Below are 54,535 nucleotides of genomic sequence, written 5' to 3'. Positions count from 1 at the left end.
GCCTGGTCACGCTGGCGGCGACGCCGCCAGCACCAAGCCCGGTTATCGCACTACCGTCGCCGCGGCCACCCACTCACCTGAGTGCAGTTGCAGTACTAACCGACTTCGCCTTCTCCGCCTTCTACACTTCCGACGACGCCAAACAACATTCGCGCGAGGACGTGTGGAGGCGTCTCGATGCCGCACTGCACGGTCAGGAAACCGGTCTTCCTCCACAACGGGCAACCATCACGCTCACACCTTTGCGGCACGGTGCCACGAGCACATCGGTGCGGCGCGCAATTCCAAACCGGTGGAAGAGAATTCAGCCGACAGGTTTCGAGGGGTGTCAGCGGTGAAACCGCAGCGTCGGCTGGAACCAGACCACGGCCTGCGCCTGCACGCTGGATCCTTCAGCGACTGAATCAGACACCGGGGTGTGTTATTGGCGTTCGGCCGATAAGCTCGACGCAAGGGCTGGAGCCGGACTCCGGCGGTGTTGGACTGATGCGGAGTGAAGACTCATGAGCGCGACCACGATTGCCCGCCAGTGCACCCTGTGTGAAGCCCATTGCGGAATCCTGGTAACCGTCGAGAAGGAACGGGTAACCCGGATCGAAGGCAACCCCGACGATGTACTCTCCGCGGGGTATATCTGCCCGAAGGCGACGGCGATGGGCGGGCTGCATCACGACCCGGACCGGCTGCGTACTCCGTTGCGCCGGGTGGGTGACCGGTTCGAACCGGTCGGCTGGGATGAGGCGTTCCGGGAGATCGGGCAGCGGCTGCGCCGGATCCGCCGCGAGCACGGTGCCAGCGCTGTCGGGATGTACCTGGGTAATCCGGCCGCGCACAGCTCCTCGGTGATCTATGGTGCGCTGCTTCGAGTGGCGCTGATGACCCGCAACTTCTACTCCGCGTCCTCAATCGACCAGTTCCCGCAGGAATTCGTGGCGTGGCGGATGTTCGGCGCGAACGTGCTGATGCCGGTGGTCGATATCGATCGCACGCACCGGTTGGTGATCATGGGCGCTAATCCGGCGGTGTCGAACGGGTCGGTGAGCACCATGCCGGGCGCGAAGCTGCGCATCCAGAAGGTGCGTCGCCGCGGCGGCAAGGTGGTGGTGATCGACCCGCGGCGCACCGAGACCGCGCGGCTGGCCGATGAGCATGTCGCGGTGGCGCCCGGCGGCGACCCGTATCTGCTGCTGGGGATGCTGCATGTGCTGGTGACCGAGAAGCTGTGTGACGAAGACCGGATTCGTGCGCAGTGCACCGGATGGGGCGAATTGCGTGCGCTGGTGGCCGATTTCACGCCCGAGCGGGCGGCAGCATATGCGGGGGTGGACGCGGAGACGATTCGGCGGCTGGCGCGCGAGCACGTGGCCGCACCCTCGGCGGTGCTGTATGCCCGGATCGGGGTGTGCCAGCAGGTGACGGGGACTTTGACGCACTGGCTGGTGAATACCATCAATGCGGTCACCGGGAACCTGGACCGGCCGGGTGGGCAGATGTTCGCCAAACCGGCAGTGGATGTGGCACCGTTCGGGCGTTTCGTGCCGATGGGGCACGGTGCGTGGACCGATAGCTCGGGCCGGTTCAAGTCTTTCCGGTCGGAGCTGCCGGTGGCGGTGCTCGCCGATGAAATGGAGCAGGGCCACATTCGGGCGATGATCACCTATGCGGGCAACCCGGTTCTGTCCACGCCACAGCGCGGCCGGCTCGGTGCTGCGCTGGACGGGCTGGAGTGCGTCGTGGCCGTGGATCTCTATCTGACCGAGACCGCGAGACACGCTGATTTCGTGCTTCCGCCGGTCTCGCCGCTGGAGCACGCTGATCTGGATTTGGTGCTGGCGGCCTTCAGTGTGCGCAACAACGTCCGCTTCAGCGAGCGGGTCTTCGAGCCACCGAAGGGTGCGCTGGAGGACTGGGAGATCCTGGCCCGCTTGATCACCGAGGTGCTGCCGCTGCCAGCGCGGTCGATCACCAGCCGGGTGCTCAACGGTGTGTTCGATCAACTGAGCCCGCTGCGGATGGCGATGGCCGGGATCGCCGCCGGCCCGTACGGAGTGTTGCGGCGCGGCTGGAACGGTTTGACCTTCGGCAAGGTGAAGGCGACGCCGGGCGGTATCGACCTGGGCCCGCTGCGACCGCGGTTGCGTTCGCTGATCGCAACCAAGGATCGCAAGGTGCAGTTGGTGCCGCAGGATTTCCTCGTCGGCGCACGGACTTTGATCGACGACACCTCCGATGGGGTGGCACCGATAGAAGCACTCGAGGGCTTCGATCTTCGGCTGATCGGGCGACGGCACCTGCGCAGCAACAACTCCTGGCTGCACAACCTCCCGCCCATGGTGAAAGGCCGCGACCGATGCACCGCGCTCATGCATCCAGCCGATGCCGCCGAACGCGGTCTGTCCGACGGTGAACCGGTCACCGTGACTTCACCGATGGGTTCGATCGTGGTGACCCTCGAGGTGAGCGACGATATCCGCACCGGTGCGATCGCGATCCCACACGGCTGGGGACATCAGGACCCCGGTGTCGGCTGGCAGGTGGCGGCACAGCTGCCGGGTGCCAATGTGAACCTGCTGCACGATCCCTCGCTCACCGACACCTTCACCGGCTGTTCCGCGGTCAACAACACGTGGGTGTCGGTGACCCCAGCCCCCACCCATCCCGCGCCAGTGGGTGCAGATTCGACCCAGCACATCAGTTGACCGGGCGCCAGAGTGACCCTGCTAGCCGCGTCCCGTCTCGATCCTGAGCTCAGTGGAATTCGTCGACTGTGTACTGCGCGACGTGGAATTCACCGAGGCCAACCTGCGACGCATCAAGTTCACCACGTCCGCCCTGCAGCGGCTGACGATGAACCGGGCCCGTATGCAGCAGGTAGACCAGGCACCGTCGGTAGAACAGCGGAGCGAAGCGTTCTATTCGTCCGGAATGGCTGCAGTTCAGGCAATTTCGGCTGACTTTGTGGTCAGCTCGCTGTTGGTGGTGTCAGGGCGCGAACGTCAACCTGCTGCACGACCCGTCGCTCACCGACACCTTCTCCGGGAACGCGGCGGTCAACAACACGTGGGTGACCGTGACTCCGGCGACCCCCGCGCCGACGGCAGCGGATGTCGATCGCGAGCCTGCGCCGACTTCGTAGGACCGCACTGCCCGCGGAATCCGCGCCGTTGCCCGGCTGTCCCGGCCAGGAAGTCTGCCGATCACGTGGCCCACCGCCACTCCACGGCGCGAGTCGACCCTCGCGCGGACCGGGTCGGATGGGGTCACACCTCGGTGCACGCCGTCGAGACCGATCAGGGCGTTTGAACCGTGACGCGGTAGCCGAGGCGGAGTTCCCTGGCGGGGTGGGCGGCGGCGGTGAGGTGGAGCCAGCGGTGCAGGCCGGCGCGCGGGTCCGGGACGTAGGCGGCCTGGGTGTGGGTGATGCCGAACGGGAAGTTTCCGGATGCCGCGGTGGCGGTGGCGGTCACCAGATGCATCTCCGCCCACAGGTACGGTTCGGGCGCGTCTTCGGGCAGGGGACGGGTGTTCGGAAGGAAGAAGCCGAACGGTTCGGCGGGGGCTCCGGAGGTGTGGATGAACGTGCCGGTGACGAATAGTCGCACCGTCCCGGTATGCACCACACAGTTGGGTGTCAGGTGCAGGGGCGGGGCAGGTTGCAGCTCGAGCCGGAAAACCATGGGCCGACTGTACGGTGTCGCCATGTGCGCGAAAGCGCTGGAGCGTCACGAAGTTCGGTTGCTCACAGACCCGGCCTCACGCAGGTCGGTGTCAGCGCCGACGCATGCGCCGTAATTGTCCGATCTGGGCGAATCCGTTCGATCGCGCGGAAATGATGCGATCACCGCGTGGCTCGTCCACGAAAAGCTACACCTCGCGCAGTGGTTCGATACGCGCCGGAACATGCTTGTGCCACGGCGTTCCGGCAATCGCATCGCGCCAACCGGCATCGGTGAGCTCATTCGCGGCCACCCCGGTGCGGGTGCCATCGGGCAAGTCGAGGCCCATCCCGTTGGGCAGCGAGGCATGCCCGGGCCGCATGCGGTCGGTGATCTCGACCGCGGCCACGGCGCTGCCACGCCGGGTGGTGATGCGGGCGCGTTCGCCGCTGGTGAGACCGAGGGCAGTGGCATCGTCGGGACTGAGGCGCAACGCGCCCTCCGGATCGCGGCGACGCCAGCTGTTGTCGCGGAAAATGGTGTTGGCGGTGAAGGATCGCCGTTCCCCGGCCGACAGGACGAAGGGGAATTCGGTGCTGGTGTGCGTGGCGGGTGTGGCCGGGAGTTCGCGCAGCGCGTGCAGCAATTCCGGGATTGCCAACGGGATGCGCGGGTGCGGTACATAGTCCCAGGCGTCGGGATAGTCGTCGACGGTGAAGGTGACTCCGGAGCGGCCCGCGAGGATGGCGTCGAACAGCGCATCGGCATCGAGGTGACCCGCTCGACGCATAGCGGCGGGATGCACCTTCGCGACGCGCTGCGCGAGCGCCCACAACACAGCGGCCGAGCGCGCACCATCGGGCAACGTCGGGCCGAGGGTTTCATAGAGCAGGTAGGGGGCGAGCCCGCCGATCTTCTTGTTGATAGCCAACAGCGCGGCGAAGGCCAGTGCGTAGGGGCGCCGGCCCAGTTTCGCGGCGGTCCGCAGTACCGTCAGCTCCGCGCGCCCGACGACACGGAGTTCACGGAGCAGGCGCGCATAGATCTCGGGTTCGGGCAATGTGCCGGGTAGCGGTTCGAGTACCGGCGCGCGCAGATGGAAGGTGTTGTGCGGGAACTCCAGATTGAAGAAGGTGGCCTCCCACTTCTCGAACTGGCTGGCCGCGGGCAGCACATAGTCGGCGTGGCGTGCGGTTTCGGTGAACGCGACATCGATGACCACCACCAGCTCCAGTGCGTCCAGTGCGGCGCGGAAGGCGGCCGAATCGGCGAGTGAGTGTGCCGGATTCGCGGATTCGATGATCATCGCCCGGAACCGGTCGGGGTGATCGGTGCGGATTTCCTCGGCGATCGAATTGCACGGCAGCATGCCGCCGAGGATCGGTGCGCCGGTCACCGGGCTGCGTTTGATGTCACGGCTGTAGCTCGCCAACGGCGCCATCCAGGAATGTGGTTGCATGGCACCGGGTTTGGCGAAGTTTCCGGTGAGCAGCCAGAGCAGCTTGTTCAAATAGGAGATCAGGGTGCTGTTGGGGCTCTGCTGGACACCCAGGTCCTCATAGGTGGCCACACTGCTCGCGGTGCCGATCCGATGGGCGGCGGTACGCAGCAATTCCACCGGCACACCGCAGATTTCGGCATAGGACGCGATATCGATATCGCGCAACACCGTGGTGACGGCGTCGACCTGGTCGAGGTGTTCGGTGAGAAACGCGTGATCGAGCAGATCGTCTTGCACCAGCACGGCGAGCATCGCGGCCAGGCACCACGCGTCGGTGCCGGGGCGGACCTGCAGATGGATATCGGCGAGATCGGCGGTTTCGGTGCGCACCGGATCGAGCACGATCATGGTGCGGGCCGGATCCTTGGCGATCTGCTGCAGGACGGTGCGGGCACGCGGTACCCCGTGCGACTGCCAGGGGTTCTTGCCGAGGAAGACCGAAACTTCGGCATGTTCGAAATCGCCGGTGGTGTGGCCGCCGGTCAAATGCGCGTCGACCCAGCCCTCGCCGGTCTTCTCCTGGGCGAGCGCGGTCGAGCGGTAGCGACTGCCCAGCGCCCGGCGCAGGGCGCCGCTGTAGGCGCCGCCGAGATGGTTGCCCTGTCCCCCGCCGCCGTAGAAGAAGATCTTATCGCCGCCATATGTGTTCTTGACCTCGGTGAGTCGCGCGGCGATCTCGGAAATCGCGGTGTCCCAGTCGATTTCGGTGAAACTGCCGTCGGCCTCGCGGCGCAGCGGGGCGGTCAGGCGGGTACCGCCGTTCTGGTAGTGGTCCAGGCGCAGCGCCTTGTTGCAGGTGTATCCGGCCGAGGCGACGTGATCCTTGTCGCCGCGGATCTTGGCGAAGCTGCGGCCGTCGAGCTGGATCAGCAGGCCGCAGTTGTTCTCGCACAGGATGCACGCGGTCTTATGCCATTCCTGTTGTGCCGCAGCATCATTGCGTCTGGGCCGCGCACTGCTGTCGACTCGGCTGCCCTGCTGCGCTGCGGTACTCATCGATGCTCCTCTGAGTTGTCGTTGATCGAGAGCGGAACCGAAACCGCTTGTCGAAATATGGATGCGGGATCAACTGGTCTGGTCGACGCGAGTGCCGTCGATCCACGCCTTGGGCTCGGCCAGAAACGGAGTGTCGCCGAGCCGGTCGAGATCGTCGAAGAAGGCGTCCTGGGTGCGAGTGGCCGCCTTACTACTGCCGGTGGACAGGAATGCGGCGAGTTCGTGATTCAGACTGCGCGACAACGACCTCTCCGTGCCGAAATAGATAGCGCGCTTGAGTTCCTTGATGACGACCGGGTTGCGCGCGGCCAGACGCGCCGCGGTGCCCTCGGTTTCGGTGAGCAACTCGTCCTCGGCGGTGAGCCGGTGCACCAGGCCCAGGCGCAGGCCCTGCTGTGCGCTGAGCGGTCCACCTTCGAGGGTCAACTCGATCGCCTTGGCCGCGCCGATCAGCCGCGGCAGGCGCTGAGTTCCGCCGCCGCCCGGAATGAGATCGGCGATCGATTCGATCTGACCGAGTTTGACGTGCTCGGCGTCGGCGGCATACCGGATATCGCAGGCCAGGGCGATCTCGTGTCCGCCACCGAGGGCGGGACCATTGATGGCGGCTAGATAGACCACGCGAGATCGGTTCATCCGCAGGGTCGTTCGCTTCCAGCGGTAACCCCACACCATGCCGGTGCCGAGACCGCCACCGAAGCGCTCCAGCACCCGAGCCGCACCCGGTACCCGCAGGCTCGTATTGAGCACCGGGATCAGCGGCGCCACCGCGCGAGCCGGGAGGAACGGATGCGGCATCGCGAGCATGCCGGTGAGCGCGCTCGGATCCGCGTGGGTGAGGAACCGCCCGGGCAGACCGCCCGTGAGCACGATCGCGCCGACCGTGTCGTCGGTATCGGCCGCCGCGGTGAGCAGGTCCAGATCCCGTACGAGGGCGGGCGTGACGAAGTTCAGCGGCGGCGCGACGATGGTCGCGGTGAGCACTCTCCCGTTCCGGGCCAGGTCGATCGTCTCCAGGTCGAGCTCGGCTGCTCGCGACATCGGCGTCTCCTCGGGTCCGTGGTGGGGGCGGTGAAACCTGCACCCGACGCTGATTATGGTCCCCACCATAATCGGGATGTCAAGGGCACACCCCGTCGAAACATTGCACCGCATCCCCAGAAAACGGCTCTGAGCGTCCATTCTTCGCAAGGTCGAACGGCCGGATGTGGCCGGGAAAGACCACCTCTCGGATCAATCGGGCGCTACTCGGAGGCGCTGATGGCGTTCGTCAGATGAGCTTGCAACTCGCGGACGGTGTCCTCGAGCGGCGTGATGGCACGCTCGACGCGACACAGCGCGATCGCCCCCTCGACAGCGGCGACGGTGAGCGTGGCCATGCGCCGCGAACGCACCGGATCGAGGCCGTGACGGCTGAGCATATCGGTGAGCGCGGCATTCCAGCGGGCGAAGATCGCGGCGGCAGATGCCGCGAATTCCGGTGCATCGTCATTGGTTTCGACGGCGACGGCGAAGATCGGGCAGCCCGCGCGGTAGTCGCTGGCGACGAGGGTCCGTCGCCACAGCGCGACGAACATATCCAGTGCGGTCCCCGGATCGTTCTCGCGGGTGATCGTTTCGATGAACTCCGACATCGAACCACCGGCCGCGCTGAGCGCGTCGGTGATCAGCTGGGTGCGACCGCCGGGAAAGTGGTGATAGACCGACCCGCGAGGCGCACCGGTATCGGCGAGCACCCGGTCCACGCTGGTGGCGCTCGCACCGTGGATGCGCAGGGATTCGATCGTGCCCTCGATCATCCGCCGGCGCGCGTCACGCTGCCGTGGGCGCGCCGGAGCCTCCTTATTCGATCGGCGTGTCGCTGCCATGTAGCCATAGTATGGGAAACCCCATAACGCCGGGGTGTCCGTCTACCGCACGCGGCTGGTGTGGAAATCCAGTACCGCGGCCAAGGTCTCCCTGGGGGCTTCGAACTGGGGGTAGTGCCCGACCTTCGGCAACTCGACCACATCCGGATCCGGGATCAGCTCGCGATAGCGGCGCACCATGTGCGCACCCGATACCGGATCGAGCAGACCGTCGATCAGCCGGACCGGAACCGGTGTGTCGACCAGCGCGCCCACCCAGCGCTCCCGGTTCGCCTTGCGCTCACCCATATAGCGAATCAGCTTGTGCCCGTTGCTCTTCCCGTGCTTGCTACACCACAGGATCCAGTACTGATCGAGCTCGTGGGCACTGGGACGGGTGTCGGGACCGAAGACCCCGGCGAGGCTGCGACGGAAGACCCGCTCGGTACCCAGCACCCCGAGCAGCGGTCCCAGCGGACTCGCCAGCAACTTCTGCACCGGTCGCGCGCGGTGGGTCTCGGGGAACAGTCCGCCGTTGAGCAGACATACCGATTCGATCACCAGGGAATCGTCGCCGTCGGCGCGGCGCTGTGCGTCGCGGGCCAGCAACTCCTGGGCGACGGTGTCGCCGTAATCGTGGGCCAGGATGTGCGTGCGGGAAATCCCCTGCTCACGCAGCAGATTCTCGTGGAGATCGGCCTGATCGGCGATCCGGTAATCGTAATTGCGGGGTTTGGCCGACCAGCCGAAGCCGATCATATCCGGGGCGATGAGCCGCGCGAACCGCTCGCGCAGACCCGGCCACACCGCATGCCAGTCCCAGGACGCGGTGGGGAAACCGTGGATACAGAGCAGATTTCCGGCACCGTCGCCTGTGCTGTCCTGCCAGAAGATCTGATGGCCGCGGTGGGTGTGGCGCCGACCGCTCGCCCGCCAGGACGCAAACTCTTCCATGTCTACCTCCTTCGTGCCGACAACTATTGCGCGCGAACGCTACCGCCACAGCCATTCGGAGGAACCGAACCACACTGTCCGTGTCACGTACCGCACGGTCTTTTCGAGCCGGGTGTTTGCTCTGCGAGAATGTCACCGTGCATGTCGCGATCGGCCTCGTTGTTCTAGTCGCGTCGGCGGCGTCGCTCGCGGCGCTCGCGCGACGATTCGGGATATCCGAACCGCTGGTGTTGACGCTGGCCGGGGTGGTCGCGTCGTATTTGCCACACGTTCCCGAGGTCCACCCGGATCCCGAGGTCATCCTGCTGGGTTTCCTGCCGCCGCTGCTCTACACCTCGGCGATTCGCACCTCCCTGGTCGACTTCCGGGCCAATGCGCGCACCATCGCGCTGCTGTCGGTGGGTCTGGTGTTGTTCAGCACGTTCGCGGTCGCGGCGGTGGTGTGGTGGCTGCTGCCGGTACCGTTGGCGGTCGCGGTGGCCCTGGGTGCGGTGGTCGCACCGACGGATGCGGTGGCCGCGACCGGCATCGCGCGGCGCATCGGCATGCCGCGCCGGATCGTCACCATCCTCGAAGACGAGTCGATGTTCAACGACGCGACCGCGCTGGTGACGGTGCGCACCGCGATCGCGGCGGCCGCGGGCACGGTGTCGGTGTGGAAGGCCGGTGGTGACTTCCTGCTCGCCGCGGGCGGCGGTGCGGCGGTGGGCATCGTGGTCGCCTATCTGCTGGCGATGCTGCGGCGGCGAATCACCGATCCGGTGCTGGACACCACGCTGTCGTTCCTGGCGCCGTTCGTCGCCTATCTGCCCGCCGAGGGGATCGAAGCCTCCGGTGTGATCGCGGTGGTGACCTGCGGCATGGTGCTCGGGCACGGTGCGCCGGCGTGGCAGAGTGCCGCCTCGCGGATCGCCGAACGCACCAACTGGCGCACCATCCAATTCATTCTGGAAAGCGTCGTCTTCCTGATAATCGGGCTGCAGATGCGCGCCATCATCGAGGGCGCGTGGGACAGCGACGACCTCGATCACCGCACCCTGATCGTCGCGGCGGTGGCGGTCATGTTGGCGGCGATGCTGTCGCGGCCGCTGTGGGTGTTCCCGGTCGCGTTGCTCTCGCGCAAGCTCGGATTGCCGAATGCCGATGTGCCGCTGAGCCATCCGGTGGTGGTGTCGTGGGCGGGCATGCGCGGTGTGGTCACCCTTGCGGCGGTGCTGCTGCTGCCCGCCAGCACCCCGCAGCTGCCGGTGCTCAAACTGCTCGCGCTCGTCGTGGTCGCGGGAACACTACTGCTGCAAGGGACTTCGCTACCGTGGGTGGTGCGGCGGCTACATGTGCGTGGCCCGAGTCGCGCGGAAAACGCATTGCAGAAGGCGAATCTGCTGCAGCAGGCGACCGCGGCCGGACTGGCCGAGCTGGAAAAGCACATCACCCCCGATACACCGCCCGGTGTCGTCGAGACACTGCGCGATCGGGTCACCTGGAAGACCAACGCGGCCTGGGAACGCCTGGGCCGCCCGGAATCGGAACTGGCGACACCGACCGCCGAATATCGGCGACTGCGGCTGGAAATGCTGCGCGCGGAGCGGGAAACGGTACTGCGCGTGCGGGATTCGGGCGGCGCGGACTACGAGATCCTGCAGTACGTGCTGTCGCGGCTCGATCTCGAGGAATCGATGATCGACCGCTTCGACGAAACCGAAGAGGAACGCGTCGAACCGCTCGCCGCCCCGGCGGCGGCCGACAGCTGCGCGCATCTCGAGTCCGCGCCGCTGGTGCGTGAGCCCACCGAACTCGACGAGTGCAAGGAATGCATCGCCGAGGGATATACCTGGGTGCATCTGCGAATGTGCCTGTCCTGCGGGCACATTGCCTGCTGTGACTCCTCGGTGGGCAATCACGCGACCAAACACTATGCCGGCACCGGACATCCGGTGATGCGCAGTGTGGAGCCCGGTGAGGCGTGGCGGTGGTGCTATGTGGACGAGCTACTCGGCTGAGCGGCGGGCGTGGGAGTAGATCAACCGCGCGTACTGGGCCAGCAGTTGGTCCAGTGAAATGTCCTCCCCGCCCGCGGCGATCTGCTGGTAGCCGATCAGCATCGACATGCCGAGCGCGGTGACCACCGCGGTCGTCTCCTCATCGCCCACAACGCCTTTGATCGCCTTGTGCACGGTGCGGCGGCGCGATTCGTCGACCCGCTTGAGTGCCAGATTCACCGATTCGTCATTGCCGGCCCAGGCCCGGATCGCGGCCTCGGCGGTGTGGTGCAGGCCCGCGGCGAGGTCGGACATGGCGCGGATGTCGTCGTCGGGATTGCCCTGGTTGAAGTTCAGCGTGCGCAGGATGATGACCTGGCGGTTCTCCCAATGCTCGAGCAGCGCGTCCACGAAGCCCTGCCAGCTGCCGAAATGGTGGTAGAACGAGCCGCTGGTGACACCGAGGCGGCGGCACAGCACGCCGATATTGAGGCCCTTGAAGCCGAGTTCGGCCAAGACCTCCAGAGCGGTGTCGAAGTACTGCTCCTTGGTGACCACTCGTGACATTCGCAGGCGCCGTTTCTGTTCGTGCGGGCAAGTCGGGAGGACCAGACAGTACCTCATCGTATGTCCGTCGCGCCGATACGTAACGAAGTCCATGCATTGGGGTCACCGCGCCGCGAAAGTAGCCGTGACCGGGCGAAACATGCAGTGATATAGCGGAAGAGGGTTTGCCAGGGAGCTGCCGATTAATTACAGAGCAACTGCTCTGTTATAGTCGTCGCATGCCCCGCCCGCGGACCCATGACCCCGACACCGTGCTCGATGCCGCGGAGTCGCTGGCGGTGCGCTCGGGTCCGGCGGCGGTCACCATCCGGGCCGTCGCGGCGGCCACCGGCGTGTCCAACGGCGCGATCTATCACACCTTCGGCTCGCGCGCGGAACTGCTCGGACGCAGCTGGTTACGGGCGGCGGGGCGGTTTCTGCGGATGCAGACCGAGTCGGTCGAGGCGTATCTCGGCGCGAACCACGACACCTCAGGCGCGCTCGAGGCGGTAGTCGCCGCCGCCGAGACGCCGGTGCAGTTCGCGCGGCGATACCCGGATTCCTCGAAACTGCTGCTGACCGTCTCACGTGACGAGCTGCTCGGCGACGAGCTGCCCGAACAGGTCGTTGCCGAACTCGCCGGAACCGATGACGCGCTGGTGCGACTGCTCATCCGGCTCGCACGTGCCCTGTGGGGCCGCGGTGACGCCGCCGCCGTCGATGTGATCACCACCTGCGTCGTCGATCTGCCGACCGGCATCCTGCTGCGCCGCGACCGTATCGCCAAACCCATTGCCCGCGAACACCTTCGCGCCGCCGTGCGCGCGGTGCTCGCGGTCGGCCCACCCGAATAACACCTGGAGCAAGGAACAACATGAGCACACTGAGCTACCACGAAAAGATCGCCGTCCTCGACCTCGGCGACGACGAAAACCGTTTCACCCCGGAGTTTCTCGACGCGGTCAACGCCCACCTCGACACCGCGCTCGCCGAGGAGGCACACGGTCTGGTGACCACGGCGAGCGGCAAGTTCTACTCCAACGGCCTCGACCTGGACTGGCTGGTCGCCAACGGTGACCGCACCCAGTGGTACATCAGCCGTGTGCAGGCCTTGTTCGCCCGCGTGCTCACCCTGCCCATACCCACCGCGGCCGCACTGCCCGGGCACGCCTTCGGTGCCGGCGCCATGCTCGCCCTCGCCCACGACTATCGGGTGATGCGCGCCGACCGCGGCTTCTTCTGTCTGCCCGAGGTCGATATCCGCATTCCGTTCACCCCGGGCATGGCCGCGCTGATCCAGTCCAAGCTGCCCCCCAAGGCCGCGGTGGCCTCGATGACCACCGGTCGCCGCTTCGGCGGAATAGATGCCTCAGCGCTGGATATCGTCGACGCCACCGCGGGCGAAGCCGCGGTCGCCACCGCCGCCATCGCGATGCTCGTCCCGCTCGGCAGCAAGGATCCCGCGACGCTGGGCGCGATCAAGAACACCATGTTCGGTCCGGTCGTCGCCAAGCTGACCGAATCCAGCTCGTAGACGGTAGGTTCGCCACACGTCAACAGAGGAGCCCGACATGACCGAGGCCGCCATCCTGCAACGCCAGGGCCATATCGCGATCATCACGCTGAACCGGCCCGAGGCGATGAACGCGGTGAACTCCGCGCTCTCGATCGCCGTCGGTGCGGCACTCGAGGAGGTTGCGGCCGATCGGGACCTGCGGGCTGGGGTGATCACCGGGGCTGGTCGCGCGTTCTGCGGGGGCGCGGACCTCCAGGAACTGGCTCGCGGCAACGGGATTCACGACCCGGGGCATCCGGAGTACGGATTCGCCGGGCTGGTCCAGCATTTCATCGACAAGCCGCTCATCGCCGCGGTCAACGGGTTCGCTCTCGGCGGTGGCACCGAAATCGTATTGGCGTGTGATCTCGCGGTGATGAGCGCCGATGCCGAACTCGGGCTGCCCGAGGTCACCCGTGGGTTGTTCGCCGCCGCGGGGGGCGTGCTTCGGCTGCCGCGCCAGATCCCACCCAAGATCGCTCACGAGATGGTGCTCACCGGAGCGCCCATCGATGCCGCGGCCGCCGCGCACTGGGGGTTGGTCAACCGGGTCGTCCCGGCCGATCAGGTGCTGCCCACCGCGATAGCGCTCGCCGAGACGATCGCCGCCAACGCGCCGCTGTCGGTGCGCGCGTCCAAGCGAATCATGCACCGCAGCAACGAATTCGGCTCAGATTGGGAGGCGCCGATGTGGGAGATGAGCTTCCAGGAGGCGGGACCGATCTTCGCGAGCAAGGACGCGCTGGAAGGGCCGCGCGCGTTCGTGGAGAAGCGTGCGCCGCAGTGGCACGGGGAGTGAGGATTTCGCCGCAAGTCATCTCGGGTGGTAGGGATGCGGCGGTGCGGGAGCCGTGGTCGGACCCTCGGGTTGCGGCATGCCGTGAGCCCGCGCTACTCGGATTCGTCGGTCGCAGTTGTATCCGGCGTATCGGTCAGATGCTCGTCGAAGAACGCGAAGATGCGATGCCAAGCATCGCGGGTGGCCTCGGCGTCGTAGCCGAGACCGGCGACCCGCAGGACCGGGTCGATGCCGAAGACGTTGGCGAAGCCGTGCATGGTGCCCGGGTAGGTCTTGATGTCGTGCTCGACACCGAGATCGGTCAGCACACGATCGAGTTTGCGGCCCGCGCCCAGGAGTGAGGGATCGAGCTCGGCGTAGCTGGCCACCACCGGGCAGGCGCCCTCGAGTTGGGCGCGGTAGTCGCCGTAGAGGCCCGGATAGAACGGTGCGGCCGCGTCGAAACCCATTGGCGCGGTGAGCAATGCGAAGCCACCGCCCATGCAGAAGCCGATGACCGCGGTCTTGCCGGTGCAGTCGCGATCGACGACCAGGCGGTCGCGGGCGGCGAGGATCTCCCGGATCGCGGGGCTGGCGCCGGTGAAGATCAGCGACCGCATCACCGCACGGATGCAGCGCACCCGGCCATTGGCGAACAGGTTCGGGGCGATCGTGAGATAGCCGTAGTCGGCCAACATTTCGACATTGCTTCGGATATCCGGGCCGAAGCCGACACCGTCGTGCAGCACCACGACCCCGGGCCACGGGCCGTCCCCGGTCGGGCGCGCCAGGATCGCTTCGAGAGCGCCGTCCGGTGCGTCGAGCTCGATGGTGTCCATGTCAGCAATGTAGGCGACTGTCCCAGACGTGTACAGCTATGGCGTGGCGAGCCGCTATCGCGTGAGACGAATTTCGGAGTTGATCGTGAAATGCGCGGTGTCGCAGCCCCGGTTGGTTTAACCTCGGCCGACGCGGTGTCCCCGGTCAGCGCGTTGTCGAGCGAAAGGCGATTTGTTCATGTTTCGGCTGCCGTGGCGCGCCCTCTCCGTCGCGACCACCCTGGCGCTCACCCTATTCGCGGCCTCGCCCCTGGTCGCGGCCGACAGCGGTGACTACGCGAAATACGATCCCGATCCGACCGGCGACGCCTACCTCGATCAGCATTTCAATACCGACGGGCTGCCCAATGGTGCGATCCTGTCGTCGCGATCGGTGCAGATTCTGCCGCCGCTGGCCGCCACCAACGACTTCGCCGCCTGGCAGGTATGGTTCAAATCCACTGCTGCCGACGGCACTTCGATCGCCGCGCTCACCACGATCATGAAACCCAAGACATGGAACGGGCGCGTGGTCAGCAATGACTACGCCATCGACAGTGTCGGGCTGCAATGCAATCCGTCCTACCAACTGACCCACTCGGTCTCCATCGAGGCGCCCGATATCACCCGCCAGTTGCTCGGGCACGGTTACGCGGTCGTGATGACCGACTACCAAGGCCCCAAGATGGCCTACGCACACGGGCCCACTCAGGCCCGCGAGGTGCTCGACGGAATCCGTGCCGCACTACAGTTTCCGGCGGCCGGACTCGCGGGCAGCCCCACCACGATGATCGGCTACAGCGGCGGCGCGATCGCCACCGTATGGGCCGCGCAACTGCAGCCCACCTATGCCCCCGAACTGCGGATCCTCGGTGCCGCCGCCGGTGGCACACCCGCCGACCTGAGCCTGCTGCGCAAAACGATGGACGGGAAACCGCCCGCCGCTGCGCTGTATCTGATGGCGGCGCTGGGGGTGGCCCGAGCCACGCCCGAGGCCTTCGACCTGCTCAACGACTTGGGGGTGCGGACCGCGCAGGAGAACAAGAACCTCTGCTCCAGCGCCGCCCTCCTCGGCGCCGCGCCGGTGGCGGTGCGCACGCTGACCAAGGTCGACCCGTACCCGACCGAAGTCGTCCAGCGGATCTACCGCGAAACCAAGGCCGGCGGACTGACCCCGACGATGCCGATCTACCTGTGGCACGGCCTCTTCGACGAATGGATTCCCGTCGCCGGCGCGCAAGCACTCCAGCAACAGTGGAAAAGCGCCGGCGTGGACGTGTCACTGACCCTGCTGCCCTGCGACCACGTCACCTGCGCGTTCACGCCCGGGGCAATCGATCAGATCGACAAATGGATGGGCGTCGCCTGACCGCATTCGGCCGATGTCCTGGCACTCGAGAGCAGATTCGACTTCGGTTTCGGACGTGAGTCGCCGCTCGGTCCTTCGCCGGGCGGGAGGAACTGCAGCCGAGGTGGGCGACCTGTTGGGAAGCTTTGCGGCGGAAGGCGATTCGGTATATGTGCGGTGCCGACGCGGCAGCGACATCGGCCCGCTACGAACTCGCGCCCACCGATACTGATCGGGGTTGCGGACCTCGTGATGCCCCCTTGTTCGGCCCCGGTGCGTGGTGGCAGCGGCTCGTGTGCGAGTCTAGAGATGTCGACTCAGGGAAAGGGCTGCTCATGATGCTCGGTATGGTCCTCGGCGACTTCGGTGCTCGCGCTTCGACGCGGAACCGCTAGTCCGTCCTTACAGCCCCGGCTGACTCAGGCCGTTCTCCCGCTCCTCGTTCGAAGTGCGCTCCGTGCCAACGCACGTCCGATCACGAGGAGCACCCCATGTCGACCATTCACTGGACCGAAGCAGATACCGACCACAGCGCACAGTGGCATTCCGAAAGCGCGACGCCCGCGCCCGCGCAAATCACTGTCGCCGATGACCGCATGCGTGCCGATACCGCCTACCACTTGGCCTGCCAGGGGACGGCGCTGCTGTGGCGTGGCGATTTTCACAACGCCCGTCAGCTGTTGCAGGCATTGCGCCGCCGCATAGATCGAAAACCCGTACCGGTGGGCAACGGACCAGCCGAATCCTTTCACCTCAATCGGCGGGCTCGGGGGCAGCGGGCACGGGTGTTGGGCAGGCTGATCGTGCAATTGGAGCCGGACCATTCCCTGGCACTGCGCCGCGCGCCCGATGTTCGGCAGGCGTGCACCGAGGTGTATGGGTCCGCGCATGAGCCGATGGTGATCGCCTTGACCGAACTACTCGGAGCGATCGGGGCGCACGAGTGGCGTGAAAACGGTGTCCTGGTACCGGCTCTCGGCGCGCGGATCCACCCGCACTACGGGGTGTTCTCCCCCGTGCGCGGCGAATACGTCGATCTGGTCGCCGACGCACCATTACCGGTCCAGCACCACACCGCATTCGACCTCGGAACCGGAACCGGCGTGCTGGCGGCGGTGCTGGCCCGCCGCGGCGTCGACCACATCGTCGCCACCGATATCAATCCGCGCGCACTCGACTGCGCCCGCGACAATATCGACCGCCTCGGGCTCACGAACCGCATCGATGTCCAGGGCCCCGGCCTGTACCCCGACGGCCGCGCACACCTGATCGTCTGCAATCCGCCGTGGCTCCCGGTCCGTCCGACCTCCACCGTCGAACAAGGCGTCTACGACCCGGACAGCTCCATGCTGCGCGCCTTCCTGACCGACCTCCCCGACCACCTCGAACCAGGCGGCGAGGGCTGGCTGGTCCTATCCGATCTGGCCGAACGCCTCGGCCTGCGCACCCGCACCGAACTCCGCACCGCCATCGACTCGGCGGGCCTGCGCGTCATCGACCGGATCGACACCAGGCCGCGCCACTTCCGACCCCGCGACACCACAGACCCGTTCCACGCAGCCCGAGCCGCAGAAGTGACCTCCCTGTGGCGCTTGGCGGCCCGGATACCGTGCCAGCACACGGGATTCATCGAGGGCACCAGCTGATCCCGGCCGGTCCCGGGGTCCATCCTCGGCCCGCATCGCGCCGGAGCATGCCCCGACGGCGCATCACGGAGCCATTGGCCCCGCGACCTCCTGCAGAACTCGTAAGCGAGATCGGTGGGATCTCCCATGATCGCCCCAACCCAGTGGCTCGGGTGCGACGCAAGCCGTCGCCAGCGGCGCCGAGCGCGGACGGGCAAGGGCGAAATCGGGTGAAAACGGCACGCGGGGTTGTGTGGCAACCTACGGTCGGGAAGAAAATGTGGCCGTAGTGATTGTGGTGTGCGATGACCGAACCGAATACCTCCTGTGCCGCCTTCCAGCGGGTGGCGGCGATCGATCCCGACGCGATCGCAGTGCGCTCCATCGGTGGCGGGCACACATTGACCTGGCGGGAGTACGCCGAGCAGGTCCGGCATATCGCGGCGGGATTGCATGCGCTCGGGATCGGGCGCGGGGATACGGTCGCGCTGATGATGGCCAATCGGGTCGAGTTCTATCCGATCGAGGTGGGCGCACAGCACACCGGCGCGACCTCGTTCTCGGTGTACAACACCCTCGCACCGGAGCAGCTGAACTATGTGTTCGGCAATGCGGGCAATCGGGTGGTGATCTGCGAGGAACAGTACGTCGAGCGGGTCCGCACCTGTGGAGCGCAGATCGAGACCATCGTGTGCATGGATGCCGAGCACGCGGGAACGATCAGTCTCGCGGAGCTGAAGGCCAAGGGACGCAACGATTTCGACTTCGAGTCGACGTGGCGTTCGGTTCGGCCGGACGATATCGCGACGCTGGTCTACACCTCCGGTACCACCGGAAATCCGAAGGGCGTCGAGATCACTCATGCCAACCTGACCGCCGAGGCACACGCCTTCAATGCCGTACTCCCGGTGGAATTCGGCGACCGGCAGACCTCCTACCTGCCGACCGCGCATATGGCCGACCGGTTCACCGCGCTGTACCTGCAGGAGTACTACGGCATTCAGATCACCGTCGTGCCGGACCGCAACCAGCTGCCCGCGGCGCTATTGGATGCGCGCCCGACGATTTGGGGTGCGGTGCCACGAGTGTGGGAGAAGTTCAAGGCCGCGGTCGAATTCTCGGTCGCCAACGAGCCCGACGAAACCACGAGGGCCGCACTGCAATGGGCGCTCGCTGTGGCCGCACGCAAGGCCGCAGTGCTGCTGGAGGGCGGAACCGTCGATGCGGAGCTGGCCGCCGAGTGGGCAAAGGCCGATGAGTCGGTGCTGTCGAGGCTGCGCGCCAAACTCGGCCTGGACCAGGTGAAGTGGGCGATGTCGGGTGCCGCGCCGATCCCGCCGGAGACCCTCGGTTTCTTCTGCGGTCTCGGCGTCCCCATCTCCGAGATCTGGGGTATGTCCGAACTGACGTGTGTGGCCAGCGCCAGCCCACCCGCCGAAGCGCGCCTGGGCACCGTCGGTCGCATGCTGCCCGGTTCGGAGGTCAAAATCGCCGAGGACGGCGAATTCCTGGTTCGCGGACCGCTCGTCATGAAGCGCTACCGCAAGGAGCCGGGCAAGACCGCCGATGCGATCGACGCCGACGGCTGGCTGCACACCGGCGATATCCTCACCCGCGACGCCGACGGCTACCTACGCGTGGTCGACCGCAAAAAGGAACTCATCATCAACGCGGCCGGAAAGAATATGTCTCCGGCCAATATCGAGAACACCATCAAGGCCGCCACCCCGCTGGTCGGCTCGATCGTCACCATCGGCGACGCCCGCCCCTACAACACCGCCCTGATCGTGCTCGACGCCGAATCCGCGACACCCTATGCGACTCAACGCGGTCTGCCCGACGCCTCCGCCCGCGCCTTGGCCGCCGACCCGGGTGTCATCGCCGAAATCGCCCAGGGCATCGCCGCGGGCAACGCGAAACTGTCCCGCGTGGAACAGATCAAACGCTTCACCATCCTGCCCACCTTCTGGGAGCCCGGCGGCGACGAAATCACCCTCACCATGAAACTGCGCCGCAAGCCCATCGCGACCAAATACGCCACCGAAATCGAAACCCTCTACGCCCCAACCCTATCCGCCACCACCCACGAACCAGTCACCCAAATCCCCTCCGAGGTCTGACCCAGCACTTCTCACGCCTCGGCGCGCAGGGCTTCGACGGGGCAGGTGTCGATGGCGAGCTGGGCGTCGGGGTGGTCGGAGGTAGGGATGGGGTCGGTGAGGATGCTGACTTTGCCGGAGTTGTCGACCTGGAAGATGTGCGGAAGTAGGGCTTCGCACATGCCGTGGCCTTGGCAGCGGGTTCGGTCGGCGGTGATTCTCATGCGGGACGCCGGGTTTCGACGCGTGCGGCTTGCAGCCGGATCGGGAGGCCGTCGAGTGGGATCGGGCCGGTCGCCCAGCCCATCGGCGGCACATATCCGGCCGGCACCGACCACTGGTAGTGCAACAGCATGCGATGCATGATCGCCTTGACGGTCATGCCGCCGAAGTACAGGCCGATGCACTTGTGCGCGCCGCCGCCGAAGGGCGCCCAGACGTAGCGGTGGGATTTGTCCTCTTGGCGTTCGGCGGTGAAACGCTCCGGATCGAAGACATCGGGGTCGTGCCACCAGCGATCGATACGCATCGCCGAATGCGAGCCGATGACGACAATGGTGCCCGCGGGTAGGAAGTGGCCCTGGATCGCGGTGTCGCGCAATGTCTCCCGGATCTGCTGACCGACCGGGGAGTACATCCGCAGGATCTCCTTGAACACCAGATCCAGGGCGGGCAGCCGGTCGAGATCATCGTAATCGAGCGAATCCTTGCCCAGCGCTTGCGATTCGGCGCGCAGCCGGTCCTGCCACTCCGGATGCAGACCGAGTTGATAGCCCATCATCGCCAGCGCGATGGTGCTGGTGTCGTGCGCGGCCATCAGCACGAAGATCAGATGGTCGACGATGTCCTGATCGGTGAAGGTATGGCCCTCATCGCTGGCGGTGTGGCACAGCACGCTGAACAGATCGTCACCGGTGCCCGCGCGTCTGGCGGGCATTTCCCGGCGGCAGTAGTCCTCGAGTACCTTGCGTCCGCGCAAGCCCTTCGCCCACACACCGCCGGGCAGATTGGTGCGCACCAACGCCTGCCCGCCGCGCACCGCATCGATGAACGCGCGCTCGAGCCGCGCCGCCTCTGGACCGAGGCGTGCGCCCATGAACACCTCCGATGCCATGCGCAGCAGCACATGTTTGGTTGCCGGGAAAAGCTGAAAGTCGTTGGCGGGCAACCAGTCACTCATGCCGCGGGCGATCGCAGGTGTGGTGATATCGAGATAGCCGACCAGTCGCGGCCGGGTGAAAGCCTGCTGCAGAATGCGCCGGTGGTAGCGGTGCTCCTCGAAATCGCGCAGCAGAATGCCGCCACGGAAGAAGGGGCCGATGAAAAAGTCGTAGCCCCCCTTGGCGGAATACACCCTGTCCCGGTCCGCGAGCACTTCCTCGATCGCCTCCGGGCTCACCACCATCACGACCTGCCGCCCGAGCAGTCCGGACCACTGCACGGGACCGTATTTCCCGACGCGCCGCCGCGCGAAATCGAGGTTGTCCGTCATGGCTGGGAGGGCGTGCCCGATGATCGGTAAGCCGTAATCGCCTAGTATCGGCCGCAATTCGCTACCGGCGGGTGGTTCGGCGAGGGCTCGGGTCCGCGACGGATAACGCTCGGCCAGCGCGGATGCGGCGTACTTCGCTCGTCGGCCCATCGTCGACATCATGGTCGTCCTCTCGCATCCTTGCGAAAATCGTGTGATCCACACCATACAGGAATCAATGGTTTCCGTAAACGGTTGTTTCCTGATTTGCCTGCGGCATACTGAGCCTGTGACACGGGTAGCGACCGGGATCTACCGCGGCACCTCCGCCGCGCAGCGGCGCGAGGATCGCCGCCGTCGCCTGATGGATGCGGCCCTCGAGATCATCGGCACCCAGGGGTGGGCGACCACCACGGTGCGCGGAGTCTGCGAACAGGCCAAGGTCGGCCCGCGCTTCTTCTACGAGAGCTTCTCGGACCTCGACGCCCTGGCCGCCGCCGTGCACGACGAGATCATCGACACCGCCGTCCGCAGTTCCCTCGACGCCCTCGCCGCCGCACCCGAGGGGATTCCGGCCAAAACGCGTGCGGCGGTAACCGGGATCGTCACCTCCGTCATCGACGACCCGCGCCGCGCCCGCATCGCCTTCGCCGAAGCCCACGGCAGCGAAACCCTGATGCGCCGCCGCGCCGCCGCCATGCGCACCATCGCCGACGTCGTCGCCGATCAGGAACGCGCCCTCCTCGCGCCACCACCGGGCAGCGACACCCTGGTGCGCGCGGTCTCGCTGATGATCACCGGCGGCGCCGCCGAACTGATCCTGGCCTGGCTCGACGGCGGCATCGAGGTCACCCGCGACGAACTCATCGACCTCTGCGTCGAATTCGTCCTCACCTTCGCCGACAACCTGGCCGCCATGGCCGCCCGCCTCCCACCCAGATCAGTTCCCTGAGTGGCGCTTCGGTCTGGATGCAAGGCGAAGCACAGGGGGCCGGTCGGGTCCGAGTAACCATTCGACTCGTCCCGATCGCAGCGTGGTGGCTGGCGGTGTTCGAGAAGGTCGATGGCTGTGTATTGCTCGCGGCGGCGAGCCTGCGATGCTTGCTGAACGGCCGACTTGCCCGCGCCGATGCAGCGAACAGCCGTAAGGTGTTGTGGCAGTTGGGGTTACAGTGCGAAGGTCAGGCGGTGGGGATTGACGTAGTCGACCGGGTCGTAGAGGGGACGCAGATCTGGGCGGTGGCCGGTGGGGATGCGGGCCAGTTCGCCACGCAGTGGGATGTCGTAAGTGGCGGCGGAGGCGGTTAAGCCGGGCAGCCAGTTATCGTGGTGGCTGGGGACGAAGAGTGCGGGACGGATGGCCTCGATGTAGCGGCGCGGGTCGCGAAGACCATTGCTGATCTGGTTGAAGCCCTGGACCGCACCGATCTGGACGTCGGTAGGTGGAAGGTCGGCGAAGACATCGAAGACCTGCGGGGCCTTCTCGGTGAGCGGCCCCGAGGAATCGTGCCAGACCAGCGCGAATCCCGGAACGCGGAATTGGTAGAGGAGAGTGCCGCCCTCCGGATCGCCGAGGCGCGGCGCACTCTGCAGGACACCTGCCAGTGTCGGTGGATGCCGCACCAGGGCGCCCAGTTGCGGTAGCGGGAAAAACGGCGCGGACCCGCCGGGCCGCTCCGGAGCGGTGGGCGCGGAGTGCACATGACGGACCGCGGTGACCTCCACCGACCCCACGGTGAACTCGTGCCGCTCCCCCGGCGGCGATGCGCCGTCCCCGAGTGCGATCGTTCGGAATGTCGGATCCGCCACCTGTGCACGGATATTCACGCCGTGCTCGGCGGTTCCATACACGACTGCCCCCGCCGCCTCGGCGATCCGACCCGCATCAGCGGCGTGATCGAAATGCCCGTGCCCGATGAATATCGCCTCCGGCGCCAGATCCACCAGATCCTGCGCCGTCGCGGGCACATAACCGGTGCTCGTCAGCCGCGGCACCCACGCATCCAGCAGAAACACCGACCCCGCCATCGCGAACGCATAGGTCGTGCACCCCACCCAGGACAACACCACCCGATCCGCACGCACCGCACCCGTGTCCGGATCCACCACGTCCGCCCCGAAGAACCGTACCCGCGCCGCCACCGTCCGCGGATCGGCCTGCGCGGCCGAGGCCCGCAACCGCCCCGCCGCCGACGCCGTACCCGCGCCGATCACACCACCGAGCGCCGACCACCGCCCCACCAAGCCCCGAGGATGAATGCCACACACCCGTGTACAACACCACGGATCACCTCCCCGAACAACCCACACCCTGTCCCGCAGCCGCCGTTCCCCACCACACGAGCACTTTCGCCCCATCCGCGCTCGATCGGCAGATATGCGGGCCGAAAGCGTGTGCGAAGGAGCGCGTCGAACTGCTCTCCGCGCCCGCAGACGCCGACAGTCGCGCGCGCCAGCGCGTCGCGCCGCTGATCGGCGAGCCGACCGAATCCGCTCGGGCGCCAGATGGTTACGAGCAGCACGGCGGTTTCGGCAAAGATCAGAGCTGAACGCCCAGTAGACCGTCCACGGCGGTTGCGATCAGAGCAGGGGCCTCGTTGTCCTGGCCGCCGTAGGCCAGGGCCTGATTTGCCCAGTTGTCTACGGCGGCAAGGGCTTTCGGGGTGTCCAGGTCGTCGGCGAGGTGTTGGCGGAGGCGGGCGACGGTGTCTTCGGCGGCGGGGCCGGAAGCGAGCGCGGTGGCTCGGCGCCACAGGTCCAGGCGGGCGGTGGCGTCGGCGAGGACGGCGTCGGTCCACATACGGTCTTGGCGGTAGTGACCGGCGAGCAGGCCGAGGCGGATGGCAGCAGGGTCGACGCCTGCGGCACGCAGCTTGGAGACGAGCACCAAGTTGCCGCGCGACTTGGACATCTTCTCGCCGTCCAGGCCGATCAGACCGGCGTGCACGTAATGGCGGGCGAAGCGGCGGCCCGCGATCAATGCCTCGGCGTGTGCGGCGGAGTACTCGTGATGCGGGTAGATCAGGTCGCTACCGCCGCCTTGGATATCGAATTCCGGGCCGACGCGGTTGAGCGCGATCGCCGCACACTCGATATGCCAACCGGGTCGCCCGGCACCGAAGGGCGCCGGCCACGACGGCTCGTCGGGACGCGCGGCGCGCCACAGCAGTGCGTCGATGGTGTCGCGCTTGCCGGGACGGTCGGGATCGCCGCCGCGTTCGGCGAACAGACGCTCCATGGTTGCGCGGTCGTAGCCCGATTCGTAGCCGAACTGCTCGGTGGCATCGGCGCGGAAGTAGATGTCCGGATATTCGGCATCCTCGACCGTGTACGCCGCGCCCGAGGCCAGCAGCTTCTGCACGAACTCGATGACCTCGTCGACGGACTCCACGGCACCGATGTAGTCGCGCGGCGGCACGATGCGCAGGGCGGACATGTCCTCCCGGAACAGATTGATCTCGCGGGTGCCCAGATCGCGCCAGTGCACACCGTCGCGGGCGGCGCGCTCGAACAGCGGGTCGTCGACATCGGTGACGTTCTGCACGTAATGCACCTTGTGGCCCGCGTCGCGCCACAGCCGGTTGACCAGGTCGAACGTCAAGTAGGTGGCGGCGTGGCCGAGATGGGTGGCGTCATAGGGGGTGATCCCGCAGACGTACATGGTGGCCGTAGGGCCCGGGGTCACCGGGCGAACCTGCCGGTCGGCGGTGTCGTACAACCGCAACGGTGGCCCTGCTCCGGGAATTGACGGTAGGGCGGTATCGGACCAGGACTGCATGATTCGAGGGTAAAGGTGTGGTGGAGGCCATTGCGCCGCACCCTGCTCCCAACGGTTGGTTGTATGCCAACCACCCCGGATCTGACCTGCCCCGATGTCGCAAAAGTCGGATGTCAATGTTTGCCGTCCGGCGGATCGAATTGCCGCGAGTGGCGCAGGTCACTGTCGCTGAGTTTGCCGTGTGCACGGGGCCGTCCGAATTCGGCCGCGGCCGAGTGCGACCGCGCTAGGTTGGACGGGTGACTGTTCTCGGTGCGGTGTCGATGCCCCAAGTTTCCCCGGAACATTTGGTCGCGGTCGCGGCCGCAGCCGAGGACAGCGGTCTCGAAGAAGTGTGGTTGTGGGAGGACTGCTTCTGGGCCGGTGGAATCACCACCGCCGCAACGGTGTTGGCGCGGACCGAGCGAGTGCGCGTCGGGATCGGGGTGATGCCGGTGCCGCTGCGTAATGTAGCGCTCACCGCCATGGAGGTGGCGGCGCTGTTGCGGCTGCATCCGGGCCGGGTGATTCCGGGTTTCGGGCACGGTGTGCAGGACTGGATGGGACAGATCGGTGCGCGGGTCGAATCGCCGATGACGCTGCTACGGGAACATCTGGTTGCGCTGCGCGGATTGCTGAACGGTGAAAAGGTCAGCGCCGCAGGCCGATACGTGCACCTCGACAATGTCGCCCTGGAATGGCCGCCGACCACGCCCCCGCCGATCACCGCCGCCGCGACCGGCCCGCAGACCCTGCGACTGTCCGGCGAACTCGCCGACGCCACCATCCTCACCGCACGAACCACCCCCGACGGCGTCCGCGCCGCCCGTGCGCGCATCGAGGAAGGCCGCGCGAAAGCCGCACGCACCGAACCGCATCGGGTCATCGTCAACCTGCTCACGGCCACCGGCCCGGACGCGGCCGCACGCTTGTCGGCGGCCCAGCAACGCAACTCCAGCGAGCACCCGCCCGAGGCAGGCGTCGCGGGCGACGCACAAGCCATCGCGGATGCCGTCCGCCGCTACGCCGACGCAGGCGCCGATACCGTAGTCCTCGAACCCACCGATGACGATCCGAACCTGATCGAATTCGTCCGCTTCGTCGGTGCCGAAGTCCGCCCGCTGCTCAGCTGAGTACCCCACACGCGCCACTCCCGGCCGCGGTCGTGCCTGTGCAGAATGCCTCGCGCGCCCGCGAATCCCCGCCCGGCCGCGCTCTGTATGTCGGAACGCGGAAACCGTCGTCCCATCAGGCAGCACATGCGCCCCGACACTCGATGCAATTCGGCACCGCGCGCACATCGCAAGCGACCGCCGACGGTATCCCCGGGCTGTGCCGACCTCAGCTCAGAATGCGGGCCACGGGATCGGCCGCGACGTGCGCGGCATCGGCATCACCGGGTTGTCCAGCAGTTCCTGCGTACGGTCGGCGAGCGCCTCGATCTCCGCATCGGTGAGATGCGGTACGAGATCATCGGCGACCGAACCGGGCAGTTCCTTGGCGAAGGCGGCGATGTCGGCCATCAACCCATCACAGATGGGTTTACCCGCCCAGCCCCACAGCACCGTGCGCAACTTGTGCTCACTGTGCAGGCAGATGCCATGATCGACGCCGTAGACCTGCCCGTCGACGCCTTCCAGCGCATGCCCGCCCTTGCGGTCGGCATTGTTGAGCAGCACGTCGAGCACCGCCATCCGCTGCAGTCGCGGATCGTCGGCATGGATCAGCGATACCTCGTTGCCCGCCGGATCCTCAGCGCGCAGCACCTCGCAGAACCCGTCCGGCACCGCACCCAACGGAACCAGATCCACCAGATCGAGCCGGTTGCCCTGCTCGGTGTGGTTGTCCACCGACTCCACCCACCGCTGCACCATGCCCGGCCCATAGGGGCCATCGCGCAGGATCGTCTCCGGGATGACACCCCAGCCGAGCGCGTCCGACACCCGATATGAGGCCACCTCACGCCCGGCCAGGGTGCCGTCCGGAAAATCCCATAGCGGCCGTTCCCCGCGCACCGGCTTGTAGACGACGCGAACGCCGTCCGTATCGCAGACGAGGGTGACGTTGCTCGCGGTCGTCACCCGACCGATCACCGTCAATTCCGCGGTGTGCCACCGAGCCTCGGCCACGGACTACTCCTCTAGCTCGGCCGCGCCGAAAATATCCCCGCGCTTGTATCCATTGGTTCGCACACACATATGCCCGCGCGAGGAAAGCGGTTCCCCGCACAGCGGACACGGCGGGCGGCCCGCCGCGATCACCCGGGTGGAGCGCAACGCGAACTCCCGCGCCTGGATCGGGGTCAGGAATACCCGCACCGCGTCGGGGCCCTCCTCGGTGTCATCGAGCACCACCGACTCGTCGACCTCGGTTTCGGTGATCGCCAGCAGTTCCACCACCACCGCGCCCGCATCGGCGTCCCAGCCCAGGCCCATGGTGCCGACCCGGAACTCGGCGTCGATCGGGGTCACCAGGGGGTCGCTGTCGGAGATGTCCTCGGCCTGCGGCGGCACCTCGGCGCCGAAGCGGCGCGCGACCTCGTCGAGCAGCAGACCCATCCGGTCGGCGAGCACCTTCACCTGTTGCTTCTCCAGCAACACGCTGACCACCCGTGGTTCCTGCACGGCCTGCAGGTAGAACGAGCGATCGCCCGGCTCACCGACGGTCCCGGCGACAAAACGATCGGGGGTGCGAAATACGTGGATTGCGCGAGACATCTGCACCTCCTGATACGTGACCCTGATCGACTACCCGCGGCGCTGGACTCCGCAACACGCCACCTACTCGTTTACAAGGAATCTCGAAGCTCCGCATTCCCATTATCCGCACTCGGGGTACCACCAAGCTCCCCACCGGGAACCGGACCGGCTTCGGGCTCCGCGGGCGCCCCGGAATCCGAGGCGGGCCGTTGCGGTTTGATTGCCAAACCGGACAGATCCGCTCCGGTGTCGTTGAGCCGAACCACGTACGGCGCGGTCGGGGTATAGCGCACGATGCTGAGCGAGGCGGGTTCGACCACGATGCGCTGGAAACCGTCGAGATGCAGGCCGAGCGCGTCGGCGAGCACGGATTTGATCACGTCACCGTGCGTGCACGCCACCCACAGCACATCGTGACCGGCCTTCTCGGCGAACTGTCGATCATGCTCGCGCACCGCGGCCACCGCACGGATCTGCACCTGCGCCAGACCTTCGCCGCCGGGGAAGACCGCGCCCGAGGCGTGCCGCTGCACCACCTTCCACAGCGGTTCGGTCAGCAGATCCACGATCGCCTTGCCGGTCCAGTCGCCGTAGTCGACCTCGATCAACCGATCGTCGTACTCCGGTTCCAGACCGAGCTTTTCCGCAAGCGGTGCGACCGTGCGCTGACAGCGCAGTAGCGGCGAATGCACGATGTGCTCGATCGGCAGCGTGGCGAGCCGTTCGGCGACGGCGCGGGCCTGGGTATCGCCGTGCTCGGTCAGATCGACGCTCGCACTGCGCCCGGCCAGGGTGCGGGCGGTATTCGAGGTCGAAACACCGTGCCGCAGCAGGATCACCGTCATGGCACCAGCCTAACGATCATGTCGCCGACACCACTCCGCTCGCGAGCAGGCCCATGACCGTCAGCCCGAGCACGATGCGGTAGCCGACGAACCAGTCCAGGGAATGTTTGCCGACGAACTTCAACAGCCATGCCACCGAGGCATACCCGACCACGAACGCCAGAATCGTCGCGACCAGCAGCTGCGGTCCGCTGGCATTGAGGCCCTCACCCGCCGGTTCGAACGCGTCGGGCAGGCTGAACAGGCCCGACGCGGTCACCGCGGGAATGGCGAGCAGGAACGAGAACCGCACGGCCGCTTCACGCTCGAGCCCGAGGAACAGACCCGCCGTCGCGGTCGCACCGGAACGCGACACACCCGGGACCAGGGCCAGGCATTGCGCGAAGCCCATGATCAAACCGTCGCGGGTGGTCAGCTGCTCGATCGGGCGGATCCTGCGTCCGTAGTACTCACCGGCGGCGATGACCAGCGCGAACGCGACCAGCATGAACGAGATCAACCATAAATTGCGGGCGCCGGTGCGGATCAGATCCTTGAACAGGAATCCGAGCACCCCGATCGGGATCGTCGCGATGATCACATACCAGCCGATGCGGTAGTCGAGTTCACGCTGCGCCTGCTCGTCCAGGACGCGCTTGTGATCGGCGGTAATGACCGGAAGGCGCATGGTGGGCTGGTCGTGCAGCGGCAGTTCCGGCTCGCCACGCTTGGTCAGCCGATCACGCAGCCCGGCGAACCACGCGAGGATGATCCGCCAGATGTCCTTGGCGAAGAACACCAGCACCGCCGCCTCGGTGCCCAACTGGGTGACCGCGGTGAACGAGGCGCCCGCGTCGTCGCCGAAGAACACCCCCGACACGATGCGCAGATGCGCCGAAGAGGAGATCGGCAGAAACTCCGTGAGACCTTGTACCAGACCAAGTACCAAGGCCTGCACCCAGGTCATCGACTCGCCGACCACGAACCAGCCTCCACTTCCGCCCGAAATATGTGTTCCTACTGGGCAATTGGTCCGGCGATCGATCGCATCACTGTGACCACCGCCGCAATCACGCAGCGACAGTACAGTGTCGAGATGGCGGTGGCATGCCCGGCTCGACCGTGCGACCCACGGTGCTGGTGGGCGTCGAGTTGCGTATCCACACTCTAGGCTTGGCGCCGTGACGATTGCGCGGACACGGTGATGGAACAGCGGACGGTCGGCCGCAGCGGCCTACGGGTGTCCCGGATAGGACTCGCCACCCACACCTGGGGGGCGCATACCGATACCGACGACGCGGCGGTGCAGTTGGTGGCGTTCGCCGAGGCCGGCGGCACACTGGTCGATACCTCCCCCGCCTACGCCGGCGGTGCGGCACAACGGATCCTGGCCGAACTGCTCGGCGATCTGGTCTCCCGTGACGATCTGGTACTCAGCGGCTGCGCAGGTGTCGCGCCGCGGACCACGCCCGCACCCGCAGGGCCGACCGTGCCCGAGCCGGAGCCGATGCGACCGGCCGTGGACACCTCCCGTCGCGCGCTGCTGCGCCAGCTCGATCGGACACTGCTCGAACTGGGCACCGACTATCTCGATATCTGGCATGTCGCCGCCTGGGATCCCGCGACCCCGCTCGACGAGGTCGCCGCCACTCTCGAATTCGCGGTGCGCTCCGGGCGCGTCCGCTACGCGGGTGCGCGCGGGTTCAATGCCTGGCAGGTCGCCAGCCTCGCCGCGGTCGCGCCCGTCACCGTCGCGCAGACCCCGTACTCGCTGCTGGTCCGTGACACCGAAACCGACTTCATTCCGGCCGCGCAACATCACGGTGTGGGACTGATCGCCACCGCGCCGCTGGCCGGGGGCATTCTCACCGGCAAGTACCGTGACGGAGTGCCCGCCGATTCGCGCGGTGCGGACGAGGCGACCGCCGCCGAGATCCGGCACCGGCTCGACGACCACGCGACCCGGGTGGTCGAGGCGCTGGTGACCGCCGCCGACGGACTGGCCACCTCACCGTTGGCCGTGGCCCTCGCCTGGATCCGCGACCGTCCCGGCATCGCGAGCATGATCGTCGGCGCGCGCGATATCGGGCAGCTCACCGGGGTGCTGGCCGCTGAGACATTGGAACTGCCGCGTGCCATCGCGGCCGCGCTCGACGATGTCAGCGCACGCGCGGCGGGGTGATCCGATGAGGGAGGCTAGCCTTACCTGCATGAGGTTTCTCGACCGTGTCCGATCCGGCGGGGCGCGTTCCCTCCTGGCTGTGCTGGCATTGACCCTGCTGGTCGGTTCGGCCTGCGGAACCGGCAGCGATGCCACCAGCAGCGGCGGACGCGGGCCGGTCACCGCGAAACTGGAAAACCTCGATCCGGTGCCGATCGGGCCCGAACCCACGCCTACGCTGCCCGCGACCGTCCGATCCTTCGACGGGGCCGAAGTCACGGTCACCGATGCCAGCCGCATCATCGCCGCCGACCGCTTCGGCACACTCGCGCAGACGGTCTGGGCGTTGGGTATGGGCGCCAAAATGGTCGGGCGCAGCACCGCGGCTGGATTTCCCGCGGTCGCGAATCTGCCCATCGTGACCGGTGGCAGCGGTTCACTGAACGTGGAATCCGTTCTGGCGCTGCGTCCTTCGGTCTTTCTCACCGACAGCACCAGCGCGGCACCGCAGGTGCGCGAGCAACTGCGCGCGGCCGGGGTGACGGTCGTCTATTTCGATCCGCAGCGCACCATGGACGGGGTGGTGCCGCAGATCGAGGCTGTCGCCGCCGCACTCGGCGTACCCGATCGCGGCCAAGCCCTGGCCCAGCGCACCCGTGGCGAAATCGCCGCCGCCAGTGCCGCGGTACCCAAGCAGGACAAACCCCTCACCATCGCCTTCCTCTACCTGCGCAGCACCGCCATCACCATGCTCGCTGGACCCGGCTCCGGCGCCGACGCCCTCATCGCCGCACTCGGCGCGCGCGATGCGGGCACCGAGGCCGGGTTGCCCGAACCGTTCGTCGCGATCACCAGTGAGGCCATGATCGCGGCCGCACCGGATGTGCTGCTGGTGATGTCGGACGGGCTGAAGTCGGTCGGCGGCGTCAACGGGCTGGAAAAGGTGCCCGGCATCGCGCAGACACCCGCCGGGCGCAACAAGCGCGTGGTCGATATGGCCGACTCGGTGGTGTTGAGTTTCGGCCCGAACACCGGCCGGGTGATTGCCGCCCTCAGTGCGGCCGTGTACGGCACCGAGCCCGCATGAGCGGCCCGTCACGGTGCGGAGATCGGGCCGTGCTCAGGAACGTCGGTGAAGTGCGGGCGGTCACCGCGATCCTGTGGGTGAGGATCGGGCAGGGGCGAGTGTGAACGAAAGGGCCACTGGGACGACCACGACCGACTCGGCGATGCCGCACAGTCCGCATCCGGTCGCGCCGAAGTCGCGGGGATGGTCGCGCACCGCGATCGTGTTCGCCGTGGCGGTGGCGGCGCTGGTGGTGCTGGCGTTGGCGTCCGCGGCGATCGGGCAGGTGCCGACGACCCCTGCCGAGGTCGCGGGCAGTGTGCTGCATCGGATCGGGTTGGACTGGGGGCCGATGCCCGCGCACCCGGCCGGTGAGGTGACGCTGTGGGAAGTGCGGTTTCCCCGCGTGGTGCTCGCGATCCTGGTCGGTGCGGCATTGGCGACAGCGGGTGCATTGTTGCAGGGGGTGTTCGCGAATCCGCTCGCCGAACCCGGTGTGATCGGAGTGTCGGCTGGGGCGGCGGTCGGTGCGGGCACGGTGATCGTGGTGGGTGGGGCGTTCGTGGCGGCGTGGTCGGTGGCGGCGGCCGCATTCGCTGCGGGGCTGTTGACCACATTGCTGGTGTATCTGCTGTCGCGATCGAATGGGCGCACCGAGGTGGTCACGCTGGTGCTCACCGGTGTCGCGATCAATGCCTTCGCGGGTGGGCTGATCGCGTTCCTGCTGTTCATCGCGACCCCCGCCGCCCGCGATCAGATCGTGTTCTGGCAGTTGGGCAGTCTGAACGGAGCCACCTGGGACGCGGTACATGTCGTCGCTCCGCTGGCCGCTGTCGGGATTCTCGCCGCGGTCCTCATCGCGCCGCGCCTGGACCTGCTCGCCCTCGGTGAATCCGCCGCGCGACATCTGGGTGTCGATGTGGAGCGCTTGCGGCGCAACGTCATCGTGGTAGTTGCCGTCCTCGCGGCCGCGGGGGTTGCCTTCACCGGCATCGTGCTGTTCGTCGGACTGATCGTGCCGCATGTGGTCCGCATGCTCGTCGGCCCCGCCCACCGCATCCTCATCCCGTTGAGCGCCATCATCGGCGCGGTAGTGCTCCTCGCCGCCGACGTAGCCGCCCGCTCCCTGGTCCACAACGCCGATCTCCCCCTCGGCATGCTCACCTCCCTCATCGGCGGCCCCTTCTTCTTCTGGCTCCTGCGCCGCACGCGTGCTCGCGCTGGAGGTTGGGCATGATTCACGAAATCTCCTGGGGCGCAACCGATCCACAAGCCGTCCGCACGTGTCGTCGCGCTCCCTTGCCCCGAAGGATTCGTACTTCTTCCCGGGATCATCGCCAGGGAGCCAACCAGTGCGGCCGCGTCGACGGGACAGCTAGCGGGCTATCGGGATGCAGCTCGATAGGCAGCTCCAGCGCAGATTCGTGGTGGCGTCGCGCGCCGATGCCGGGCCGCACGCCGGGAGTCGACGGGCAGTCCGCGCCGATCAGCCAACCGGCGGTGCACGTCGGAATGCCGAACCCGGCGGCGCTGCGAGGCCGCATCATCCGCGAAGGGCCGTGCCGGATCGTCGGCGTCGGCCGGGCGTACATACCGGAGCCCGTGGGTGGGGCGGAGATGTGAGCGGGGTGCTGGAGGGATTGAGTTCGGTGTTCGCACGGACCCATGAGTTGCCGGTGCCGCCGGAGCGGGGTGCGGTGACGCTTCGGGCCCGCAGAGTGAGCATCGACAGGCGTGGTGCTTCGGGAGCCCATCCGCGCCGGGTCCTCGAAGCCGTCGACTTCGACGTTGTCGCGGGCGAGATCGTGGCGTTGGTGGGGCCGAACGGGGCGGGCAAGTCGACACTGTTGGCGGCGCTCGCGGGTGAGTTGGAGCCGAGCGAGGGCACGATCGAACTCGATGGGCGGGCACTGGGCCACTGGTCGCATCTGGATATGGCGCGGCGCCGGGCGGTATTGCCGCAGAGTCACACCGTCGGATTCCCGTTCACCGCTCGTGAGGTCGTCGCCATGGGTCGTGCGCCGTGGGTGCGGACCGAGCGCCGCGACCTCGATGACCAACGGATCGCCGCCGCCATGGCCGCCGCCGACGTGGAACACCTTGCCGCCCGGGCATTTCCGACGCTCTCCGGTGGTGAACGCGCCCGCGTCGCCCTGGCCCGCGTGCTGGCCCAGGACACCGGAACACTGCTATTGGACGAACCCACCGCCGCCCTCGACCTCGGCCACCAAGAAGCGGTGCTGCGCCTGGCCACCGCCCGAGCCGCCGCGGGCGCCGCCGTTGTCGTCGTCCTGCACGACCTCGGTATCGCCGCCGCCTACGCCGACCGGGTCGCGGTCCTGGAATCCGGGCGCATAGCCGCGGACGGCCCGCCACGCAGGGTCCTCACGACCGAACTCCTCACCCGCGTCTACCAACACCCCGTCGAAGTCCTCAACCACCCGATAACCGGCGCCCAACTGGTCCTTCCCGTCCGCCGCTGACCCAGTTGCTTTCTGCGTGGCGCAGCAGGCCTGTCTTCGCTCGAGCACGGTTGAACGGCACAGGCCGGTCCACTAACACGGGGGCGAAATCCTCGATGACCTGTAACCGGCATGCCAGCTCGTCGCTGGACGATTCGCCGCTCGAAACCCACTGCATGGCGACGAAGCCCGGCCACGCAAGGCGTTGCCCGCCCGAACTTATTCGGAGTTGTGCCCACGAAGCCGATGACATGCTCGATCGGGTTCAGCGAGGATTTGGGTTCGACTGCGGACAGTCGATCTCAGGCTTGATGCCACAGCAACCGCAGTCCGCCGTTGATCGCCCACAGCGCGAAGAACACGATTCCGGTAAGTGCTGTGCAGGCAAACCCGATCAGGACGGCCGCGCCGCCGAACCAGACGATCTCCAATAGAGCACGCCACGGGCCGGTGAGCGGGTATCGCGCATTCTTGCCGCCACCCGCGGCGAACTGCGCCCACACCACGATGAATACCGCGGCGGCGCCGATTCCGGCGATGATGCGCACGATGGGATTCGTATCGAGGGTGAAACCCCAGATCGCGGCTCCGGCAAGCACCCCCAATTCCAGCAGGAACATCAGGCCCAGGTTCGCGCCCTTGACCACAGTCATTCTCGATCCTCTCGCCCGCTGAGCGCTCAACGCCAGATCAGCTTCAGCACCGCGGGTGTCAACAGCATGCGGATCACGGACGCGTCCAGCACCAGCGCCGCGATCATGCCGTAGGCGATGTACTTCATCAACACCAGATCGGAGAAGCCGAACGCACCGGTCACCACGATGAGAATCGCTGCGGCAGAAGTGATTACGCCGCCGGTGTGGGCTATGCCGTAACGGATGGCTTCCGACGGCGACGCGCCGTCCGCGCGTGCCTCGGCCATCCGCGACAACAGGAACACCTCGTAGTCGGTGGACAGCCCGAACACCACCGTCACGATCAACGCCAGCACCGCGAACATCAGCGGCCCCGGCGTGAAGTCGAAGATCCCGGCCCCGTGCCCCTCGACGAACACCCAGGTGAGCACGCCCAGTGTGGAGGCCAGACTCAATGCGCTCATCGAAACGGCCTTGAGTGCCAGCACAATCGAACGAAATGCCAGATACAACATCACCAACGCCGCCACCGCCAGGAGACCGACCAGCAACGGTAGTCGCACGAGCAACCCATTGATGCTGTCGCGCTCGAGTGCGGGCACACCGGTCACCATGATGTCCACCCCGGAAGGTTCCGGAATCGCCCGCAGCGCGTCGATCACCGCGTCCGCATTGCGCTTGTCGGCGAGACCGGCGTTGAGCACATTGATCCCGTCCTCGGTCGGTGCGCTCGGTTCGAAACGGCCGGTTAGACCGTGAATCCGGCTGGCTTCGTAGCGGATATCGCCGAGCTGCTGCGGATTCGCACCCACCACCACCAGCTTGATCGGCTCGGTGCGAAAACTCGGGAACAACTCGTCGAACCGTTCCTGCGCGACGCGCGCCGGATTGTCTTGGGACAGATACCGTTCACTGATTCCGCCGAACTCGATATTGCGAATCGGAACGATCAGTGCGAGCAGCCCGAGCACAATCGGTACGACAACCGTCCACGGCCGCCGCATCGCCCGCGTCGCCAACCGCGAGAAGAATCCGGCGTCGATCTGCGCCTCGGTTTTGGTGCGTGAGAACCGATGCCAACCCCACAGGTCGATCCGCCGCCCGACAATGCTCAGCACCGCCGGCAGCGCCGTCACCGACAGCAGCGCGGCGAGCAGCACCGAACTGATGCCGCCATAGGGCACCGACCGCAATACCCCGTTCGGGAAGATGAACAACGCCGCCAAGCTGATCGCGATGATCGCGGCCGAGAACAGCACGGTGCGCCCGGCCGTGGCGACAGTGCGCGCCGTCGCATCCTCCACGCTGTGCCCGGCGGCCAACTCCTCCCGGAACCGGGTCACCGTGAACAGCCCGTAGTCGATCGCCAACCCCAGACTCACCAAGGTGACCACCGCACTGGCGAACACATTCACGTCGATGTGATCGGTGAGCATCCGGATGGTGCCCTGGGTGCCGAGCACGGTCATCCCGCCGATCAGCACCGGCAGCAATGCCCCGACGACCCCGCCGAAAACGAAATACAACAGGATCGCCACGATCGGCAGCGCGATGATCTCGGCCCGGCGAATGTCGTCCTGCATGCCTTGATTGATGCCCTCGACAATCGGCTGCAGCCCGGCCAACTGCACCGTGGTGCCGCCGGGTCCGCCGCCCGCGCGCCCAGCGCCCAACTCGCCCTTGATCGCGGTGTAGTTCTCGACCGTCGCGGTGCCTTCCCCGCGCAATCCGACACTGGCGAAGGCGTGGGTGTGCGAGGCGTCGGTGGCCTGCGCGGCGAAGGGGCTGTCCCAGTAACTGTCGATCTTCAGGACCCGGTCGGGGTGGCGGGCCAGCAGTTGCTTCAGCGAATTCGTCACTGCCGCACGCACTGTCGGGTCGTCGACGGTCATACCCTCGGGCGCGGTGTAGAGCAGGATGATGTCGCTGTCGGTATCGCGGCCGAAGGTGGCATCGGCGATCTTGGCGGCTGCCACCGATTCACTGCTCTCGTCGAACCAGCCCTCCTGGGTCAGCCTGCCCGCCAGATCTCGGCCGTACCAGCCCGAGAGCAGCACCACGACAATGGCTGTGCCCAACACCAGATAACGGTGGCGGTGGATGAGACGCCCCCACCGCAGCGAGCCGGATTCGATCATCTAGCCGCAGGCCGCGGTGCGATAGTCGGCCGAGCGCAGAATGCCGCACAGGTCGGTGCGCGAGATCTTCCACTTGCCGTCGAGCAGCACGAAATGCACAACGGTGGTGCGGACCGCGGTGCCGCTGCCGTCCTTGTCCAGCCGCATCGTCGCGGTCAGCGTGCCGTCGCGGTTGTCGAAGACCGGGTCGGTGACGCCGTAGATGGCGCGTGGATTGTCCTGCAGTGCCCGGTACATATCCGGGATGGCGTCGCGGAAGGCCTCGCCGTCCTCGATGAGGTCGGTGCGCTCGGAGTCGGGTAGCGCCGGATCCAGGGCGCGTTTGATCTGCGCGTCCAATTCGGCGGCCGTCGGCAGCGGTCGGTGCGCGGCGCTCGAGGAGACCGCGATCGAGGACGACAGCGAGGCGTTGGCCGAGGAACGCGCGGCATCGACCGAGGCCTCGTCCGGTCCGGTGCTGCACGCCGCAGCCACCGCGACGAGGGCGGCCGCGGTCAGCGCGGAACGGATGAATCGTGTGGTTGGCATCACCATCTACATACCATCTATGACTGAACTGATCCGGCCCAGCAGGGCCCGCACGGTTGTCATGTCCCGATCCGGGACCGCCTCGACCGGTTCCGCGTCCGGAATCATGTCGCGCACCAGCGCCACGACACTGCGCTCGTCGTCGAGGTCGATATCGGTGGCGCGGGCCTGCGCGACGGCGACCACATCCTCCGGTCCCGGTACGTCGCTGTCGAGGTCGGCGCGGTAGATCTCCAGCACCACGGTGGAGCGCACGGTGCGGAAGGCGTAGGGCCTGCCATCGGCCGTGGTGCCGAATCCGTGAGCAAACGGACCAACGGTTATGTCATCGATGGCAAATCCCGATGGATGGTCGGCTTTCAACCGGATCTCCCTGAATTGGACATTGTTTCGAGTCAACCGTAACCCCCATCGCCGACATTCTCCGTCAGCGACGACCCCGGTAGGCCGGTCACGTGCGCCATCATGGTCAGATGGTGCGGTAGCGGATGATTCGTCGTAGTAAGGAGTTCGGTGGATGCGCCCACATGGTTCGCTGCCCGCAGCGCTCGCTGGTGTGGTGGTGCTGGCGCTGATCGCCGGATGTTCCTCCGATTCCGATAGCGACAAGCTCGAGACCCGACCGGCGGCCACCGCGGCGGTTGCCCCTGAGCGGCGCGCGCAACCCGCCGGGGATGTGTGGGGGCTCGACAACCCGGTCGGCGCACTGTTCGCCGAGGCGGGCACCGGACGACTGGTTGCACTCGAAGCGAGCCACGACACCAGCACGATGTTGTTCGTCATCGACCCCGCAACGTTCACCCGTGTCGATCCCACCGGCGCGCCGGACGTGCAGATGCGCACCCTCCTGCTGCCCGCCCATGGTGTCGGCTTGGCGCAGGGCAAGCCGGGCGAATTGCTGATTCCCGGCGACCACCGGATCATGCGCGTCGACATCACCTCCGGCGTCACCACTGAGGTGCCCGTAGACGGCGATGCCAGATCGGTGCGCTATCGCGACGACGGCACGATGTTCGTCGGCACCGCAGACGGCAAGGTGCGCGAACTGTCCCCCGACGGCAAGGTCGCCGAAACCATCTCCGGCCTGGCCTCCGCCGACGCACTCGCCATCACCGGCGACCATGTCTCGGTCCTGGACCGCCGCCAGACCTCGCTCACCCAGCTCGACCTCGGCAAAGACCGCCTCGGCCTGGCACTGCGCGCGGGTGACGGCGCCACCAATCTGGTCACCGACCCGTTCGGCCGGATCATCGTCACCGACACTGCGGGCGACGAACTGCTGGTCTACACTGCCGGACCGCTCGTGCTGCGGCAGCGATTCCCGGTAGGATCGTCGCCTTACGCGCTTGCCTACGATCAGCGGTCCGACACCGTGTGGGTGACGTGTACCCAGAGCAACGAAGTCGTCGGATTCGACCTGTCGACGGGTATACCGAAAGAGGTGGGCCGTTATCCGACGGTTCGACAGCCGAACTCGGTGACCATCGACGAGCGCACCGGTGACCTGTTCGTCGGTTCCGCGACCGGAGACGGTCTGCAACGGATCCGCGCGGACCAGCGGAAGAAAGGGCAGTGATGGCGCCACAATCACGCGCAGCGCTACCGGCGAGCTGGGAAACCACCAGTGACGACTACGAATACGTGCCGCTGCGGCTCCCACCGGAGGTGACCCGGGTGACGGCATCGATGCGGCTGGCCATCCAAGCCGAATTCGGCGGCTGGGAACTGTCGCGAGTGCGCGCATACACCGACGGCAGCAGGCGGGTGCTGCTGCGGCGGCGAAAAACCGCACTACTACCCCAGCCCGAACCGGGAATGTGAGGCCATGTATTCACTGCTGCTGCGCCTGATGTTCCTGCTGCCGCCGGAACGCATCCACCATCTGGCGTTCACGGCCATGCGGCTGGCCGCCCGGTTCGCGCCGTCGCGCTGGGCGATGACCAGAGTGCTGACCACCGACGATCCGATCCTGCGCAACCATGCCTTCGGCATCGACTTCCCGGCGCCGCTCGGGCTGGCCGCCGGATTCGACAAGAACGCCGACGGTGTGAACGCCTGGGCGCCATTGGGGTTCGGATTCGCCGAAATCGGCACCGTCACCGCGCAGGCCCAGCCCGGCAATCCCGCACCGCGGCTGTTCCGGCTGCCCGCCGACCACGGTCTGATCAACCGGATGGGTTTCAACAACCACGGCGCGGCCGCCGCGGCCGAACATCTGCGCAACCGCCGCGGCGGGGTGCCGATCGGCGCGAATATCGGTAAGACGAAAATCGTCGAACCCGCCGACGCCGCAGCCGACTATGCGGTGAGCGCGTCGCTGCTCGGGCCGCTGGCCGACTTCGTCGTCGTCAATGTCAGCTCGCCCAACACCCCAGGCCTGCGGGATCTGCAGGCCGTCGAATCCCTGCGCCCGGTCCTGCAGGCCGTCCTCGACAGCGTCGAGGTCCCGGTGCTGGTGAAAATCGCTCCCGACCTGTCCGACGACGATGTCGACGCCGTCGCCGATCTCGCCGTCGAACTAGGGCTGGCCGGGATCGTCGCCACCAACACCACCATCCGCCGCGACGGCCTGCGCACCGATGCCGCCGAGGTCGCGGCCATGGGCGCGGGTGGTCTGTCCGGGCCCCCGGTCGCCGAGCGTTCCCTGGAAGTGCTGCGCCGGCTCTACCGCCGCGTCGGCGACCATCTGGTGCTGATCTCGGTCGGCGGCATCGAAACCGCCGACCAGGCCTGGGAGCGCATCCTCGCCGGCGCCACCCTGCTGCAGGGCTACACCGGTTTCATCTACGGCGGACCATTCTGGATGCGCCACATCCACCGCGGTATCGCCCAGCGACTGCGCGAGGCGGGTTACCACTGCATCGCCGAGGCAGTCGGCGCGGACCACGTCGCACGTACCTGATCCCGACCGGTCGTTTCGTGCGGCCGATGTATTGTTGCGGGACATGCTATTTCGCGCGTGCGCGGCCTAAGCTGGTGTGCGGCAAGTCGATAGCACCATAGGGGGCGGCGCATGGTCACCGGTGCCGAACAGTGGCGTCCGCGCGGCGTGGTCACCGTGATCGGTGACGCGGTCATCGATCACATCTACCGCACGGACACCATGCCCTCCGAAGGCTCCGAGGCAAGCGGGACATTCGAGGCGCAAGTGGGTGGCAAGGGACTCAATCGGGCCGTCGCGGCGGCCCGCCTCGGCTTGCGAGTCCGTCTGGTAACCGTGATCGGAGACGACGACAGCGGCCGTCGCATCATCGAGTATCTGCGGCGCGAGAACGTCGACACCGGACTGGTCAAGGTCGTTCCCGGAACCACACCGGTTGCCGTCGTGATGGTCGATCGCAATGGCGCGGGGGCATTCATCGGCCGGGTCGACGGCGCCAAGCTCGGCACCGCGGATCTGCGCAGCGAGCAGGTTTGCGCAGCGATCGCGTCCTCGGATGCTGTGCTGCTGACCTTCGAATTGCCGACCCAGGTCATCAACGAGGCACTATCGATGATCCGTGCGACGCCGCAGCGCCCACGCCTTCTGGTTCACCCCGCGCCCCCTGTCGAGAATCTTCAGGACCTCGAACATCACTTCGAGCCGATCGACTACCTGAACGGAAGTTCGTGGGAACTCGGCGAATTGGCCGGCGACAGCGATAGCGTCGGCGTCGAGCAATTCGCGACGACCATCGCGCCCGCGCTACTGGCACGCGGCGCATACTGCGTCTGCCAGGTGGAGCAACTCGCCTGCCGGGTCCGCTCCGGCACCCTTCAACTCGACCTTTCGGCGCGGCCGGAGGCGCCATCCCCCGCGGCCGGCGCGGCATTCGACGCGGCGCTGGCCTACCGACTCATGCGGACCGGGCAGCCCGCGGACCGTGCGGATTTCGAGTGGGCGACCGCCGCGATGGCGGCAACCCGAACGACCAGCCCTCTCGCCGACGGGATGCCGACCATGCACGAGATCGATCGGATCGTCGCACCGACTCGCTGACGCAGCTTCCTCACCACGACGGCACCGGCCGCCTCCCCTCCCGGCGGCCGATGCCTCGCGGCGCCGCACGCTATCGGAACACCCACGGTGTCCGGTCTGCGTGCAGCGACATCCGGGAGTGCCCCGCGGATTCGCAGTCCGCCGGATCGTCCGGAATCCCGTTGGGACGCGGGCGTAGTCGAGCCAGCATCCGCTTCGACAGCAGGATCACCGCCTGCTCCCAGATGATGCCGACCCGCCCGGCCAGAATGGCCGCGTCGGCGTGGGCATGCCGATCGTGCACGATGTCCGGATCGCTGAGGATTTCGTCGAGTTCCATGCCCGCCAGCGCCTGTTCGCGGGTCAGCAGTCGATCCGGCAGCCAGCTCAGTCGCCAGACCGCGGCCCCCGACCCGGTCTGGCGGTATGCCGACTCGGGGGTGATATCGCTGATCATGGTCCAGTCGGTGGTGTCGACGGTCATGGGTGCCTCCGGTGTAGCAATTCGAGCCCGATGAGCTCGAGGGGTATTCCGATCTGGCCGGCGCAATAGAAGGCCCGTGCGTGAACCGTCGAGTCGTGCCGGAAATCCTGGGTGCTGAAGATCTCCGCGAGATCCATCCCCGCCAAAGCTTGTTCCCGCGTCAGCAGCCGTTCGGGCAGCCAGCTCAGCCGCCACGACTTGGCCCACTTGTCCGCCAGCCGGTAGGCCGACTCCGCGGTGAGATCGCTGGTCATCGACCAGTGAGTTACGTAGATGGTCACGAATGGCTCCTGTCGAGCATCCGTTGGTGCAGCGTGTGCAGTGCCTGCTGCACGGTGATACCGAGTTGATCGGCCAATGCACGCGCGTGCGCGTCGTGGTCCGATGCCGGGTCCGGGTCGCTCAGAATCTCCTGCAATTGCATTCCGGCCCAGGCCTGTTCGCGGGTCAGCTGGTCGGGTACCCAGCTCAATCGCCATGCCGGTTCTTCGCGCCCTGCCCGCCACGCCCATTCGTCGGGCGTGACGCTGCTGGTCATCGACCGGCTGCATTCGTAGATCGTCACGGCTGTCTCCAGGGGTGCCAGAGCTGTCGCCGACCGCATTTCGGGCGCACTGAGCCCCGGTCGACCGCTGCGTCGCGGTCAGCCGGGGCTCGCTGCTGTCGGATGGAGCAGGCGACGAAGTCGGCTTGATCGGCTGAAATGTCGTCCCGGCGAACGTGATTCGTTCGCCTAGACCGTGGCGCGGTTCGGAACGAGCTCGGTTTCGGCACCGCCGGCCCTTGGCTCCCCGCGCCGCCGTGCGTGCCGTATCAGCAGAATCACTCTCATCACCAGGCCCTCCCGAGTCATCTGGCGGACGACACTTGGTCGCCGTAATTCAGTGTGGCATTTGCCATTCACTACGGTCAATTGCCGTTGTAAGTTGGTAATTGCCGGTTCGCTCGACGGCTAAACCCCGGACGATTGGCATATCGTGAGAAGGGCACAGGAAACGATCGCAACGTCATGGAGGACAGGCCCGCCTATGGTCCAGCAGGACTCTCGCACGGTTGCCATCCGCAACATCCTCACCAGGCTCAGCAAACGCTCGGGGCTGAGTGCGGATCGGTTGCGTACCACGGAAATCGATGTTGCTCCCCTGCTGGATCTACCGGTCATCAGAGAGCGCGCGCAGCAGGATGGCAAATCGGCGGAGGAGGCCGTGCTGCCGGTCGTCACCGAGCTGGCGCGGCAGCTGGATCCCACCAACCGATTGATCGCCGACGCGGAGCTGTCACTCGGACTGCTGCGTGAAAAGCATCCGGCCGGAATAGATCTCGCACGTCTGTATGCCGCCGACCTCGGTGAGCGCCGGGAGTACCTGACAGCACAGTGGCGGATGCTGCACGAGGCGATAGGAGCCGAGTCCATCCCGGACGCGCCGTCGGTGCGGTCGCTGCGCGCAACACCCGAACGTCGTGCATTCACCGCATTGGCAGGTCGGCTCGCGGCCGCTTCGACGTATTCGGTGTCGAACTACCGATTCACGCCGGAGCCGAAAGTGCTTATCACGCTGCCGGACTCGCGGCCGAATCGAGGCGTGGTCACGGTCATCGGGTCGGCGGTGATCGACCACATTTATCGGATCAACAACATTCCATCGGCGGGCAAATCCACACCGGGCAGCTTCGAGGTACATGCCGGCGGAAAAGGCCTGAACCGCGCGGTCGCCGCCGCCCGACTCGGGCTGCGTGTGCGGTTGGTCTCGACTATCGGTGACGATGACGCGGGCAGACACATCCTCAGCTACCTCACCGCGGAAAATGTCGATACCGAGTTGGTCAGGGTGGTGCCCGGCGCGCAGACGAACGTAACAGCGGTCATGATCACCAGCACCGGTGTATCCAGCAAGATCGGTTGCGAAGACGACCGTATCCGGCAGGCCGCGCATGAAATGCGGGATCCCAGGATCCGCGATGCGATCGAATCCTCGGACGCGGTCATGCTGACCTTCGAGCAGCCGGCGGATGCGATCCGAAGCGTCTTGGCCGCAGTTCGTGGCATGGCGAATCGGCCGTCGTTGGTCGTGCACCCGTCGCCGCCGGTCGCATCGCCGCAGTATCTCTACGAGTATCTCGATGCTGTCGACTACCTCGTGGGCGCGACGTGGGATTTGCGCAAGATGCTGCCCGGAGATTCCAGTGCGGCCGGACCGGAAGTTGCCCAACGCCTGCGCAGCCTCGGTGTGCGAGCGGTTTGTGTCATCGATGGGTTTCGATGCACGGTGCGCTCCGGCGAGGTCAATGCTGACATCGCGGATTTTCCTGTCGCGCTCGAGGATTCGCCGGGTGCCGCAGCGGCGTTCTCGGCGGCGCTGGCATATCAGCTCGTCACCACCCGTCGACCGGCCGATGAACGGGCATTTCGTTGGGCTACAGCAGCCATGGTCGCGACCCAGTCGTTCGGTGATATTCCGGACGCCATGCCTTCAGCTCGTGACATCGACCGAATTGTCCAGCTCGCCGGCGAAGGCGGGGCGGGCGCATAACAACCGACGGCGCGGCTGGAGATATTTACCATGCGTTAACCCGGATCGCGCTAGCATTCGGTTCGTTCGCATGACCGCCCGCAGATCTGCGCTGCGGGCCTGCAGTGTTGGCAAACCAGCAGCAAGCCTAACTGTCTTTTTCGCTTCGGAGGAGCATTGACCACAGCTGTGCCGACGCTCGGCGATACCGCCCACCAGTTCGCCCGCAAGGGGCATGAACTGCAGGTTCGTGTGATGGAGGTGGTCGGTGGAGCCGAGTACGGGCACGTGCTTGTCTTCGGCGAGGTCGCGGACGGGTGCCTCGTCCGGGTTCATTCGCGTTGCCTGTACGGCGAAGCACTTCGCTCGGATGACTGTGACTGCGGACCCGAACTCGAGAAGGCCCTGGATCTGATCTGGGCAGCAGGCAGCGGGGTGCTCGTTTATCTGGAGCAAGAAGGGCGCGGTGCCGGGCTGATCGCCAAAGCGCTCGGCTACCGGCACAGCGAGCGCTTGGGAACCGACACATTCGCCAGCTATGAGGCGCTCGGCTACTTGGCGGATGCGCGCACCTACATCCACGCGGCCAAGAGCCTACTGGAGCTCGGGCTGACATCGGTGCAGTTGCTGACGAACAATCCGACCAAAGTCACCGAGCTCCGAGAGGCGGGCTTGTCGGTGATCGCGGTGCCGTTGCGGACTCGTCCGCTGAGCAAACGGGCAGCAGCCTACTTGGATGCCAAACGCCGTCAGCGCCGTCATTGGATCCCGACCGACGATGCGCCATGGGCCCCCGCTGATCGGGAATCAGACGTCATGGGCACCTTCGTTGCAGCGGAACGACCCAGGCCTACATTTTGGCGTCGGGTTGCGCATCTGAGCAGGTCGTGTCTTCGCCGGCGGTCGCGCCGCACATGGTCCGACCTCGGTAGCGAAACCTGAAGACCGGCGGACGAGTCAGAGCCACAGTCGAAGCAGAGACAGGTTGCCCACGATGCGGTCGTCGGGTAGTCCTGCTGCGAGGAAGTCCGCGCGGCTCTCCAAGCCGGTCAGCACGGCGATGAAGTTCAAGTTATTGCCTGCTGCGACACCGAAATCGCGGCGGCTGTCACCCACGGACACGATTTCGCCGCGCCTGCCGACGGCTACGCTGGTCACCCGCAAGGAGATCCTGGACGAGGTGCTGGCGGCGGTCGTCGCGGGTAACCGCAAGCTGTCGCGGGTCGAGCAGATCAAACGATTCACCGTGGTCGGCAAGCCGTGGGAACCGGGCGGGGATGAGCTGACTCCGACGATGAAGCTCGAGCGCAACCCGATCGCGGCGAAGTACGCCGAGGAGATCGCCTCGCTGTACACCACGCCGCTGCCCGATTCGGTGGTGAACGTCTCCTGACGATCGGTGGCCCTGAGCAAAAGCTCAGGGCCACAGTCGTTTCCCGGCAAATGCTAGGCGACCTCGTACTTTGCGACGATGGTGGCGCGGGCCACGGTGTGCGAGAACAGGTTGAAGCCGAGGAAGGCGGGTGTGCCGTTCTCGTCGATCTCCAACCGCTCCACATCCACCGCGTGCACGACGATGAAGTAGCGGTGGTGCCCGTGTCCAGCCGGCGGCGCCGCACCGACGAATCCCGGGAACGCGCCGTCATTGCGCAATGTGACCGCACCCTCGGGCAGGACACCGCCCTCACTACCCGCTCCGCGTGGCAGCGAGGTGGTGCTCCCCGGAATATTGGCCACCGCCCAGTGCCAGAAACCGGCGGCAGTCGGCGCATCCGGATCGTAGACGGTGACCGCGAAGCTCTTTGTCTCCGCGGGGAATCCGGACCAGGACAGCTGCGGCGAGACATCCTTGCCGCCCGCGCCGAAGACGCCGCTGACCTGATCGTTGCCGAAGCTCTCGCCATCGGCGACATCCTCCGAGGTCACCGTGAAGCTGGGCACCTCGGGCAGCGCGTCGTACGGGTTGTAAGAGTAGTCGGGCACGGTGGGTCCTTTCGATCGTCAGCTGTTCAACAGGAAGTGTTCCAGCACCCGGGTGCCGAATTCGAGTGCCTGCACCGGAACCCGCTCGTCGACACCGTGGAACAGTGCCGTGAAGTCCAATTCCGGTGGCAGTTGCAGCGGCGCGAAACCGAAGCAGCGAATACCCAAGCGGGCGAAGGCCTTTGCGTCGGTACCGCCGGAGAGCATATAGGGCACGGTCCGGCCCTGCGGGTCGTGGGCGAGAATGGCGGCGTTCATCGCATCGACGAGATGTCCGTCGAATGTCGTCTCGTAGGAGTCGAGTTTGGTGATCCACTCGCGCTCGACATCAGGGCCGATCAGCTCGTCCACCTCACGCTCGAACGCGGCCTGCCGCCCCGGCACGACGCGACAGTCGACGACCGCCTCGGCGGTCTGCGGGATCACATTCGCCTTGTATCCCGCCTGCAGCATGGTCGGATTCGCGGTATCGCGCAGTGTCGCGCCGATGATGCGGGAGATGGTGCCCAACTTCGCGAGCTGACCCTCGATATCGGGACTCGACGGATCGAACTCCAAGCCGGTCTCCTCGGCGACCGCGGCCAGGAATTCGGCGACCGAATCCGAAAGCACCAGGGGGAAGGTGTGTTTGCCCAGGCGCGCCACCGCGGCGGCCAGAATCGTGACGGCATTGTCCTCGTGTAGGAACGAACCGTGGCCGGCACGGGCCTTGGCCCGCAACCGCATCCAGCCGAGCCCCTTCTCGGCGGTCTCCACCAGATACAACCGACGATCGGTGCCGTCCGGGCGCGGCACGGTCAGCGAGAAGCCGCCGACCTCCCCCACCGCCTCGGTGATCCCGTCGAACAGGTCGGGCCGATTCTGCACCAGCCACTGCGAACCCCACTTGCCGCCGTTCTCCTCATCGGCGAGGAAGGCGAAGACGATATCGCGCGGCGGCACCGTCCCCTCGATCTTGAACTGGCGCGCGATGGCCAGCATCATGCCGACCATATCTTTCATATCGATCGCGCCGCGCCCCCACACATAGCCGTCGCGCACCGCACCCGAGAACGGGTGCACACTCCAGTCCGCGGCTTCGGCGGGCACCACATCCAGATGCCCGTGGATCAGCAGCGCGCCGCGGCTCGAATCGGCTCCCTTCAAGCGCGCGAACACATTCCCGCGACACGGCGCGCCCGACTCCACGTACTCGGTCGTGTACCCCGCCTGATGCAGCTGATCGGCCACCCACTGTGCACATTCGCGCTCGCCCTTGGTGGTGGCCAGATCCCCGGTGTTGGAAGTGTCGAACCGGATCAGCGTACTGACCAATTCGACCACCTCGGACACGGCACGGGATGTGGTGTTCGGACCGGATACTTCGCCAGTTGCAGACACGTACCCTTTCCTACCACCTGACACCGCCCGCAGGGTGCCATGGCGGCACCCGCCATGATCGCGAGGTGCGCAATCGCGGGTCGATTCACGCTGATCGCAATCGCGGGTGCGGTGTGGTCGCGATATTGCGGGGTATGTCTCGCTCGAACCCTTGACCGGAAAGCCGTGCCCATGAAGTTCCCGAACCTGCCATTACCGCCCATCGACAGCGCGGCCGACTGGATCGCGCGGCAGGTGCGCGCGCGGGTTCCCAAGGCGGATATGAGCGACCGGGATCCCGCCTTCATCGCATGCGCCGTCGAACCGTCCTGGCAACTGACCCGCGCGTACTTCCGCGCCGAGGTGCGCGGAATGGAGCAGATACCCGAAGACGGGCCGATACTGTTGGTCGGCAACCACTCCGGCGGCAATGTCTCGCCCGAGGCACTCGTGACCACCCTCGCGTTCGCGCACTATTTCGGACCCGAGCGGCCCTTCTACCAACTCGCCCACAATCTGGTGATGGCCGTGCCGTTCCTCGGCTCGTTCCTATCCCGCTTCGGCACGGTGGCAGCCGATCCCGACAGCGCCAAGGCCGCCCTGCGCAGTGGCGCGGCGGTGCTGGTGTATCCCGGCGGCGACTGGGAGGTACACCGCCCGACCTGGGAGGAGGACCAGCTCGATTTCGCCGGACGCACCGGATTCCTCCGACTTGCCTGGGACGAACACGTGCCGATCGTGCCGTTCGTGAACTACGGCGCCCAGCAGAACGCCCTCATGCTGACCCGTGGTGACCGGATAGCCCGGCTGCTACGGCTGGATCGGACACTGCGGTTGAAGGTGTTCCCGATTTCGCTGGCGCTGCCGTGGGGGCTGAATATCAGCGACCTCGCCGGGCATATCCCATTGCCGACGAAAGTGACCGTCGAATTCCTGCCGCCGATCGACCTGCACGAGATGTTGGGGCCGGAGCTGGATCTGGATCGCGGCTACAAATACGTCACCGGGATCATGCAGGAGGCATTGTCGAGGCTGGCCGAGGAACGGACGCTGCCGATCCTGGGATGAGCCCTCACGTGGGCAGGTGTACCCGTCCGGCACCGATCCGGTCGATGCGATCACGGCCCCACGCGCCCAGCGGCTCCAGCGCCGCATTGAGGGCGATGCCCAACTCGGTCAGCCGATACTCGACCTTCGGCGGCACCTCGCGATAGATCTCACGATCCACGATGCCGTCCTCCTCCAGCTCCCGCAGCTGCTGGATCAGCATCTTCTCCGAGACGCCGGGCAGGCCCTTGCGCAGTTCGCCGAAGCGGCGCACGCCGTGATTCGCCAACTCCCACAGAATCAGCGCCTTCCACTTCCCGCCCACCACATCCATCGCCGCGTCGATGCCGCAGAAGTACGGTCCGGATCTCTTGGCACCCATCGCTACCTGTCCCACATGCGTATCGGTAAGTACTGACTTAAATAGTAGGTACTCGTCGCCGGCTCGGGCAAGGCGACCGCGCAACACCGAGAATCACCAGCTAAACCCGCGATTTGGTCAACGCCGCCACATCCGATAACCTTGCTGAGCACACCGGTCCGGGTGGCGGAATGGCAGACGCGCTAGCTTGAGGTGCTAGTGCCCTTTATCGGGCGTGGGGGTTCAAGTCCCCCTCCGGACACAGACAGTGCGTAACGTCACCCGTTCTACCTGCGGTTATACAGGAAGGGCGAGCGACGGCGTCGAGCCGAATCGGTGCAGAACCGCAGGTGGGAGCCCTATGGGGGTTCAATTCGGGTTCAGCTGAGAGAATCCTGAGAAGGCGACCGGTCGGCCCAATGGATCGTAGACCGCCAGTTCACGAATGTCGTGCCAGCCTACCGGTATCGTCAAGGCCCTTCCTTGGATGCTGCAGCACACCGCATCCGGATTCGGGGTCCAGATCGGAGCAGCGTATGTGGAACTGTTTGCGACTGGGCACCTTTCGCGTTCAGATCCAGCTGGGTGCGGCAACCGCCGGCCCTGTCGTGGTGATGCCGATCGCTCCGCGGCCGGTTACCCAGCGAGTGACCGCGGCAAGCGATCCCGTGATCATGGTGCTGGTCGAGACCTGGGGTAGAACGGTGACCGGTGCCAGATCATCGACCCGCAAGGCCAAACCCGCGCCGACATCGCGTTTGCGCCAGACACTGACGACATCGTCGAGCAGACTGCTCGAGATCACGTCGGGGAACACGTCGAAACGACCACCGTTGGCGAGATCCACCGCGTGAATCCACACCTCGCGACTGCGCATCCACAGTGTCTCCACGACCGGAACCGAACGCCCCTGCACAGTACGGACGTTCGTGTCCCAGGCCGCGTCCGGGAGGTTCCGCCATTTCTCGTCGAGCCGCGCGACTGTGTGGTCGAACAAGTTCCGCAGGGCCGCGGGCGACATAGTGGCGCCCTGCTCGATGTCCCGCCCGCGTTGCTCGGGCGAGGTATACATGCGTGTTTCGATACCCGTTGCCGCCCAGTCGAGCAGATTGCCGAGGGCGACCGCGTTGTAGCTCACATGCGCGATGAGGTGGCGGCGGGTCCAGCCTTCGAGCAGGGTCGGTTCCCCGAGTTCGGCATCGGTGAGCCCGGCGAGCCGCTCCGCGAAATAGGCGGTGCCGCGGCGGGCGAGAAGCGACTGTTCGGTGCGGGCGAGATCGTGAAATCCCATCAGCGTGAGACTCCTATTTGATGATCGTCTTGTTCCGGACCGTCCCCAGGCCCTCAATAGTGACCTCGACGGTCTCCCCGTTCTGGATGTAGACCTCGGGCTTGCGTGCGTGGCCGACACCGCCGGGAGTTCCGGTGCAGATGACGTCACCCGGTTGCAGGGTGAGGATGTGGGAGATGTACTCGATCAACTTGGCTGGCTTGAATACCAGGTCGTCGGTGGTGGTGGTCTGCACCGTGCGACCTTCGAGCTTCGTCTCGAGCGTACTGCCGAAGGTATACGAGTCCGTGGTGGTGAGGAAGGGACCGAAACCGGCGGTCTTCTCGAATGACTTGCCCTGGTCCCACTGCAGGGTGCGGGTTTGGTAGTCGCGCATCGTGTAGTCGTTGATAACCGAGTAGCCAGCGATGTACACCTCGGCGTCGGCTTCGTCCACCTGATAGGCGGTCTTGCCGATGACGACGGCGAGTTCACCCTCCCAATCACATTGCGCCGCAGCATAGGTCGGGACGATGACATCGTCGTACGGCCCGGTCAGCGCTTCCCGGAACTTGGCGAACAAGGTCGGGTAGGCGGGCAGCTCCCGCCCCATTTCCTTGATATGGGTCGCGTAGTTGAGGCCGACGCAGATGACTTTGCTGGGTTTGGGAATCACGGGGGCGTATTCGACGCCCCCGAGCACAACCGCGACACCGTCGGCCGCTTCGGCGATAGCCCGCCAATCGGGATCCGCGAGCAGCTCGGACAGATCAGCGAAACCGTCGATGACAGTGGCGAATTCGTCGCTGTCCACGCGGACGGCGGCGGTGGTTCCGGCGTTCGGATCGAGGCGTAGGGTGGCGAGTCGCATCGGATCAGGCTCCTTCGGAAATCTGGGTGCGGTCGAAGTGCAGGCGTTCGACGATCGGTGCGTCGGAGAACATGAACAGGTCCAGTCCGTGGTCGGAGTCGACCGACCATTCGGTCCAGGATGGGACGGCGATCATGTCGCCTTTCCCGATCTCGGAAACCTTGTCCCCCAGGTGGAATCGTCCGGTGCCATCGAATACCTGGTAGACCGACGAGCCGACGTCACGGCGCGGTCGGGTGTGCGCGCCGGCGCGCAGGCGGTGAAATTCGGCGCGAATGGTCGGCATGACATCACCACCGGTGGTGGGGTTGGTGTAGCGCACCGCGGCATGCCCGGGTTCGGTGGTGGCCGCGTGGCCTTCGTCCTCGAGAGCGAGCTGTTCGCGCAGTGCCGCGTCGGTGTGCTCCCACCGGTAGGCGGCGATCGGTGAGCTGGTCTTGTTGCCCAATCCGACCAGTGGACGCAGCCCGGGGTGCGCCCAGAGTCGTTCGGCGCGTGAGATATCCGGTGTGGCCTCGTCCGTGACTCCATCGGAACCGAATTCGAAGAACCCGGTGTCGGTGTAGTTGACGAACGGAATGTCGAGGCCATCGATCCATGCCATCGGCTGATCGGTCTCATTGTGGTGGCCGTGGAATGCCCAGCCCGGGGTCAGTAGGAAGTCGCCGCGACGCATCGCGACCGGATCGCCGTTGACGACCGTCCAGACGCCTTCTCCCGCCACGACGAATCGGAAAGCGTTCTGCGCGTGGCGATGCTCGGGTGCGGTTTCCTTCGGGCCCAGGTACTGAATAGCGGCCCACAGCGTCGGAGTGACGTACGGTACGCCGCCCAGACCCGGGTTGGCCAGAGCGATGGCTCGCCGTTCCCCGCCTCGTCCCACCGGGACGAGGTCGCCGGCGCGCTGCGCGATCGGATAGAGCGTGGACCACTTCCAGACGAAGGGAATCGCCTTGGACGCCGGCACCATCGGCATGAGGTCGTTGGTCTGCGTCCAGAGCGGGTTCAAGTGCTCGTCGGCGAAGTCCCGGTAAAGCTGCTCCAGGGCAGGGTCGGGTGCGGTCGCGGTGTCGACGTTTTCGATGGTGCTCATTTCTATCCGCCTTGTTCAGACCGCGTGCGCGGTGCCTGGTTCCAGAACGACGAGCTCGCAACCGTCGGGACCGAGATTCCGCAACAGCTGGTAGTGCAGTTGCTGATGAATCGGAGCGAGTCCGGCTTGGTGGATCGGGATCGCGACGCGGGGTGCGACGCCGCGCAGGAAATCGACGGCTTCGCCGATCTTCATCCACGGTCCGCCGGCCGGGATGAGCAGTACCTCGATCGCATGCCCTTCGGGGAAGGTCTCGAGGTCGTCGCCGGGATGCAGAATCGATCCATCGATGACGTAGCCATTGTTGAGGACATTCGGCAGCGCGGCGTGAATGCACGCGTGCGCGCCGCCGAGGACGTCCACCCGCACATCGGCGACCGACAGTTTGTCGCCCGGCTTCACCGTGGTAACGGTCCGGTCGAGGCCCGAAAGCAGGGCGGCGCTCGCGGAATCGGCCACGACGTCGGCGGTCGGATTGGCCGCGAGCAGTGCCGTCAATCGGTCGATGTCGATGTGGTCGGGATGGGAGTGGGTGATCAGCACCGCTGCCAGGCCACGGAGTTCTTCGAATCCGGTGGAGTAGGTGCCGGGGTCGATGAGGAGGCGGATCTCGGTGCCGGGCGCGGGGATCTCGAGTAGCACGCAGGCGTGCCCGAAGTGGGTGATCTTCATTGTTCTCGTTTCCATGGGTCAGATCCAGAACGGGAGGGTTGGCAGGCTTCCGTCCGGAGTTTCGAGTAGGCCCCCATCACCGCGGCCGGTCACCCAATCAAGCAGTCCGGCTGGGCTTCCGGTGATCTCGATGGGCCCCGGATAGTTCCCGGGCCGGGTGCGCAATGCCTGACCGGATCCGGTCGGTCGCAGCACGAGTACGGGCCAGTCATCTCTGTGTCGCACCGCTCGTACCGCGTCGGCCAGCAGCTCGTCGATCAGATCCGTGGGCAGGTCTTCGAAGCGACCACCCAGATCCACGTGATGGATGGTGACTTCACGCAGCCGCAGCCACACCAAGCGGGAAGCGGTGACCAGTTCCCCTGTGGGAGTGCGGATCAAGCGCCCCCAGTCCGCGGCGCGCAGCCCGGACACCGTCGTTGCGAGCCGGTCCGCCGAGTCGAGCGCGTCGGTGATCAGCACCGCGCCGGGCCGGTCCGCACCGGTGTCGATGGTCCATCGTCGGCCCGAATCGCGGCCGGTCAGCTGTTTGTTCACGCTGTCGGCGTGGTTCGCCAGATGGGTGACCAATGCCCCGGTGGTCCACCCGGGCAGCGCCGATTGCTCGTTGAAATCCGATTCCCAGTACTCGTCGATGGTCTCGAGCAGGCGTTTGGTCTCCGACTCGAGCCAATCAATGAGCCGATCAGGGGACATCGGCCTGCGCTGCGCGTCTGGCCAGGTACTCCCAGCCGGCGCCCAGCTGCCCCGGGTTCCAGATCTGATCACGTTTGAAGCGTGTCTCCTGCTCATCCGACCATACCTTCGATCCACCCGCAGCCAGTGCGAGAAGTTGTGTGCGACAGGCACGTTCGAGCAGTACCGCGTACATGACAGCGCTTGCGGCGTCAGGCCCGACCGTGACCGCACCGTGGTTGGGCATCAAGATGCCGTGCGCGCCACCGAGTGTCTCGGCGAGGGCGCGGCCCAGGTCCCGGGTCGCGATGAGAGCTCCGGTTTCGGTGAAGCGGGGCAGCTGCGGATAGGTGAACGGCACCGCGTCGTGCGAAATCGGTTGCAGCTCGGCGTCCATCGAAGCGAAGGCGGCGAGTGCGGGTGCGTGGGTGTGCACGACACAGCCCACATCCGTGCGCCGCGCCATGATCTCGGTGTGGATGGGAAATTCGAGGTGTCGTTTCCCCTCCCCCGTCAACACCGTACCGTCGGGCGAGACGAGGTGGACCTTGTCTGCGTCGATTTCTTCGAATCCCCAGCCGGAGGCCTTGATCCATACGCCCTTGCCCTCGGGGTCACGGACCGAGGCGTGACCCCACACCATATCGCTGAGGCCTGCGAAGGCGAGCGCACCGCTGGCCTGGATCACCTCGCGCACAACGTCGTTCACCGGTCCTCCATAAGGTTGTAGGTGTTCAGGGCCAGACGCCTTGAATGCCCAGGGCGGCAGGGTGTGGCTGATCGGTTCTTGCCGTTGGGTGGCTTGCCAG

55 protein-coding genes and 1 tRNA gene are annotated in these 54,535 nt (G+C 66.4%); 24 read left to right on the top strand and 32 right to left on the bottom strand.

Annotated elements, in window-relative coordinates; genetic code table 11:
- Positions 1-338: hypothetical protein (locus ACZ60G_RS42260; RefSeq protein ID WP_465817793.1), on the top strand; the 338-nt coding region annotated here is incomplete at its 5' end.
- A gap of 165 nt (positions 339-503) precedes the next feature.
- Complete coding sequence (locus ACZ60G_RS42255) at positions 504-2,699, top strand: molybdopterin-dependent oxidoreductase (protein ID WP_465817792.1); 2,196 nt, start codon at positions 504-506, stop codon at positions 2,697-2,699.
- Positions 2,700-2,982: 283 nt separating this feature from the next.
- On the opposite strand, the gene ACZ60G_RS42250 is transcribed toward ACZ60G_RS42255, so the two are convergent.
- The 6 genes from ACZ60G_RS42250 to ACZ60G_RS42225 form a co-directional block, all read right to left on the bottom strand.
- A complete protein-coding gene (locus ACZ60G_RS42250) occupies positions 2,983-3,210 on the bottom strand; it encodes a hypothetical protein (RefSeq protein ID WP_465817790.1) in 228 nt (75 codons plus the stop codon).
- Between the two features lie 80 nt (positions 3,211-3,290).
- Complete coding sequence (locus ACZ60G_RS42245; protein ID WP_465817788.1) at positions 3,291-3,677, bottom strand: hypothetical protein; 387 nt, start codon at positions 3,675-3,677, stop codon at positions 3,291-3,293.
- A gap of 187 nt (positions 3,678-3,864) precedes the next feature.
- A complete protein-coding gene (locus ACZ60G_RS42240; protein WP_465817787.1) occupies positions 3,865-6,153 on the bottom strand; it encodes a molybdopterin-dependent oxidoreductase in 2,289 nt (762 codons plus the stop codon).
- A 69-nt stretch (positions 6,154-6,222) separates the two neighbouring features.
- Positions 6,223-7,194 (bottom strand): enoyl-CoA hydratase/isomerase family protein, encoded by a 972-nt coding sequence (locus ACZ60G_RS42235; protein WP_465817785.1) that lies wholly within the window; start codon positions 7,192-7,194, stop codon positions 6,223-6,225.
- Between the two features lie 203 nt (positions 7,195-7,397).
- Positions 7,398-8,021: a TetR/AcrR family transcriptional regulator gene (locus ACZ60G_RS42230; RefSeq protein WP_465817783.1), complete on the bottom strand. Its 624-nt coding sequence runs from the start codon at positions 8,019-8,021 to the stop codon at positions 7,398-7,400.
- A gap of 42 nt (positions 8,022-8,063) precedes the next feature.
- Positions 8,064-8,954, bottom strand: a complete 891-nt coding sequence (locus ACZ60G_RS42225) for an alpha/beta fold hydrolase (protein ID WP_465817781.1) — start codon at positions 8,952-8,954, stop codon at positions 8,064-8,066.
- Positions 8,955-9,091: 137 nt separating this feature from the next.
- Here ACZ60G_RS42225 and ACZ60G_RS42220 point away from each other — a divergent pair, with 137 nt between their 5' ends.
- Entirely contained in the window at positions 9,092-10,954 is a 1,863-nt protein-coding gene (locus tag ACZ60G_RS42220; protein ID WP_465817779.1) for a Na+/H+ antiporter, read from the top strand.
- On the opposite strand, the gene ACZ60G_RS42215 is transcribed toward ACZ60G_RS42220, so the two are convergent.
- Positions 10,943-11,500: a TetR/AcrR family transcriptional regulator gene (locus ACZ60G_RS42215; protein WP_465817777.1), complete on the bottom strand. Its 558-nt coding sequence runs from the start codon at positions 11,498-11,500 to the stop codon at positions 10,943-10,945. The two genes, ACZ60G_RS42220 and ACZ60G_RS42215, sit on opposite strands and share 12 nt — an antisense overlap.
- A gap of 218 nt (positions 11,501-11,718) precedes the next feature.
- Between ACZ60G_RS42215 and ACZ60G_RS42210 the strand changes: the two genes are divergently transcribed.
- From ACZ60G_RS42210 to ACZ60G_RS42200, 3 genes are read left to right on the top strand one after another with little or no spacing between them, the layout of a single operon-like run.
- Entirely contained in the window at positions 11,719-12,333 is a 615-nt protein-coding gene (locus ACZ60G_RS42210) for a TetR/AcrR family transcriptional regulator (protein WP_465817775.1), read from the top strand.
- A gap of 20 nt (positions 12,334-12,353) precedes the next feature.
- On the top strand, positions 12,354-13,013 hold the full coding sequence (locus tag ACZ60G_RS42205; protein WP_465817773.1) for an enoyl-CoA hydratase-related protein: 660 nt from the start codon (positions 12,354-12,356) through the stop codon (positions 13,011-13,013).
- A 37-nt stretch (positions 13,014-13,050) separates the two neighbouring features.
- Positions 13,051-13,833 (top strand): crotonase/enoyl-CoA hydratase family protein, encoded by a 783-nt coding sequence (locus ACZ60G_RS42200; protein ID WP_465817771.1) that lies wholly within the window; start codon positions 13,051-13,053, stop codon positions 13,831-13,833.
- 92 nt (positions 13,834-13,925) lie between these two features.
- Here the strand turns inward: ACZ60G_RS42200 and ACZ60G_RS42195 are convergent, their stop codons facing one another.
- Positions 13,926-14,651: a dienelactone hydrolase family protein gene (locus tag ACZ60G_RS42195; RefSeq protein ID WP_465817769.1), complete on the bottom strand. Its 726-nt coding sequence runs from the start codon at positions 14,649-14,651 to the stop codon at positions 13,926-13,928.
- A 178-nt stretch (positions 14,652-14,829) separates the two neighbouring features.
- Here ACZ60G_RS42195 and ACZ60G_RS42190 point away from each other — a divergent pair, with 178 nt between their 5' ends.
- The 3 genes from ACZ60G_RS42190 (at position 14,830) to fadD11 (ending at position 19,723) form a co-directional block, all read left to right on the top strand.
- Complete coding sequence (locus ACZ60G_RS42190; protein ID WP_465817767.1) at positions 14,830-15,999, top strand: lipase family protein; 1,170 nt, start codon at positions 14,830-14,832, stop codon at positions 15,997-15,999.
- A 470-nt stretch (positions 16,000-16,469) separates the two neighbouring features.
- Positions 16,470-17,624 (top strand): methyltransferase, encoded by a 1,155-nt coding sequence (locus ACZ60G_RS42185; protein WP_465817765.1) that lies wholly within the window; start codon positions 16,470-16,472, stop codon positions 17,622-17,624.
- A 284-nt stretch (positions 17,625-17,908) separates the two neighbouring features.
- Positions 17,909-19,723 carry a fatty acid--CoA ligase FadD11 gene (gene fadD11 / locus ACZ60G_RS42180; protein ID WP_465817763.1) on the top strand — a complete coding sequence of 605 codons (1,815 nt, stop codon included), beginning with the start codon at positions 17,909-17,911 and terminating at the stop codon, positions 19,721-19,723.
- A gap of 11 nt (positions 19,724-19,734) precedes the next feature.
- Here the strand turns inward: fadD11 and ACZ60G_RS42175 are convergent, their stop codons facing one another.
- Positions 19,735-19,926, bottom strand: coding sequence for a ferredoxin (locus ACZ60G_RS42175; RefSeq protein ID WP_465817761.1), 192 nt, complete (start codon positions 19,924-19,926; stop codon positions 19,735-19,737).
- Positions 19,923-21,344: a cytochrome P450 gene (locus ACZ60G_RS42170; protein ID WP_465817759.1), complete on the bottom strand. Its 1,422-nt coding sequence runs from the start codon at positions 21,342-21,344 to the stop codon at positions 19,923-19,925. Before ACZ60G_RS42170 ends, ACZ60G_RS42175 begins: the two co-directional genes overlap by 4 nt.
- Before the next feature lie 118 nt (positions 21,345-21,462).
- Between ACZ60G_RS42170 and ACZ60G_RS42165 the strand changes: the two genes are divergently transcribed.
- Positions 21,463-22,125, top strand: coding sequence for a TetR/AcrR family transcriptional regulator (locus tag ACZ60G_RS42165; RefSeq protein ID WP_465817757.1), 663 nt, complete (start codon positions 21,463-21,465; stop codon positions 22,123-22,125).
- Positions 22,126-22,340: 215 nt separating this feature from the next.
- On the opposite strand, the gene ACZ60G_RS42160 is transcribed toward ACZ60G_RS42165, so the two are convergent.
- Together ACZ60G_RS42160 and mshC are read right to left on the bottom strand one after the other, a co-directional pair.
- Positions 22,341-23,414: an MBL fold metallo-hydrolase gene (locus ACZ60G_RS42160; protein ID WP_465817798.1), complete on the bottom strand. Its 1,074-nt coding sequence runs from the start codon at positions 23,412-23,414 to the stop codon at positions 22,341-22,343.
- Positions 23,415-23,712: 298 nt separating this feature from the next.
- Positions 23,713-24,951, bottom strand: coding sequence for a cysteine--1-D-myo-inosityl 2-amino-2-deoxy-alpha-D-glucopyranoside ligase (gene mshC / locus ACZ60G_RS42155; protein ID WP_465817756.1), 1,239 nt, complete (start codon positions 24,949-24,951; stop codon positions 23,713-23,715).
- Positions 24,952-25,190: 239 nt separating this feature from the next.
- Here mshC and ACZ60G_RS42150 point away from each other — a divergent pair, with 239 nt between their 5' ends.
- Positions 25,191-26,063, top strand: a complete 873-nt coding sequence (locus ACZ60G_RS42150; RefSeq protein ID WP_465817754.1) for an LLM class flavin-dependent oxidoreductase — start codon at positions 25,191-25,193, stop codon at positions 26,061-26,063.
- A gap of 213 nt (positions 26,064-26,276) precedes the next feature.
- Here ACZ60G_RS42150 and ACZ60G_RS42145 read toward each other — a convergent pair whose 3' ends face one another.
- From ACZ60G_RS42145 to ACZ60G_RS42130, 4 genes are all read right to left on the bottom strand, one after another.
- Complete coding sequence (locus tag ACZ60G_RS42145; RefSeq protein WP_465817752.1) at positions 26,277-27,059, bottom strand: SCO1664 family protein; 783 nt, start codon at positions 27,057-27,059, stop codon at positions 26,277-26,279.
- Positions 27,060-27,062: 3 nt separating this feature from the next.
- Positions 27,063-27,647: a DUF3090 domain-containing protein gene (locus ACZ60G_RS42140; RefSeq protein ID WP_420773553.1), complete on the bottom strand. Its 585-nt coding sequence runs from the start codon at positions 27,645-27,647 to the stop codon at positions 27,063-27,065.
- Positions 27,648-27,718: 71 nt separating this feature from the next.
- Positions 27,719-28,474: a histidine phosphatase family protein gene (locus tag ACZ60G_RS42135; RefSeq protein WP_465817750.1), complete on the bottom strand. Its 756-nt coding sequence runs from the start codon at positions 28,472-28,474 to the stop codon at positions 27,719-27,721.
- Positions 28,475-28,490: 16 nt separating this feature from the next.
- Positions 28,491-29,420, bottom strand: coding sequence for an undecaprenyl-diphosphate phosphatase (locus tag ACZ60G_RS42130; protein ID WP_433621061.1), 930 nt, complete (start codon positions 29,418-29,420; stop codon positions 28,491-28,493).
- Positions 29,421-29,657: 237 nt separating this feature from the next.
- Here ACZ60G_RS42130 and ACZ60G_RS42125 point away from each other — a divergent pair, with 237 nt between their 5' ends.
- The 4 genes from ACZ60G_RS42125 (at position 29,658) to ACZ60G_RS42110 (ending at position 34,163) form a co-directional block, all read left to right on the top strand.
- Positions 29,658-30,635: an aldo/keto reductase gene (locus ACZ60G_RS42125; RefSeq protein ID WP_465817748.1), complete on the top strand. Its 978-nt coding sequence runs from the start codon at positions 29,658-29,660 to the stop codon at positions 30,633-30,635.
- Between the two features lie 28 nt (positions 30,636-30,663).
- On the top strand, positions 30,664-31,701 hold the full coding sequence (locus ACZ60G_RS42120; protein WP_465817746.1) for a heme/hemin ABC transporter substrate-binding protein: 1,038 nt from the start codon (positions 30,664-30,666) through the stop codon (positions 31,699-31,701).
- Positions 31,702-31,843: 142 nt separating this feature from the next.
- On the top strand, positions 31,844-32,917 hold the full coding sequence (locus ACZ60G_RS42115) for a FecCD family ABC transporter permease (RefSeq protein WP_465817796.1): 1,074 nt from the start codon (positions 31,844-31,846) through the stop codon (positions 32,915-32,917).
- A gap of 382 nt (positions 32,918-33,299) precedes the next feature.
- Positions 33,300-34,163 carry a heme ABC transporter ATP-binding protein gene (locus ACZ60G_RS42110; RefSeq protein ID WP_465817745.1) on the top strand — a complete coding sequence of 288 codons (864 nt, stop codon included), beginning with the start codon at positions 33,300-33,302 and terminating at the stop codon, positions 34,161-34,163.
- Positions 34,164-34,444: 281 nt separating this feature from the next.
- Here ACZ60G_RS42110 and ACZ60G_RS42105 read toward each other — a convergent pair whose 3' ends face one another.
- The 4 genes from ACZ60G_RS42105 to ACZ60G_RS42090 are packed head-to-tail and all read right to left on the bottom strand — an operon-like array spanning position 34,445 to position 37,806.
- Complete coding sequence (locus ACZ60G_RS42105; protein ID WP_465817743.1) at positions 34,445-34,795, bottom strand: YrdB family protein; 351 nt, start codon at positions 34,793-34,795, stop codon at positions 34,445-34,447.
- A 26-nt stretch (positions 34,796-34,821) separates the two neighbouring features.
- Positions 34,822-36,915 carry an MMPL family transporter gene (locus ACZ60G_RS42100; RefSeq protein WP_465817741.1) on the bottom strand — a complete coding sequence of 698 codons (2,094 nt, stop codon included), beginning with the start codon at positions 36,913-36,915 and terminating at the stop codon, positions 34,822-34,824.
- Positions 36,916-37,449 carry a WKL family lipoprotein gene (locus tag ACZ60G_RS42095; protein ID WP_465817739.1) on the bottom strand — a complete coding sequence of 178 codons (534 nt, stop codon included), beginning with the start codon at positions 37,447-37,449 and terminating at the stop codon, positions 36,916-36,918.
- On the bottom strand, positions 37,450-37,806 hold the full coding sequence (locus ACZ60G_RS42090; protein ID WP_040691095.1) for a hypothetical protein: 357 nt from the start codon (positions 37,804-37,806) through the stop codon (positions 37,450-37,452).
- A 154-nt stretch (positions 37,807-37,960) separates the two neighbouring features.
- On the opposite strand from ACZ60G_RS42090, the gene ACZ60G_RS42085 reads away from it, so the two are divergent.
- From ACZ60G_RS42085 to ACZ60G_RS42070, 4 genes are all read left to right on the top strand, one after another.
- Positions 37,961-39,019, top strand: coding sequence for a YncE family protein (locus ACZ60G_RS42085; RefSeq protein ID WP_465817737.1), 1,059 nt, complete (start codon positions 37,961-37,963; stop codon positions 39,017-39,019).
- Entirely contained in the window at positions 39,019-39,264 is a 246-nt protein-coding gene (locus tag ACZ60G_RS42080; RefSeq protein WP_040691094.1) for a DUF5703 family protein, read from the top strand. Before ACZ60G_RS42085 ends, ACZ60G_RS42080 begins: the two co-directional genes overlap by 1 nt.
- A gap of 4 nt (positions 39,265-39,268) precedes the next feature.
- Complete coding sequence (locus ACZ60G_RS42075) at positions 39,269-40,345, top strand: quinone-dependent dihydroorotate dehydrogenase (RefSeq protein ID WP_465817734.1); 1,077 nt, start codon at positions 39,269-39,271, stop codon at positions 40,343-40,345.
- 111 nt (positions 40,346-40,456) lie between these two features.
- On the top strand, positions 40,457-41,422 hold the full coding sequence (locus ACZ60G_RS42070) for a PfkB family carbohydrate kinase (protein ID WP_465817732.1): 966 nt from the start codon (positions 40,457-40,459) through the stop codon (positions 41,420-41,422).
- A 70-nt stretch (positions 41,423-41,492) separates the two neighbouring features.
- On the opposite strand, the gene ACZ60G_RS42065 is transcribed toward ACZ60G_RS42070, so the two are convergent.
- The 3 genes from ACZ60G_RS42065 to ACZ60G_RS42055 are packed head-to-tail and all read right to left on the bottom strand — an operon-like array spanning position 41,493 to position 42,450.
- A complete protein-coding gene (locus ACZ60G_RS42065) occupies positions 41,493-41,885 on the bottom strand; it encodes a hypothetical protein (RefSeq protein ID WP_465817731.1) in 393 nt (130 codons plus the stop codon).
- Positions 41,882-42,166: a hypothetical protein gene (locus ACZ60G_RS42060; protein ID WP_433520270.1), complete on the bottom strand. Its 285-nt coding sequence runs from the start codon at positions 42,164-42,166 to the stop codon at positions 41,882-41,884. Before ACZ60G_RS42060 ends, ACZ60G_RS42065 begins: the two co-directional genes overlap by 4 nt.
- Positions 42,163-42,450: a hypothetical protein gene (locus ACZ60G_RS42055; protein ID WP_465817729.1), complete on the bottom strand. Its 288-nt coding sequence runs from the start codon at positions 42,448-42,450 to the stop codon at positions 42,163-42,165. Before ACZ60G_RS42055 ends, ACZ60G_RS42060 begins: the two co-directional genes overlap by 4 nt.
- 463 nt (positions 42,451-42,913) lie before the next feature.
- On the opposite strand from ACZ60G_RS42055, the gene ACZ60G_RS42050 reads away from it, so the two are divergent.
- From ACZ60G_RS42050 to ACZ60G_RS42040, 3 genes are all read left to right on the top strand, one after another.
- Positions 42,914-44,416, top strand: a complete 1,503-nt coding sequence (locus ACZ60G_RS42050) for a PfkB family carbohydrate kinase (RefSeq protein ID WP_465817727.1) — start codon at positions 42,914-42,916, stop codon at positions 44,414-44,416.
- A gap of 324 nt (positions 44,417-44,740) precedes the next feature.
- Entirely contained in the window at positions 44,741-45,337 is a 597-nt protein-coding gene (locus tag ACZ60G_RS42045) for a GTP cyclohydrolase II (protein ID WP_465817794.1), read from the top strand.
- Between the two features lie 118 nt (positions 45,338-45,455).
- The gene (locus ACZ60G_RS42040; RefSeq protein WP_465817725.1) at positions 45,456-45,788 is read left to right on the top strand and encodes a hypothetical protein; all 333 of its coding nucleotides are present in this window, start codon (positions 45,456-45,458) and stop codon (positions 45,786-45,788) included.
- Between the two features lie 53 nt (positions 45,789-45,841).
- On the opposite strand, the gene ACZ60G_RS42035 is transcribed toward ACZ60G_RS42040, so the two are convergent.
- Together ACZ60G_RS42035 and ACZ60G_RS42030 are read right to left on the bottom strand one after the other, a co-directional pair.
- Complete coding sequence (locus tag ACZ60G_RS42035; protein ID WP_465817723.1) at positions 45,842-46,378, bottom strand: YbhB/YbcL family Raf kinase inhibitor-like protein; 537 nt, start codon at positions 46,376-46,378, stop codon at positions 45,842-45,844.
- An 18-nt stretch (positions 46,379-46,396) separates the two neighbouring features.
- On the bottom strand, positions 46,397-47,758 hold the full coding sequence (locus ACZ60G_RS42030) for a M20/M25/M40 family metallo-hydrolase (RefSeq protein ID WP_083897936.1): 1,362 nt from the start codon (positions 47,756-47,758) through the stop codon (positions 46,397-46,399).
- A 171-nt stretch (positions 47,759-47,929) separates the two neighbouring features.
- Between ACZ60G_RS42030 and ACZ60G_RS42025 the strand changes: the two genes are divergently transcribed.
- Complete coding sequence (locus tag ACZ60G_RS42025; protein ID WP_465817721.1) at positions 47,930-48,805, top strand: lysophospholipid acyltransferase family protein; 876 nt, start codon at positions 47,930-47,932, stop codon at positions 48,803-48,805.
- A 4-nt stretch (positions 48,806-48,809) separates the two neighbouring features.
- On the opposite strand, the gene ACZ60G_RS42020 is transcribed toward ACZ60G_RS42025, so the two are convergent.
- A complete protein-coding gene (locus ACZ60G_RS42020) occupies positions 48,810-49,166 on the bottom strand; it encodes a winged helix-turn-helix transcriptional regulator (protein ID WP_063043951.1) in 357 nt (118 codons plus the stop codon).
- A gap of 156 nt (positions 49,167-49,322) precedes the next feature.
- On the opposite strand from ACZ60G_RS42020, the gene ACZ60G_RS42015 reads away from it, so the two are divergent.
- Positions 49,323-49,407 (top strand) — tRNA-Leu (locus ACZ60G_RS42015).
- A 309-nt stretch (positions 49,408-49,716) separates the two neighbouring features.
- Here the strand turns inward: ACZ60G_RS42015 and ACZ60G_RS42010 are convergent.
- Genes ACZ60G_RS42010 through ACZ60G_RS41985 form a run of 6 tightly spaced genes read right to left on the bottom strand, consistent with a single transcriptional unit; the run spans position 49,717 to position 54,435 of the window.
- A complete protein-coding gene (locus tag ACZ60G_RS42010) occupies positions 49,717-50,436 on the bottom strand; it encodes a maleylpyruvate isomerase family mycothiol-dependent enzyme (protein ID WP_465817719.1) in 720 nt (239 codons plus the stop codon).
- Positions 50,437-50,449: 13 nt separating this feature from the next.
- A complete protein-coding gene (locus ACZ60G_RS42005) occupies positions 50,450-51,286 on the bottom strand; it encodes a fumarylacetoacetate hydrolase family protein (RefSeq protein WP_465817717.1) in 837 nt (278 codons plus the stop codon).
- A gap of 4 nt (positions 51,287-51,290) precedes the next feature.
- A complete protein-coding gene (locus tag ACZ60G_RS42000; protein ID WP_465817715.1) occupies positions 51,291-52,379 on the bottom strand; it encodes a cupin domain-containing protein in 1,089 nt (362 codons plus the stop codon).
- Positions 52,380-52,394: 15 nt separating this feature from the next.
- On the bottom strand, positions 52,395-53,066 hold the full coding sequence (locus ACZ60G_RS41995) for an MBL fold metallo-hydrolase (RefSeq protein WP_465817713.1): 672 nt from the start codon (positions 53,064-53,066) through the stop codon (positions 52,395-52,397).
- A gap of 3 nt (positions 53,067-53,069) precedes the next feature.
- Positions 53,070-53,747, bottom strand: coding sequence for a maleylpyruvate isomerase family mycothiol-dependent enzyme (locus ACZ60G_RS41990; RefSeq protein ID WP_465817712.1), 678 nt, complete (start codon positions 53,745-53,747; stop codon positions 53,070-53,072).
- A complete protein-coding gene (locus tag ACZ60G_RS41985; RefSeq protein ID WP_465817710.1) occupies positions 53,737-54,435 on the bottom strand; it encodes a class II aldolase/adducin family protein in 699 nt (232 codons plus the stop codon). Before ACZ60G_RS41985 ends, ACZ60G_RS41990 begins: the two co-directional genes overlap by 11 nt.
- Between the last annotated feature and the right edge of the window lie 100 nt (positions 54,436-54,535).

This window comes from Nocardia sp. NPDC102475, from assembly GCF_055584605.1.
This window is presented reverse-complemented; position numbering and strand designations above follow the sequence as displayed.

What these genes read in the sequence shown, in the direction of transcription:
- ACZ60G_RS42025 (WP_465817721.1), top strand. Translation starts at nt 47,930, where the DNA reads ATGAAGTTCCCGAACCTGCCATTACCGCCCATCGACAGCGCGGCCGAC.
- fadD11 (WP_465817763.1), top strand. Translation starts at nt 17,909, where the DNA reads ATGACCGAACCGAATACCTCCTGTGCCGCCTTCCAGCGGGTGGCGGCG.
- ACZ60G_RS42210 (WP_465817775.1), top strand. Translation starts at nt 11,719, where the DNA reads ATGCCCCGCCCGCGGACCCATGACCCCGACACCGTGCTCGATGCCGCG.
- ACZ60G_RS42225 (WP_465817781.1), bottom strand. Translation starts at nt 8,954, where the DNA reads ATGGAAGAGTTTGCGTCCTGGCGGGCGAGCGGTCGGCGCCACACCCAC.
- ACZ60G_RS42245 (WP_465817788.1), bottom strand. Translation starts at nt 3,677, where the DNA reads ATGGTTTTCCGGCTCGAGCTGCAACCTGCCCCGCCCCTGCACCTGACA.
- ACZ60G_RS42185 (WP_465817765.1), top strand. Translation starts at nt 16,470, where the DNA reads ATGTCGACCATTCACTGGACCGAAGCAGATACCGACCACAGCGCACAG.
- ACZ60G_RS42195 (WP_465817769.1), bottom strand. Translation starts at nt 14,651, where the DNA reads ATGGACACCATCGAGCTCGACGCACCGGACGGCGCTCTCGAAGCGATC.
- ACZ60G_RS42040 (WP_465817725.1), top strand. Translation starts at nt 45,456, where the DNA reads ATGAAGTTCAAGTTATTGCCTGCTGCGACACCGAAATCGCGGCGGCTG.
- ACZ60G_RS42080 (WP_040691094.1), top strand. Translation starts at nt 39,019, where the DNA reads ATGGCGCCACAATCACGCGCAGCGCTACCGGCGAGCTGGGAAACCACC.
- ACZ60G_RS42000 (WP_465817715.1), bottom strand. Translation starts at nt 52,379, where the DNA reads ATGAGCACCATCGAAAACGTCGACACCGCGACCGCACCCGACCCTGCC.
- ACZ60G_RS42205 (WP_465817773.1), top strand. Translation starts at nt 12,354, where the DNA reads ATGAGCACACTGAGCTACCACGAAAAGATCGCCGTCCTCGACCTCGGC.
- ACZ60G_RS42005 (WP_465817717.1), bottom strand. Translation starts at nt 51,286, where the DNA reads ATGCGACTCGCCACCCTACGCCTCGATCCGAACGCCGGAACCACCGCC.
- ACZ60G_RS42075 (WP_465817734.1), top strand. Translation starts at nt 39,269, where the DNA reads ATGTATTCACTGCTGCTGCGCCTGATGTTCCTGCTGCCGCCGGAACGC.
- ACZ60G_RS42070 (WP_465817732.1), top strand. Translation starts at nt 40,457, where the DNA reads ATGGTCACCGGTGCCGAACAGTGGCGTCCGCGCGGCGTGGTCACCGTG.
- ACZ60G_RS42170 (WP_465817759.1), bottom strand. Translation starts at nt 21,344, where the DNA reads ATGGGCCGACGAGCGAAGTACGCCGCATCCGCGCTGGCCGAGCGTTAT.
- ACZ60G_RS42125 (WP_465817748.1), top strand. Translation starts at nt 29,658, where the DNA reads ATGGAACAGCGGACGGTCGGCCGCAGCGGCCTACGGGTGTCCCGGATA.
- ACZ60G_RS42255 (WP_465817792.1), top strand. Translation starts at nt 504, where the DNA reads ATGAGCGCGACCACGATTGCCCGCCAGTGCACCCTGTGTGAAGCCCAT.
- ACZ60G_RS42010 (WP_465817719.1), bottom strand. Translation starts at nt 50,436, where the DNA reads ATGGGATTTCACGATCTCGCCCGCACCGAACAGTCGCTTCTCGCCCGC.
- ACZ60G_RS42050 (WP_465817727.1), top strand. Translation starts at nt 42,914, where the DNA reads ATGGTCCAGCAGGACTCTCGCACGGTTGCCATCCGCAACATCCTCACC.
- ACZ60G_RS41990 (WP_465817712.1), bottom strand. Translation starts at nt 53,747, where the DNA reads ATGTCCCCTGATCGGCTCATTGATTGGCTCGAGTCGGAGACCAAACGC.
- ACZ60G_RS42085 (WP_465817737.1), top strand. Translation starts at nt 37,961, where the DNA reads ATGCGCCCACATGGTTCGCTGCCCGCAGCGCTCGCTGGTGTGGTGGTG.
- ACZ60G_RS42115 (WP_465817796.1), top strand. Translation starts at nt 31,844, where the DNA reads ATGCCGCACAGTCCGCATCCGGTCGCGCCGAAGTCGCGGGGATGGTCG.
- ACZ60G_RS42065 (WP_465817731.1), bottom strand. Translation starts at nt 41,885, where the DNA reads ATGACCGTCGACACCACCGACTGGACCATGATCAGCGATATCACCCCC.
- ACZ60G_RS42230 (WP_465817783.1), bottom strand. Translation starts at nt 8,021, where the DNA reads ATGGCAGCGACACGCCGATCGAATAAGGAGGCTCCGGCGCGCCCACGG.
- ACZ60G_RS42190 (WP_465817767.1), top strand. Translation starts at nt 14,830, where the DNA reads ATGTTTCGGCTGCCGTGGCGCGCCCTCTCCGTCGCGACCACCCTGGCG.
- ACZ60G_RS42235 (WP_465817785.1), bottom strand. Translation starts at nt 7,194, where the DNA reads ATGTCGCGAGCAGCCGAGCTCGACCTGGAGACGATCGACCTGGCCCGG.
- ACZ60G_RS42135 (WP_465817750.1), bottom strand. Translation starts at nt 28,474, where the DNA reads ATGACGGTGATCCTGCTGCGGCACGGTGTTTCGACCTCGAATACCGCC.
- ACZ60G_RS41995 (WP_465817713.1), bottom strand. Translation starts at nt 53,066, where the DNA reads ATGGAAACGAGAACAATGAAGATCACCCACTTCGGGCACGCCTGCGTG.
- ACZ60G_RS42140 (WP_420773553.1), bottom strand. Translation starts at nt 27,647, where the DNA reads ATGTCTCGCGCAATCCACGTATTTCGCACCCCCGATCGTTTTGTCGCC.
- ACZ60G_RS42215 (WP_465817777.1), bottom strand. Translation starts at nt 11,500, where the DNA reads ATGTCACGAGTGGTCACCAAGGAGCAGTACTTCGACACCGCTCTGGAG.
- ACZ60G_RS42200 (WP_465817771.1), top strand. Translation starts at nt 13,051, where the DNA reads ATGACCGAGGCCGCCATCCTGCAACGCCAGGGCCATATCGCGATCATC.
- ACZ60G_RS42130 (WP_433621061.1), bottom strand. Translation starts at nt 29,420, where the DNA reads ATGACCTGGGTGCAGGCCTTGGTACTTGGTCTGGTACAAGGTCTCACG.
- ACZ60G_RS42240 (WP_465817787.1), bottom strand. Translation starts at nt 6,153, where the DNA reads ATGAGTACCGCAGCGCAGCAGGGCAGCCGAGTCGACAGCAGTGCGCGG.
- ACZ60G_RS42095 (WP_465817739.1), bottom strand. Translation starts at nt 37,449, where the DNA reads ATGGTGATGCCAACCACACGATTCATCCGTTCCGCGCTGACCGCGGCC.
- mshC (WP_465817756.1), bottom strand. Translation starts at nt 24,951, where the DNA reads ATGCAGTCCTGGTCCGATACCGCCCTACCGTCAATTCCCGGAGCAGGG.
- ACZ60G_RS42175 (WP_465817761.1), bottom strand. Translation starts at nt 19,926, where the DNA reads ATGAGAATCACCGCCGACCGAACCCGCTGCCAAGGCCACGGCATGTGC.
- ACZ60G_RS42100 (WP_465817741.1), bottom strand. Translation starts at nt 36,915, where the DNA reads ATGATCGAATCCGGCTCGCTGCGGTGGGGGCGTCTCATCCACCGCCAC.
- ACZ60G_RS42020 (WP_063043951.1), bottom strand. Translation starts at nt 49,166, where the DNA reads ATGGGTGCCAAGAGATCCGGACCGTACTTCTGCGGCATCGACGCGGCG.
- ACZ60G_RS42105 (WP_465817743.1), bottom strand. Translation starts at nt 34,795, where the DNA reads ATGACTGTGGTCAAGGGCGCGAACCTGGGCCTGATGTTCCTGCTGGAA.
- ACZ60G_RS42120 (WP_465817746.1), top strand. Translation starts at nt 30,664, where the DNA reads ATGAGGTTTCTCGACCGTGTCCGATCCGGCGGGGCGCGTTCCCTCCTG.